Origin of the sequence: Sphingobacterium lactis (genome assembly GCF_051951495.1) — a bacterium.
GTDB lineage: Bacteria > Bacteroidota > Bacteroidia > Sphingobacteriales > Sphingobacteriaceae > Sphingobacterium > Sphingobacterium lactis_A.
In genome coordinates this window covers 807,398-865,068 of the sequence record NZ_JBNHAS010000002.1, presented here as the reverse complement: position 1 = coordinate 865,068, position 57,671 = coordinate 807,398, and the positions used below count along the sequence as shown (strand labels likewise).

General features: G+C 39.6%; 42 protein-coding genes (2 of these 42 running past the window's edge). 16 read left to right on the top strand and 26 right to left on the bottom strand.

All coding sequences use genetic code 11. The features are described 5' to 3' along the window. Positions 1–503, bottom strand: partial view of a serine--tRNA ligase gene (gene serS / locus ACP6L2_RS11400; RefSeq protein ID WP_440509347.1) — the start only. It extends 769 nt beyond the left edge of the window; only the first 503 of its 1,272 coding nucleotides appear in the window; the start codon lies at positions 501–503; the stop codon falls past the left edge of the window. Between the two features lie 118 nt (positions 504–621). On the opposite strand from serS, the gene ACP6L2_RS11395 reads away from it, so the two are divergent. After that, a complete protein-coding gene (locus tag ACP6L2_RS11395; RefSeq protein WP_440509345.1) occupies positions 622–1,164 on the top strand; it encodes a hypothetical protein in 543 nt (180 codons plus the stop codon). Between the two features lie 3 nt (positions 1,165–1,167). Here the strand turns inward: ACP6L2_RS11395 and tamL are convergent, their stop codons facing one another. Then, complete coding sequence (gene tamL, locus ACP6L2_RS11390) at positions 1,168–3,516, bottom strand: translocation and assembly module lipoprotein TamL (protein ID WP_440509343.1); 2,349 nt, start codon at positions 3,514–3,516, stop codon at positions 1,168–1,170. A gap of 7 nt (positions 3,517–3,523) precedes the next feature. Here tamL and ACP6L2_RS11385 point away from each other — a divergent pair, with 7 nt between their 5' ends. The 5 genes from ACP6L2_RS11385 (at position 3,524) to ACP6L2_RS11365 (ending at position 11,037) form a co-directional block, all read left to right on the top strand. After that, a complete protein-coding gene (locus ACP6L2_RS11385; protein ID WP_440509341.1) occupies positions 3,524–4,285 on the top strand; it encodes a TrmH family RNA methyltransferase in 762 nt (253 codons plus the stop codon). Then, complete coding sequence (locus ACP6L2_RS11380) at positions 4,278–5,486, top strand: MFS transporter (RefSeq protein ID WP_440509339.1); 1,209 nt, start codon at positions 4,278–4,280, stop codon at positions 5,484–5,486. Before ACP6L2_RS11385 ends, ACP6L2_RS11380 begins: the two co-directional genes overlap by 8 nt. 6 nt (positions 5,487–5,492) lie before the next feature. Further along, positions 5,493–6,779 carry an AI-2E family transporter gene (locus tag ACP6L2_RS11375; protein ID WP_440509338.1) on the top strand — a complete coding sequence of 429 codons (1,287 nt, stop codon included), beginning with the start codon at positions 5,493–5,495 and terminating at the stop codon, positions 6,777–6,779. Between the two features lie 182 nt (positions 6,780–6,961). Further along, positions 6,962–7,909, top strand: coding sequence for an endonuclease/exonuclease/phosphatase family protein (locus tag ACP6L2_RS11370; RefSeq protein ID WP_440509336.1), 948 nt, complete (start codon positions 6,962–6,964; stop codon positions 7,907–7,909). Positions 7,910–8,112: 203 nt separating this feature from the next. Further along, positions 8,113–11,037, top strand: coding sequence for a DNA polymerase III subunit alpha (locus ACP6L2_RS11365; RefSeq protein ID WP_440509334.1), 2,925 nt, complete (start codon positions 8,113–8,115; stop codon positions 11,035–11,037). A 22-nt stretch (positions 11,038–11,059) separates the two neighbouring features. On the opposite strand, the gene ACP6L2_RS11360 is transcribed toward ACP6L2_RS11365, so the two are convergent. Beyond that, positions 11,060–12,028 (bottom strand): endonuclease/exonuclease/phosphatase family protein, encoded by a 969-nt coding sequence (locus tag ACP6L2_RS11360; protein WP_440509332.1) that lies wholly within the window; start codon positions 12,026–12,028, stop codon positions 11,060–11,062. Between the two features lie 205 nt (positions 12,029–12,233). On the opposite strand from ACP6L2_RS11360, the gene ACP6L2_RS11355 reads away from it, so the two are divergent. The 3 genes from ACP6L2_RS11355 to ACP6L2_RS11345 are packed head-to-tail and all read left to right on the top strand — an operon-like array spanning position 12,234 to position 15,644. After that, on the top strand, positions 12,234–13,409 hold the full coding sequence (locus ACP6L2_RS11355; RefSeq protein WP_440509330.1) for a glycosyltransferase family 4 protein: 1,176 nt from the start codon (positions 12,234–12,236) through the stop codon (positions 13,407–13,409). Then, complete coding sequence (locus tag ACP6L2_RS11350) at positions 13,406–14,431, top strand: lysylphosphatidylglycerol synthase transmembrane domain-containing protein (protein WP_440509329.1); 1,026 nt, start codon at positions 13,406–13,408, stop codon at positions 14,429–14,431. The genes ACP6L2_RS11355 and ACP6L2_RS11350 overlap by 4 nt, the downstream gene beginning before the upstream one ends. Further along, positions 14,388–15,644 (top strand): glycosyltransferase family 4 protein, encoded by a 1,257-nt coding sequence (locus tag ACP6L2_RS11345; RefSeq protein WP_440509327.1) that lies wholly within the window; start codon positions 14,388–14,390, stop codon positions 15,642–15,644. Before ACP6L2_RS11350 ends, ACP6L2_RS11345 begins: the two co-directional genes overlap by 44 nt. Here the strand turns inward: ACP6L2_RS11345 and dinB are convergent. Beyond that, positions 15,616–16,809 (bottom strand): DNA polymerase IV, encoded by a 1,194-nt coding sequence (dinB, locus tag ACP6L2_RS11340; protein ID WP_440509325.1) that lies wholly within the window; start codon positions 16,807–16,809, stop codon positions 15,616–15,618. The two genes, ACP6L2_RS11345 and dinB, sit on opposite strands and share 29 nt — an antisense overlap. A 300-nt stretch (positions 16,810–17,109) precedes the next feature. On the opposite strand from dinB, the gene ACP6L2_RS11335 reads away from it, so the two are divergent. Continuing rightward, entirely contained in the window at positions 17,110–19,857 is a 2,748-nt protein-coding gene (locus tag ACP6L2_RS11335) for a DNA gyrase/topoisomerase IV subunit A (protein WP_440509323.1), read from the top strand. A gap of 73 nt (positions 19,858–19,930) precedes the next feature. Here the strand turns inward: ACP6L2_RS11335 and ACP6L2_RS11330 are convergent, their stop codons facing one another. The 4 genes from ACP6L2_RS11330 to ACP6L2_RS11315 all read right to left on the bottom strand — a co-directional run bounded on the left by ACP6L2_RS11330 (position 19,931) and on the right by ACP6L2_RS11315 (position 27,272). Next, positions 19,931–21,364: a SusD/RagB family nutrient-binding outer membrane lipoprotein gene (locus tag ACP6L2_RS11330; protein ID WP_440509321.1), complete on the bottom strand. Its 1,434-nt coding sequence runs from the start codon at positions 21,362–21,364 to the stop codon at positions 19,931–19,933. Between the two features lie 12 nt (positions 21,365–21,376). Then, entirely contained in the window at positions 21,377–24,598 is a 3,222-nt protein-coding gene (locus ACP6L2_RS11325; RefSeq protein ID WP_440509319.1) for a SusC/RagA family TonB-linked outer membrane protein, read from the bottom strand. Between the two features lie 401 nt (positions 24,599–24,999). After that, positions 25,000–26,052 (bottom strand): dipeptide epimerase, encoded by a 1,053-nt coding sequence (locus ACP6L2_RS11320; RefSeq protein WP_440509317.1) that lies wholly within the window; start codon positions 26,050–26,052, stop codon positions 25,000–25,002. A gap of 5 nt (positions 26,053–26,057) precedes the next feature. Continuing rightward, a complete protein-coding gene (locus ACP6L2_RS11315) occupies positions 26,058–27,272 on the bottom strand; it encodes a C40 family peptidase (RefSeq protein ID WP_440509315.1) in 1,215 nt (404 codons plus the stop codon). Positions 27,273–27,444: 172 nt separating this feature from the next. Between ACP6L2_RS11315 and ACP6L2_RS11310 the strand changes: the two genes are divergently transcribed. Beyond that, the gene (locus ACP6L2_RS11310) at positions 27,445–28,485 is read left to right on the top strand and encodes a N(4)-(beta-N-acetylglucosaminyl)-L-asparaginase (protein WP_440509313.1); all 1,041 of its coding nucleotides are present in this window, start codon (positions 27,445–27,447) and stop codon (positions 28,483–28,485) included. A 45-nt stretch (positions 28,486–28,530) separates the two neighbouring features. Continuing rightward, the gene (gene msrA, locus ACP6L2_RS11305) at positions 28,531–29,046 is read left to right on the top strand and encodes a peptide-methionine (S)-S-oxide reductase MsrA (protein WP_440509311.1); all 516 of its coding nucleotides are present in this window, start codon (positions 28,531–28,533) and stop codon (positions 29,044–29,046) included. A gap of 974 nt (positions 29,047–30,020) precedes the next feature. Here msrA and ACP6L2_RS11300 read toward each other — a convergent pair. The 4 genes from ACP6L2_RS11300 to ACP6L2_RS11285 are packed head-to-tail and all read right to left on the bottom strand — an operon-like array spanning position 30,021 to position 34,686. Further along, the gene (locus tag ACP6L2_RS11300) at positions 30,021–31,526 is read right to left on the bottom strand and encodes a M14 family zinc carboxypeptidase (protein WP_440509309.1); all 1,506 of its coding nucleotides are present in this window, start codon (positions 31,524–31,526) and stop codon (positions 30,021–30,023) included. Between the two features lies 1 nt (position 31,527). Further along, positions 31,528–32,574 (bottom strand): S66 peptidase family protein, encoded by a 1,047-nt coding sequence (locus tag ACP6L2_RS11295; protein WP_440509307.1) that lies wholly within the window; start codon positions 32,572–32,574, stop codon positions 31,528–31,530. Between the two features lie 3 nt (positions 32,575–32,577). Beyond that, positions 32,578–33,912, bottom strand: coding sequence for a dihydroorotase (locus tag ACP6L2_RS11290; protein ID WP_440509305.1), 1,335 nt, complete (start codon positions 33,910–33,912; stop codon positions 32,578–32,580). A 45-nt stretch (positions 33,913–33,957) separates the two neighbouring features. After that, a complete protein-coding gene (locus tag ACP6L2_RS11285) occupies positions 33,958–34,686 on the bottom strand; it encodes an ATP-binding cassette domain-containing protein (protein WP_440509303.1) in 729 nt (242 codons plus the stop codon). Positions 34,687–35,153: 467 nt separating this feature from the next. Between ACP6L2_RS11285 and ACP6L2_RS11280 the strand changes: the two genes are divergently transcribed. The 3 genes from ACP6L2_RS11280 (at position 35,154) to ACP6L2_RS11270 (ending at position 36,833) form a co-directional block, all read left to right on the top strand. After that, positions 35,154–35,771: a Crp/Fnr family transcriptional regulator gene (locus tag ACP6L2_RS11280; RefSeq protein ID WP_440509301.1), complete on the top strand. Its 618-nt coding sequence runs from the start codon at positions 35,154–35,156 to the stop codon at positions 35,769–35,771. 87 nt (positions 35,772–35,858) lie between these two features. Next, positions 35,859–36,086: a YgaP family membrane protein gene (locus ACP6L2_RS11275; RefSeq protein WP_440509299.1), complete on the top strand. Its 228-nt coding sequence runs from the start codon at positions 35,859–35,861 to the stop codon at positions 36,084–36,086. Between the two features lie 297 nt (positions 36,087–36,383). Next, positions 36,384–36,833, top strand: coding sequence for a hypothetical protein (locus ACP6L2_RS11270; protein ID WP_440509297.1), 450 nt, complete (start codon positions 36,384–36,386; stop codon positions 36,831–36,833). Positions 36,834–36,933: 100 nt separating this feature from the next. On the opposite strand, the gene ACP6L2_RS11265 is transcribed toward ACP6L2_RS11270, so the two are convergent. The 13 genes from ACP6L2_RS11265 to ACP6L2_RS11205 form a co-directional block, all read right to left on the bottom strand. Then, positions 36,934–38,109 (bottom strand): AGE family epimerase/isomerase, encoded by a 1,176-nt coding sequence (locus ACP6L2_RS11265; RefSeq protein ID WP_440509295.1) that lies wholly within the window; start codon positions 38,107–38,109, stop codon positions 36,934–36,936. Between the two features lie 9 nt (positions 38,110–38,118). Continuing rightward, entirely contained in the window at positions 38,119–39,054 is a 936-nt protein-coding gene (locus ACP6L2_RS11260; RefSeq protein ID WP_440509294.1) for a DUF4434 domain-containing protein, read from the bottom strand. After that, positions 39,051–39,737, bottom strand: a complete 687-nt coding sequence (locus tag ACP6L2_RS11255) for a GDSL-type esterase/lipase family protein (RefSeq protein WP_440509292.1) — start codon at positions 39,735–39,737, stop codon at positions 39,051–39,053. The genes ACP6L2_RS11260 and ACP6L2_RS11255 overlap by 4 nt, the downstream gene beginning before the upstream one ends. A gap of 3 nt (positions 39,738–39,740) precedes the next feature. Then, positions 39,741–40,418 (bottom strand): GDSL-type esterase/lipase family protein, encoded by a 678-nt coding sequence (locus ACP6L2_RS11250; protein WP_440509290.1) that lies wholly within the window; start codon positions 40,416–40,418, stop codon positions 39,741–39,743. Between the two features lie 34 nt (positions 40,419–40,452). Continuing rightward, positions 40,453–41,865: a DUF5009 domain-containing protein gene (locus ACP6L2_RS11245; RefSeq protein WP_440509288.1), complete on the bottom strand. Its 1,413-nt coding sequence runs from the start codon at positions 41,863–41,865 to the stop codon at positions 40,453–40,455. 85 nt (positions 41,866–41,950) lie between these two features. Next, complete coding sequence (locus ACP6L2_RS11240; protein ID WP_440509286.1) at positions 41,951–43,129, bottom strand: copper amine oxidase; 1,179 nt, start codon at positions 43,127–43,129, stop codon at positions 41,951–41,953. 10 nt (positions 43,130–43,139) lie between these two features. Next, on the bottom strand, positions 43,140–44,453 hold the full coding sequence (locus ACP6L2_RS11235; protein WP_440509284.1) for an alpha amylase family protein: 1,314 nt from the start codon (positions 44,451–44,453) through the stop codon (positions 43,140–43,142). A gap of 7 nt (positions 44,454–44,460) precedes the next feature. After that, positions 44,461–45,855, bottom strand: coding sequence for an alpha amylase family protein (locus tag ACP6L2_RS11230; RefSeq protein ID WP_440509283.1), 1,395 nt, complete (start codon positions 45,853–45,855; stop codon positions 44,461–44,463). Positions 45,856–45,917: 62 nt separating this feature from the next. Beyond that, positions 45,918–47,594, bottom strand: a complete 1,677-nt coding sequence (locus ACP6L2_RS11225) for a DUF5018 domain-containing protein (RefSeq protein WP_440509281.1) — start codon at positions 47,592–47,594, stop codon at positions 45,918–45,920. Positions 47,595–47,612: 18 nt separating this feature from the next. Beyond that, positions 47,613–49,307, bottom strand: coding sequence for a RagB/SusD family nutrient uptake outer membrane protein (locus ACP6L2_RS11220; protein WP_440509279.1), 1,695 nt, complete (start codon positions 49,305–49,307; stop codon positions 47,613–47,615). An 8-nt stretch (positions 49,308–49,315) separates the two neighbouring features. Continuing rightward, entirely contained in the window at positions 49,316–52,525 is a 3,210-nt protein-coding gene (locus ACP6L2_RS11215) for a SusC/RagA family TonB-linked outer membrane protein (RefSeq protein ID WP_440509277.1), read from the bottom strand. 16 nt (positions 52,526–52,541) lie between these two features. After that, positions 52,542–54,407, bottom strand: a complete 1,866-nt coding sequence (locus tag ACP6L2_RS11210; RefSeq protein ID WP_440509275.1) for an FAD-dependent oxidoreductase — start codon at positions 54,405–54,407, stop codon at positions 52,542–52,544. A 185-nt stretch (positions 54,408–54,592) separates the two neighbouring features. Continuing rightward, positions 54,593–55,882 carry an MFS transporter gene (locus ACP6L2_RS11205; RefSeq protein WP_440509273.1) on the bottom strand — a complete coding sequence of 430 codons (1,290 nt, stop codon included), beginning with the start codon at positions 55,880–55,882 and terminating at the stop codon, positions 54,593–54,595. A 253-nt stretch (positions 55,883–56,135) separates the two neighbouring features. On the opposite strand from ACP6L2_RS11205, the gene ACP6L2_RS11200 reads away from it, so the two are divergent. Continuing rightward, on the top strand, positions 56,136–57,389 hold the full coding sequence (locus ACP6L2_RS11200; protein WP_440509271.1) for an ROK family transcriptional regulator: 1,254 nt from the start codon (positions 56,136–56,138) through the stop codon (positions 57,387–57,389). A gap of 101 nt (positions 57,390–57,490) precedes the next feature. Here the strand turns inward: ACP6L2_RS11200 and ACP6L2_RS11195 are convergent, their stop codons facing one another. Beyond that, a protein-coding gene (locus ACP6L2_RS11195; protein ID WP_440509269.1) for a hypothetical protein crosses the window boundary here: on the bottom strand, positions 57,491–57,671 show its end. The gene runs 791 nt beyond the window's last position; the window shows 181 of its 972 coding nt (coding positions 792–972); its start codon lies off the right edge, out of view; the stop codon is at positions 57,491–57,493.

Below are 57,671 nucleotides of genomic sequence, written 5' to 3'. Positions count from 1 at the left end.
ACAGGGAACCCAGCACCAGTAACCTTGGTACCTAGCTCGAAGTCAATAATATCATATTTCGCAGCAAGTTCCCAATGTGGCAGGGCGTCAGCAGCAAGAGAAGGGACTTCTCCGTTTGTTAATACCACTTCATTATCCTCTGGGGTTAGTCCCTTTGGCACCAACTTATAAGGCAAGTTAGGCAGGGATAACAACTTTTGGTTTAAATCCTTTTCTACCTGCTCAAGCGTATCTTGTAATTGTTTGATTTGCTCTTTATATGTTGCGGACTTGGATTTGATGGCTTCGGCTTCTTCTTTTTTACCTTGACGCATCAGGTCTCCAATTTGCTTTGCCGATGAGTTTGCTTCAGCTGCAATGGAGTCGGATTCGTTTTGCACCTTACGACGTTGCTCGTCTAGGGCAATGATCTGATCTACCAATTCTACATCGTTGAAATTCTTTACGGCAAGCCTTTCAACTACTTCATTCCTGTTTTCACGGATGTAATTTAATTGCAACATAAAATTTTGCTTTTAATTTTTTTAATGTGAGCAAAGATAAGAAGACATTGGGAATTAATAAAAAGAGAATTGGCAGAAGAGCATTTTTAGAATCCCATCTATTTTGTATCATTGCAAGATGAAAAACTGCTGGATAATCGGCTTATTACTTGCCTTGATTGGTTTACTTCCCTTAGCATCTACCGCTCAACAGGTGGCGATATCGGATTTTATGGTCAAAGAAAACCTATCCCAGAATGGTAAGCTCGCAATTATTGCAACAGACTCCCTCGAAAAAACAAACAATAACATTCAAGGAAATTACCGTTTCACCATCAATGGTTTTGAACAGGATTTGAAGTTTGCCGATGGTGTAGCTGTTACATCCAACCCTATTGCCTCCTCTACCTTTGTTTATTTTAAACATAAATCGGGACAGAAAGATATTGGAAAATTATTTTTCCTGCGCGTAACGGAAAAAGGTATTACACCTTATAAAATCTCCGGAATGCTTCTCTTAATCATTCCACTTTTGATCTTGTATATAGCCTATAAATTCAAAAGATTCCTGATTACCTTATTGATCTTGGCCATCATTTACTTCTACCTGAACTACAGCAAAGGATTAGACGTTCGGGAATTGATCGAAAGCAGCATCTTAGGGATTAAGAATTTGATTTAAGCATTAGAAAGGCATTCCAACTCCAAAATTGTATTGGATAAAATTGTACCGATCAGGAGAATTGGTCAAGGCATATTGATTTTTAAAGTCCTTGGAGTTGAACAAATGCTGAATCACCCATTGATTGGAACCTCTGAATTGTGGATCTTTCACTTTTAGACCTGCATCTAAGCGAATCGTAAAATAATCCATATCCACACGTAGGCCAAATCCTGTACCGATGGCAATCTGTGATAAGAAACGGTTGCCCACGAATTCCCCATCAATATTGAAGTCATCTTTTCGCAATCGCCAGATGTTTCCAGCATCGACAAAGGTCGCCCCATTCAGTTTGGCACCGAAGAAGTTATTGAGCATACGGAACCTATATTCGGCATTGGTTTCTATCTTCACCTCTCCTAACTGATCTAGGTTACGAAGGTTAAGACGGATATTCTCTGGCTTTGTAGAGCGGTTGTATCCTCCCGGACCTAAAGTTCTTGCCTGCCAAGCACGGATGCCATTCATACCGCCTGAGAAGAAACTCTTCTCGAAGATGATTAAAGTAGAATTATTGCCATAAGGGACAATAACACCCGAGTTAAAGCGGAAGACAAATTGCTTATTGCCTCCTAGATATTTATAAAGTCGATAATCAACTTCGCCCTTTACATATTGCAAATATGGAACCCCAAATAGCATTTTCTCCCCCTTATCATTTACTTTCAGGTTTAAGGCATTTCCAAGTAAACCCAATAGGTTTCCACTGATATCTGCTGCCCCTCGGAAGTAATGAAAGGATTCTTTGCTCGTTAATTTTGGCGCGTTATAGGTAAATGCATATTGAGAACCTAAGCCAAAATAGCGTCGGTTATTGCTTCGTACATATAACTCATAACCTTGATCAATGAGGTTTTGCATGAATTTGTCATTTAATCGACCATCACGGTACTCTATTACTACAGGTGTAAAACTATGCTGCTTATTAGTTGCTTCATACCACAAATAGTTCAGGCTATTGATGAAATAACGATTGGCATAGGTCTGGTCTTGGAAAAAGAGCTGTAAGCTGGATGAGAAGGTCGTTCTAGGTAAGCCAAATCGACCAACACTACGTACCCGAAAAGGTGTCATCAAGCGTGGAAAGGACAAATTAACCCCTATTTGGAAATCATTGTTAAAGATTTTATCCGATAAACTTCCCGGTAACCTGGAATCAAACAAGACCCCATAGCGCATTTTAACCTCAATGGTTTCTGAGCCGCCGAAAACATTACGGTGCGAAAAGGTATTACCCACGTTAAAACCACTCATCCCCGAGCTGAAGGTAAATTCACCTTCCATCTGATTACTCATTGCTGCACGTGGAATCAACACATATTGTACATCCAGTTTGGCCGAGTCTTTCTTGTTATAATTGATTTTTACCGATCGGAAACCATTCATTTCATACAGACGGTCGTAGGAAAGCTCTTCGTTCAAACTGCTATACTTTTGTCCTCTGCGCAAATAGGCATAACGGGATAGAGGTGATAGTTTGAACTTTCCCGTTTCATCGGTGTAAACAATCTGGCGTAGGGTATCAAAGTTCGATATGCTATTCTTTCTTAAGGCATCTTCTGCTGCCTCAATTTTAAAATAGACACTATCGATGGTATAGACTTGATGGTTAGCAGCACTATCTGGATTGGAGACCTGAATACCCAAATTAGTCTGATTATTTAAACCAATGGTATCTACCGCAACACGCATATACTGACGCAGGTAATCGTAATAACCCTGTTCGCGCATGCGGTTGTACAATTGCTCGCGTTCAAAGAAAAGATCAGCAGCATCGTATTGCTTCCCACTTTTCAAGGTGCTATTAGGTATTACATCTTTTTGGTAAATACTATCCACATTGGGATCAGCTACCGTTCTGTTAATCTCATTCACGAGGTAAGGCGCTCCTGGATTTGCCTGAAATGCAACCCTCGCCTTCTTGTTCTTGATTTCAACCTGAGGTTTTACCTGCGCATTAAAATATCCTTTCGTTTGTAAGAAGCGTTGAATTTGATTGGAAGAAAGTTCGACTAATGCAGAGTCTAAAATATGAGGGGCTTCACCTACATTTTTAATCCCATCGGTTTTATATCGGCCATTACGGGTATTAAAGATGTTATAAATACTCAAATAAAGGGGAGAATTTGGGCGAATTTCATTGGCTACATAAGTGCCGGCACTCTCTTTTAATTGTGGACTGAGCCCATTAATATCGATATCGGTTACCAATACCTGATCATCTTCGAGGTATTTTGCAGACCTACATGCTGCAAAAAATAGCAACAAAAACGTTATACTTGCAAAAAATAGTAAACTTCTTTCTTTAGTCATTCGCCCTATGTTGTCAAAAGCACAAATCAGTTTAATTACGTCATTGCAGCATAAAAAATTTCGCTCCCAGCATCAATTATTTGTGGTAGAAGGAATCAAATCTGTTAAAGAATTCATCAACTCCTCTTACAAGATACAAAAGATCTGGGCTACAGCAGATGCCGTTGCAAAAGTGGGGAAAATACCTCAAAATATAAAACTCGAAGAAGTAACAGTTCAAGAATTTGGAAAGATCAGCAGCTTAAAGAACCCTCAGGGGGCATTAGCCTTGGTGGAGCTTCCAAAATCGGATGATTTAAACCTCGCTGACCTACAAAACAAGCATAGCTTAGTGCTAGATGATGTACAGGATCCAGGGAATTTAGGAACCATCATCCGTACAGCGGAATGGTTTGGCATGGAGAATATCATTTGTTCCATAGGTACCGTCGATGCTTATAATCCAAAAGTGGTTCAAGCAACCATGGGTTCCCTATCTCGCATAAAAATCCATTATGTAGATCTCCTTCAATTTTTCAATCAATGTGACCTACCAAGTTTTGGCGCTCTATTGGATGGAGACTCCATTTATGAAACGGATTTTGCTGATGCAGGCTTGATTATCATGGGAAATGAAGGAAATGGAATTTCCGAGGAGATAATTTCAAAAATTCAGAAAAGAGTGACCATTCCCCGGATTGGTCAAGCAGAATCCTTAAATGTAGCAGTGGCGACAACCATCTTTTGTTCGGAAATATGCCGACAAAAATTGACACGTGGAAATGGATAATACGAAACAGGGAAATACCATAGAAGATCAGAGACCGCTATATACCTTACAATTTGGTTTGCTATGCTTGAGTTCATTACTCTTCTCGGCAAGCTTTAACATGATTATCCCAGAATTGCCCAATTACTTGAGTTCTTTGGGTGGTGCTGAACATAAAGGTTTAATCATTGGCTTATTCACACTTACTGCAGGCATTTCTAGACCCTTTAGTGGTCGTCTAACCGATAAATGGGGCCGTGTACCCGTGATGGCCATAGGCTCAACTGTCTGTGTACTCTGTGGATTCCTTTACCCTATCCTGACTACTGTAGCAGGCTTCTTTATGCTCCGACTGGTGCATGGTTTTTCTACAGGATTTAAACCTACTGCCACATCCGCTTATATTGCTGATATTATCCCTTCCAACCGTTGGGGAGAAGCGCTGGGTATGCATGGCTTATGTTTTAGTATTGGTGGTGCACTAGGTCCCGCTGTAGGCAGTTACATCGCCATGCTATTTGGTTTGCAAACGATGTTTTACAGCTCCTCTGCCTTTGCTTTTCTATCCATCATCATCGTGATGAATATGAAAGAAACCCTGGCAAACAAAGAACGTTTTCACTACCGCATGCTTCGTATTTCCCGCAGGGATATCATTGAGGTACGCGTGATTCCTGCAGCTATAGTGACTTTATTTTCCTATACGGCTTATGGCGTGATTTTAACCCTGATTCCGGATTGGAGTGAGCATTTGGGCATACAAAACAAAGGTCTTTTCTTTACGGCCTATACCTTAGCCTCCATTGGCATTAGGATGGTGTCTGGTAAAGTTGCTGACCGCTATGGCCGAATCTCGGTGATGAAGGTTGGCTTATTGGTGGTCACCTTATCTGCCCTTTACATCGGTTATAGCGATAGTATTTTCCACCTTGTCATCGGAGCCTGTATCTATGGGATAGGAACGGGTATTTTCTCTCCTGCGGTGAACGCCTGGACAATCGATCTTTCATTACCACAATACCGTGGAAAGGCGATGGCGACCATGTATATAGCCTTAGAAGCAGGGATAGGCGCTGGCGCAGTATTTGCAGGCTACATCTATCACGATCATATCAGCAGAATACCTGGAATCATGTATGGAAATGCAGTCATCATATTTTTAGCATTTTTATATGTAATTTTCTGGGAGCGGAAAAACAAAAAAATATCAAACACGTTATAAGACCATATGGAAAATAATCAAACCAAAAGACCCTACTCGATGGAGCTAGCGGCAACCCTACTCGCTATGGCACTCATCATCGCATTTATGGTTGTGAGCCAAGGCGTATTGTTACCCCTACTTTTTTCCATCCTGATTTCTATTTCGCTTTTTCCTTTAGCACGATTCTTTGAACGCCTGCATTTAGGAAGGGCATTCTCTTCGATTCTAGCGGTTATTGTGGCAATTGCAGTAATATCAGGGTTAATCTGGTTTATTGTTCATGAGAGTATTATTATCGGTAAAGATGCCACGGCAATTACTGACAAGGTATTATCTGTATTGGAGCGTGGGCAGAAATGGTTGCAAGACCAATTCGGCATTGAGAAAACAGAGGTCATGGACAAGCTAAGGGAGCAAGGAAACAAATCCTTGGAGAATGCAGGAGGTATGTTAGGATCGACCTTTGGGTCAATCGGGAATATGCTTGCCAGCGCAATCCTGGTTCCCTTATTTAGCTTTTTCTTGTTGTATTACCGTGACTTCTTTCGGGAATTCTTCTTTAAGGCTTTTAAATCTTCCGCTCAACATAAGGTTAATGAGGTGTTGAATAAGATTTATGAAGTAGTACAGAGTTATTTGGTTGGTTTAATAACCGTAATGGGTATTGTAGCTGTATTGAATACGGTAGGATTGATGGCGATGGGTATTGATTATGCTTGGTTTTTTGGTTCCTTGGCGTCCTTACTTATGTTATTGCCTTATATCGGTATTGCTATTGGATCTATTCTACCGGCATTATTTGCCTTGGCAACCAAGGATAGTGCTTGGTATGCCTTGGGGGTTGTGGCTTGGTTTCAGGTCGTACAATTCCTCGAAGGAAATATCATTACCCCTAATATCGTGGGAAGTAAAGTGAGCATCAACCCATTGATGGCCATCATCGGTATCTTAATAGGTGGTATGCTCTTTGGATTAGCGGGTTTGATCCTTGCCCTACCAATGATTGCTACCTTGAAAGTGATCTTTGATGCTTCTCCGGGTATGGAAGCATTTGGGTTCTTAATTGGCGAACCTGAAAAAGAACACCTAAAACGTAATGCGACACAGGAACTGCTCATGAAATGGGGAATCGTCCGACTTCCGAAGAATAAAAAGAAGATTGAGATGGATGTGCACGTAACGATGGACAAGCCCTATGAAGAACCCAAAACAGAGGTCACCTATAAAGAAGTCAACGAATCGGAAGAGAATCCCTATGAGAACTTGAAAGATTCGGAAGATGAAAATGGAAAAGACTCCGATAAAAAATAAAATAACAAGACTTAATCTTCGGATTAGGTCTTTTTTTATGGCAAGTCTAAACAGATACTTACCGTTTCGTGTTGTTAATTAAAGATTTTAGAAAATCAGCGGTGGAAATAAGGATAACTTAACATAGAATAAAGATTAAGGTAATCAATACGGTTTATCTTTATTGGCATAATAGTTTATTAATGGTTGTAGTTTATATTCTTGTAGTTGTGATCATAGTGGTCCTATTGATCTTCAAAAAACTGAGACGTAAGTTAATTTTAGTTGAATTATCTCCCAAGGATGTTCCCGAAGAACATGAAAGTCGAGGGTCCTTGAAATTATTAACCTATAACATCGCTGGCCTACCCCAGGGCATATCAGCAGCTAAGCTACCTCGGCGGATAAGCATTGCCGAGATTGGGGAAAAGGTCTTAGGTTATGACATTGTGAATGTCCAAGAGGACTTTAATTACAATACGGCCTTCTATTCATTAAACAAGCATCCCTATCGTACCGATCATAAAGGTAAAATTCCAATTGGAGATGGCTTGAATACCTTATCTAATTATCCTATTGTTTCTTATCGCCGTATCCCTTGGCGTCATTGCAGTGGTCCTGACTGTTGGACGGTAAAAGGATTCACTTATGCACAGATTCAAGTTGATCAACATGTCATCATCGATGTCTATAATGTGCATGCCAATTCCAGTGATGTCGCCCGTGCAGCACGCGCAAGACGGGAAAATCTCCGTCAATTGGCTAATTATATCTTGGAGAATTCTGCAGATCGACCTATTATCGTCATGGGTGACTTCAATGCGCATTATGCTTATAAACGGGATAACCTTCACGAGTTCCTATTGACAACCGGTCTTTCTGATGGATGGGTACAATTCCTGCAAAAGGGCGTATTCCCAGAGATTAAGCCCAAGTTTGTTGCCTTGCACATGCTGAGCCTCACTAATGAAACGGAAAGTTTAGACAAAATCTTTTTCCGTGGGAATAAACAATTGCGCTTCACCCCCTCAGCTTATGAGGTGGAAATAGAACATTTCACGAATACAACAGGACAAGCATTATCCGATCACCTCGCTGTATCCCTGACACTAGATTGGGAATGGACAGGCACTGAGGTTACTTCGGCATAATTTAGCATCGCTGAATAAAATATATTCCTTTTTTGCACCTTTAATCGGGCTGGACTTTAGTTCAGCCCTTCGTCATTAAGACCATTACAAAAAATACATAAGCTATAAATTCTGAATTATTTATTCTGCTAATTAACAGCTACATATATTTTATATTACTAATATTTTTAGTGTTTAAGTATTAGATTTCGTAATCTTGTACGATGTATTTGAATTGTAAAACATGGTTTAGTTTCCATTATGGAACTTTTGCGCCGAAGGATTTGATAGAGCGGGCACAGCGTATGGGTATTACATCCATGGCTTTGACGAATATCAACAGTACGGCCGATTGTTGGGACTTTGTATTGAAGTGTCAGGAGGCGGGAATAAAGCCATTATTAGGAACGGAGGTCCGCAATGAAAATACATTTTGTTATATATTAATTGCCAAGAATAACGACGGTATCTTGGCTATTCATAATTTTTTATCCTTTCATAAGCGCCGTAAGTTAGATTTTCCTGCACGTCCTAACTTCAACATTGAAGATGTATGGGTTATCTACCGTTTTGGGGGGCATCCGCCATTAGAAGAACTTCAACCTCAAGAGGTCGTTGGACTGTCTATGGATGACCTCAGTAAACTGAGTTGGCAAGAGGCCATCGATCGAGATTGTTGGGTGGTCCTGCATCCTGTGACTTATCAGGATAAGACGCACTATCATGTACACCGCATTCTGCGTGCTATTGCTAAAAATACCCTCCTATCAAAACTTAGCCCCGAAGATATTGCAGGCCCAAATGAGATGCTCATCGAGGAGGAGGAATTGGTGGCTGCCTTTGCTCGCTTTCCTACGGTGATCAGCAAGACTATGCAGCTTATCAAGAGCTGTTCAATCAGCATGGAATTTCATGTGGATAAGAATAAAAAGCACTTTACGGCTTCAGAAGAAGGCGATCAGGAACTGCTAAGGAAGTTGGCAATCGAAGGTTGTAAAATACGCTATGGTGCCAACAATAAGGCAGCTTTAGAACGGGTGGAAAAAGAGTTGGCCATTATCTATAAATCAAAGTTCTGTTCCTATTTCCTGATTGTTTGGGATATGCTGCGCTATGCCAATGAGCAGAAGTTCTATCATGTGGGTCGTGGTAGTGGTGCCAATTCGGTGGTTGCTTATTGCCTGCGGATTACGGATGTGGATCCCATTAAATTAGACCTATATTTTGAGCGCTTTTTGAATCCAAATCGTAGCTCTCCACCCGACTTTGATATTGACTTCAGTTGGAAGGATCGAGATGCCATATTTGAGTATTTATTCATGCGCTATGGGCGACAGCATGTTTCCTTACTGGGCATGTACAACACTTTTCAGCGAAGGGCTATTGTAAGGGAACTGGGCAAGGTCTTTGGATTACCAAAAGAGGAGATCGATGAGCTTGCGCATAAACGCGAATGGAGTCCTGAGGATAATATTCAACGTTGGATACAGAAGTATGGAGCCTTGCTGGTCAACTTCCCGACCAACATCAGTGTACATGCTGGAGGGGTGCTGATTAGTGAAAAGCCCCTAGCGCAATATGCCGTATTGGAGATGCCGCCCAAGGGCTTTTTGACCCTGCATATGGACATGTTCGAGGCTGATCGTGTGGGTTTATTTAAGTTTGATATCCTGAGCCAACGCGGATTAGGCCATATTAAGGATGCCTTGGAATTGGTGCAGCAGAACCAAGGCAAGCATATCGATATCCATAATGTCGAGCGTTTCTTTAATGATCCCAACTTGGCAGATATGATACAGAAGGCAGATACAATTGGTTGTTTTTATATAGAAAGTCCGGCCATGCGGCAATTATTGGGCAAGCTAAAGTGCTCGGATTACTTGACCTTAGTTGCTGCAAGTTCGATTATCCGCCCAGGGGTGGCTCAATCGGGAATGATGAAACAGTACATCGAGCGGTATCATGATCCGGATAAAATCGAATACCTGCATCCCAAGATGAAGGAATTACTGGCTGAGACCTACGGTGTGATGGTGTATCAGGAGGATGTTATTAAAGTGGCTCACCATTTTGGCGGAATCTCTTTAGAGGAGGCTGATATTTTACGCCGCGCCATGAGTGGCAAGTATCGTTCGGAGAATAAGTTCGAGTTGATGCGAAAGAAGTTCTTTGCTAATTGTAAGGAATTAGGACATGATGATGCTGTTAGCGCCGAAGTGTGGCGGCAGATGGAAAGCTTCGGTGGCTACTCCTTTGCGAAAGGACACTCGGCTTCTTTTGCTGTGGAAAGTTATCAAAGCTTATTTCTGAAGACCTATTATCCACGGGAGTTTTATGTGGCGGTGATTAATAATTTCGGAGGTTTTTACCGTACCGAATTTTACTTCCATGAGCTACGTCGAAATGGAGGGATTGTCGAACTCCCCTGCCTCAATCACAGCGATTACCTCAGCAATATACAGGGTAAACAGGTCTATGTAGGATTTATCCACTTACAGGGTTTGGAACAGGAATTCGGATTGCAGATTGTGGAAGAGCGCCTGCGGAATGGCCCATACCTCAGTCTTCATGATGTACTACAACGCCTGCAGCCTGCTCCTGAGCAGCTCAATATCCTGATTCGTATTGGGGCTTTACGCTTTACCGGATTGGATAAGAAAACCTTGCTCTGGGAAGCGAACTTCCGCAATAAACGAGTGGAGAAAGCTGTTACGGTCAATCTTTTTGAAACAGAGGAGGTACAATTCAGCTTGCCAGCCTTTGAGCTGGACCGAATGGAAGACCTGAAAGATGAATTGGACCTGCTGGGTTTTGTTGTTGGGGATTTCTTTGAATTACTGGATAACCGACAATTACAAGGCACTATCCGCGCTGATAAACTCCCCGATTACTTGGGGCAACAGGTTAAGATCATCGGTCGCTTGGTGACCATCAAAGAGACCCGAACCATCAAAGGAGATCGTATGTGTTTTGGAACCTTCTTGGATGTGGATGGCAATTGGTTGGATACCGTGCATTTCCCGCCAGTATTACGACAATATCCATTCTTGGGTAGTGGTTTTTATGAGCTACATGGACGGGTAATGGAAGAATTCCAAGTCTATAGTGTAGAGGTCTTAAGCATGCGGAAATTAGGTTATACGCTATAACCTAACAGCCGATCCCAATTTGCTACAGCAGTTCCCAAGCCATTTTCATGGACACCGCACAATGATCAGATAAAGGTGTCCCCTCAGGAGTAGAAAACAGATCGCGTTCAATCTTATACTCACTTGGCTGGAATTGAAGACGACTGCTATTTCGGAAAAAGATTTTATCAATGCTTTCACAATGCTCAGTAACCTCTAAAGCATGCAAGGCTTTAAAATCTTTGATATGCTTTGGCAACAGTCCCTTATTTTGCAATAGCACCCAGCTATCCGATAAGCCCAATTGCTCTTGGAAATCATGAAGCTTATCTTCGGAAAAAGCATAATGTGCATTGAAATCACCCATAATCAAGATTGCCTGCGAGGCAGACTTCTCCTGTATATATTTAGTCAATTGTAAGATATTCTTTCTTCTGGCAGCTACCGCTTCAGGATTGTCCTGTGCCGTGGCATGCACATTATACACATCTATAAATACATCCTTTGCCAGCTGAATACGCTGATAGCTGAAGCCTTTGGGTGTAAAACAATCTGCCCCACTGCAATCTTCCCAAGCAATACGTTCGGTTTTTAAAATAGGAAATTTTGAAAGTGTACTCAAGCCATCCCCAAAAGGAACCCCCCCCATCGTCTCTGTACGGTAGGGATGTACATTATCAGCATACAATTGTCGGTTATAGTTAAAATCCTCTTGTACATTGACTAAATCAAATCGGTTCAACTGCTTGCCAATCTCTCGTATGCTAGAAGCTCGTGGAGTTTCTGCACTGGAAATCAATTGAGGTAAGCCTGCGACATTATAGGTCAAAAGAGAAAGTTCGCCTTTTTGAGCTTCCTCCATAACTGGAGCAAGCAAACTAGACTTCCCATTCGAATCCTCAACCCGACTGAAGCTGAACATAAAACCTAATAAAACAAAAAGGGCTAAAAGACCAACCAAACCGATGTGTTTGGATTTAGGTCTCGATGGATAAGGTAATTGTATTAGCATCCAATGAAATACTGATCTAATACAAAACTAAATAAGCAATGTAACCTCAATTTTTAGAATTCATTAAATGATTGTTTTCTAAGTATTTACTAATCTTTAAGAAGGGCGAAAACAAGGCTAAATCTTCATAATTAATTAACACGTCCTTTTTATTAAGTAAACATATGGTTGATACTTTTATCGATACAGACAATTTTATTTCCCCATGAAGAAAGTTGCATTTTTTTCTGAGATTCTTTTTGAGGATTTCGATGGTGCATCGCGCACGATGTATCAGATAATCAATCGTATAGATCCCAATTCTTTTTCTTATTTATTCATTTACGGGAAAGGACCAAGTCAAATTGCGGGATGCCAATCTTATCAAGTTCCAACGTTTAAGATCCCAATAAATGACGATTACAGTTTTGCGGTTCCTCAATTGGCAAAAGGAAAGCTGGAGGAAATTCTACAGGAATTTCAACCCGATGTGATACATATCGCCACTCCTTCCCTATTGGGATTCTATGCTCTTAAATATGCAAAGCGCAAGGGCATCCCTGTGATTAGCATTTACCACACACACTTCATATCCTATATCGCATACTACTTCCGCAATTTCACTTCTTTAATAAAACCTGCCGAGAATTGGATGCGCAAGGCTATGCTTAAATTCTATAACAATTGCCAAAAGGTCTATGTACCTGCCAATAATATCATCAAGGAACTGGAAGATATCGGAATACAGTCCGAGCGATTAACCCTTTGGCAACGAGGAATTGATGTCAAGTTATTCAACCCTAGAAAACGATGTGAAACTTATATACAAGCTATCAGTGGAAATAAACGCAAAAACATTCTATTCGCGAGTAGGTTGGTTTGGGAGAAAAATATACAGACATTAATTGAGATCTATAAGCAATTGGAAGCTGAAGGGTTGGAATACAATCTCATTGTTGCCGGGGATGGTACGGCTAAAGAAGAAGCGATGCAACTCATGCCAAAAGCTATTTTTCTGGGCAAGCTAGACCATGCAGAGCTATCTCGACTTTATGCCTCTGCGGATGCATTCGTATTCACATCAACCTCAGAAACCTATGGCAATGTAGTTATTGAAGCCATGGCTTCTGGACTTCCTCCTGTCATAGCCAATGGTGGTGGTAGTGCAAGCTTAGTGGAGCATGGACATACCGGATTTAAATGTATGCCTAATAATGCCAAAGAATACGTGTACTTTCTTCATAAGATACTATCTGATGACAAGCTAAACGAGCAGATCCGTGCTGCAGGAATGGATTACATCAAACAACTGGATTGGTCTGCCCTTGCGGATACTTATTTTGAGGATGTTTATGAACTGGCAGAAGAACCTATCTATGATCTCGCTTTGGTAGCACAATGAGAATCCAAAAAAAGCAAATTAAAGCCCTACTATTCCTCAGTATACTGATCTTTATCGGGATATTTCTCTGGAATACGGACTTCCAGGCCGTATGGAAAGAGCTTCATAACATCGGCTATCGCTTTCTTTATTTGATGGGAATAACCTATTTGGCTTATCTCATCGGGACTTGGTCTTGGCATGTTTGCTTAGGTTCTGATCGAGATAAAATCTCGGTATTCCGATTGTTTTCGCTCCGACAAGTCGGAGAAACCGTAGGGCAATACAACCCAACGAGCATTGTTGGTGGCGATATGTTAAAAGTGGAGCTTCTGAAACCCTATGGTATTGGCACAAGCAATGCCGCCAATTCGGTTGCTACATCGCGTATAACGGCTGTATTATCACAAATCCTATTGTTTCTAATTGCTTGTATCTGGTTATTGTCAAGTCCATCAGGGCAATTTATCATCGATAGATTCGGTGCCTTGTTTTATGGACTCGTTGCGGTACTTGCTTTAGCAAAAATTACCTTATTCTTTTGGTTAGGTCGTAAAACAAAACAGGCAAAGCCTGCTAAGCCGACTCAAGGACAATCTTTTTGGAGACGCCTTTCCTTACGAATCCAAGGTTTACTGTGGGATATACGGACCTTTTACCAGAGTCACCCGCGTATGTTTTGGTATTCTTATCTTTTAGCTGCCCTACATTGGGTGGTCGGAAGCTTGGAATTCTATTTGATATTACGCTTCCTAGGCTATGATGTCCGCCCGATGCACGGTTTACTATTGGACATGAGTGTCATTGTATTCAAGAGCTTAGGCGCCTTTATTCCTGGACAATTGGGGGTTGAGGAATTGGGAAACAAGATGATGCTTGCTGCCATTGGAATCTCCACAGCTTCCTTATGGATCACTGTATCCATACTCCGAAGAGCACGTCAGCTCTGTTGGATTGCCATAGGATTTATACTCTATCTATTCATTAAAAAATCTGATTATGTCTCAAGCCACGAAATGGGAAGTATTATTCGTAAGTCATAAGTATCCACCAGCTACTGGTGGAATGGAAAAACAGAGTTATGAATTAATACATGGCGTCAGTCATTTTACCAAGGTTCATAAATTGGTTTACCGCAAAGGATCAGGCTCTATCTTGTCCTTTTTCTTTCACTTAAACCATAGGATTTTAAAGATTTTAAAAGAGAACCCCAATATCAAGTTGATTCATTTCAATGATGGACTAATTGCTTCCTTGGCTTTATTTCATAAAGGCTATTCGAATTATCGTAAGGTAGTAACGCTACATGGCTTGGATGTGGTCTTCCCTTGGGCATACTTTCAAAAGAAAATCTTGCCTCGTTTTAATCAATTTTACGATAAGATTATCACCGTGAGTCATGCTACAGCCAAGGCTGCTATTGATCGCGGGATTTATCCTGATCTAATTCGCGTAATTCAAAACGGTGTAGATTTAGATCTAGCACAGTCTTCTCTTCCTAATCGGGAAGAATTACACAAACGCTATCCGGAAATCTCACCTGATCAGCCTTATATGCTGACTTTAGGTCGCCCTGTAAAGCGCAAAGGCTTTTCTTGGTTACTCCAGGAAGTCGTACCGCTTATGCCCAATGATTTTAAGCTGTATATGATTGGTCCCTTTAATCCTAAAACCAGTTTTGGCGAACGCTGCATGAGCCTATTACCTAAGAAATTTCGGCATCTACTGAATCTTTTTCTTGGTTACCCAAGTGATGAAGCGGCTATTCGGAAATTATTAAAACGCCCAGATATTGCTAATAAAGTACAGCATCTAGGAAAAGTTCCTTTTTCTGATCTTAAGCTACTTTTGGCAAACTCTTCGGCTTTCCTGATGCCCAATATTGAAGTACCTGGAGATATGGAAGGATTTGGTTTGGTTTGTTTAGAAGCTTCCCTTTCAGGAAGTTTAGTATTAGCTTCGGGGATTGAGGGGATAACGGATGCCATCCGCCATCAACAGAATGGCCTCCTATTACCATCTAAAGATGTTTTATTCTGGAAGCAGCAACTTACGGATGTATTGCAGAAAGAATTGCCGTATCAAATCATGGCTAAGAAATTTCAAGAAGCCTCCAAGAAGCTCTACAGTTGGGAAAAGATGTCCACGGCGTATTTTGAGGTATTCCATTCCTTAGTACAGGATGAGGGCCCACACACGGCCTCTTCGGATGCATTATTAGCCGAGCTTACACGCGGTAAGGACTCCGCTTTTTAGGATCAATCACAGGTGCAGATATGGCCCTTTTAATAGCTTCATCGCCAAATCGCGCACGCATAGCGTCCATAGCCTGATAAAGTCGTACGGCCTCTTCGGTATCTTCAAAGAGATTAATCTGCTGTGATCCTTGAACCAGGTGACTAAACCGCACGCCGATCAGGCGTACTAACATCCGTCGGTCATAGAGCTTAGTGAACAATTCCTTGGCCTTCTTCAGCAATACCGCATCAGAAGCCGTATAGGGAATAACCATCTGCTTACTTACCGTATCAAAATTAGCATAGCGTAATTTCACGGTCACACAGCCCGTCAAGCGCTCCTGCTTGCGCAATTGAAAGGTCAAACGCTCCGTCATACGGATCAATTCGCTGTTCAGAAACACCATATCAATCGTGTCCTGCTGAAAAGTCTCTTCCGTACCGATACTCTTCTGCTCTGAATAGGGCACAATAGGCGAAGGGTCAATACCATTGGCTTTCCTGGAAAGATCAATACCATTCTTCCCTAAGAGATTCTGCATCATAGGGACAGGAATCTCGCTTAAAATCTTAATCGTTCGCACACCCATCTGCTGCAAGAGAGTTCCTGTTTTTTGCCCAATACCGGGCATACGCTCAATCTTTAAGGGAGCTAAGTAATCTTTCTCCAAGCCATGCAGAATCTCCTTTTTACCATCGGGTTTCGCATCATCTGTCGCCACCTTACTCACCAGTTTATTGGAAGCCAAAGCATAACTAATGGGGAGACCACTCTCCTTTTTGATCTTTTCCTTTAGTTCGGTCATAAACTGGCTGCAACCAAAGAAACGATCGACACCTGTCAAATCCACATAGAACTCATCCACACTTGCCTTCTCCATCACTGGGACAGTATCGCGCACCACATCGGTCACCACCCGCGAATAATAACTGTAGCTGTCCATATCCCCACGCAGTACGATCGCATGTGGACATAGGCGCAAGGCCAATTTCATCGGCATAGCCGAATGCACCCCAAACTTACGCGTCTCATAACTGCAAGCGGCCACTACCGCCCGATCGCTCAACCCACCTACAATTAAGGGCTTCCCAATAAATTGGCTGTTCTTCAAACGCTCGACACTTACAAAAAAAGTGTCCAAATCCAAATGAGCAACAAAACGCTTATTATCAAACAATTCCATAGAAAAACCGATTATTATTTACTCAAAAATACTAAAAATATTAGTAAATAATACAGGTGTGAATAAATATTATTTGGCTAATGAAAGAACCTAAATTGATTGATAAGAGAAGAAATTCATGCGCTATTTACTGAGAATCAAAACATAAATTCCATGCAATAATTCCTGTAGAATAAAAATATAAGAAGTAAAGTCTCCACATGGCTAGGACAACTCTCCAAGAGTTAAAGGAATTTTGTATTTTTACAAGGTTTGCAGTTTAACAACCTGCCAGGCCAACAAAAATAGATGAAATAGTACATGAGCGACGACATCAACAACATCGACGATAACAACGAACAATTACCATCCCAAGATCAGCAAAGCAATACCATTCCCCTTTCCGGGTTATATGAGAATTGGTTTTTAGATTACGCGTCTTACGTGATCTTGGATCGTGCTGTTCCACATATCAATGATGGCTTCAAGCCCGTACAGCGCCGGATATTGCATTCCTTGAAGGAAATGGATGATGGCCGATTCAATAAAGCAGCCAACGTCATTGGAAACACCATGAAGTATCACCCCCATGGGGATGCTTCCATTGGAGACGCCATGGTACAGTTGGGACAAAAGGACCTCCTGATTGACTGTCAAGGAAACTGGGGAGACCCTATTACGGGAGACTCCGCAGCGGCAGCACGTTATATCGAGGGTAGATTGTCCAAATTTGCCAATGAGGTCGTTTTCAACCCCGATACTACCGAATGGCAATTGAGTTACGATGGCCGTAATAAAGAGCCCATCACCCTTCCAGTAAAATTCCCTTTATTGCTAGCACAGGGTGCCGAAGGTATTGCTGTCGGATTGGCAACCAAGATTATGCCGCATAACTTTATCGAGCTAATCGATGGTTCCATACAAGTCCTTCAAGGCGAACGCCCAAGCATCTACCCTGACTTCCCTACCGGAGGAATGGCCGATGTGTCTGCCTATAACGAAGGAATGCGCGGAGGTAAAATACGCGTTCGTGCTAAAATTGAAGAACGCGACAAGAAGACCCTCGCCATTACCGAAATCCCTTTCGGAACAACTACAGGCAGCTTAATCGACTCTATCGTCACAGCGAACGAAAAGGGAAAGATTAAAATCAAGAAAATTGAAGATAACACGGCAGAATTTGTAGAAATCCTCGTGCACCTAGCTCCAGGAATCTCTCCAGATGTGACCATCGATGCCCTATATGCATTCACCGGATGTGAAACATCCATCTCCCCAAATACCTGTGTGATTAAGAACAACAAACCACTCTTCATGAGTGTCAATGATGTCTTAATCGAAAACACCAAGCAGACCAAAAGCCTTCTTAAACAGGAGTTGGAAATCCGCTTAAATGAGCTTCAAGAGAAAATATTCTTCAGTACCTTATTGAAAATCTTCATCCAAGAAGGGATGTATAAGCATAAGGATTATGAGAATTCCGGTGATTTTGATACGGTTGTTGTGGTATTGGATAGATTATTCGAGCCATTCTTCGATCAATTCTACCGCGCTATCACGCCTGAAGACTACAAGCGACTTATAGATAAACCAATGAGTAGCATCACCCGCTTTGACGTGAAGAAAGCAGATGAACAGATGCGTGCGCTCGAGGAAGAAATTAAGGAAGTCAAGAAAAACCTTCGTAATCTAACGGAATATGCGATCAAATGGTTTGAGCATATCCGATCCAAATACAGCAAAGGTCGCGAGCGTAAAACCGAATTACGCATCTTCGATAAGGTTGAGGCTACCCAAGTAGCATTAGCCAATGCAAAACTCTACGTGAACCGTGAGGAAGGATTTATCGGAACCAACATGAAGAAAGACGAGTTGGTTGGTGACTGTTCCGATATTGACGATATCATTGTTTTCCGTAGCGATGGTAAATACAATGTGGTAAAAATTCAAGACAAGGTATTTGTCGGCAAGGATATTATCCATGTTGCGGTATTCAAAAAAGGCGATGAAAGAACCATCTATAACGCCATCTACAAGGATGGTGCTACCGGCACTTCCTACATCAAGCGTTTTGCTGTAACAGGTGTTACCCGAGATAAAGACTACGATATTGGTAAAGGAAGTAAGGGATCTAAAATCTTATACTTTACAGCTAATTCCAATGGAGAGGCAGAAATTGTCAATGTACAGTTGAAACCCCATACCAAACTGCGTAAGCTTACCTTTGATTTAGACTTTGCAGAGGTTGCCATCAAAGGTCGTGCATCACAGGGTAATATTGTAAGCAAATACCCGGTGAAGAAAATCGCTTTCAAGAGTGCAGGTATTTCCACTTTGGCAGGTCGTAAGATTTGGTATGACGATATCTTAAAACGTCTTAACGCCGATGATCGTGGTAAATTCTTAGGTGAATTTGATGGAGACGATAAGATACTCATGACACTTGCTGATGGATCCTATGAACTATGCAATTTTGATTTAAACAACCACTTTGATGAGAAGATGGTTCGCTTAGAGAAGTTCATTCCAGAGCAAGTCTATACGGCAATCCATCAAGACACCAAGACCGGCACCTACTATGTGAAACGATTCAATTTCGATGACACGCAGGTAGGCAAACGAGGACGCTTTATTGCAGAGGAAAGCAAATTAATCCTCCTGACCAATAACGACGAACCAATCGTTCACTTGGATCTTCTAAAAGGTAAGTCGCAAACTCCAGAAAGCCTGGATCAGCAGCTTACAGAGATTGTGGATGTCAAAGGCATGAAGGCTCAAGGAAACCGATTATCTTTCCACACAGTTAAGAAAATCAAGCTTCTGACCGAAGAGAAAGATCTCTCTCAAATCGTGGAAGAAAGCAAACCAGTTACGGAAGTAGAAAGCCCTGAAACTCCTAAGGAAGAAAAAACAAGTACAGAAAGTACTGCTAAAACTTCTCCGAAGGCGGAAAAACCAACAGCATCTTCAGAAGATATCTCTTTTGAAATCACCAATCCAGATGATATTCAAATGGATGACAATGGTCAATTAGGACTCTTCGGCGGAAATGATCCTGAAGAAAAATAGAAATCCACGATAAACGAAAAAAGCAGCTATCCCGAATACAGGATAGCTGCTTTTTTATATGCTTGTATGGGGATTAAGGTTTATCCCACCATACTCGACTATTCAAGTCATCGGCTCCGCCATATGGAAATCCTGCAACCGCAGCCTCATAATTTGCTTTGTTATTTGCCGCTTCACTAGTTGGATAACCATCACGTCTTGGTAATTTACCACCATTGATATCGGCAGCAACAGTAAGAACCGGATAACCAGTTCTACGCCATTCTGCCCAGCCTTCATATCCGTAAGGGAAAACATGGATATAACGCTGGGTAGCAATCTGCTCAAAACCCTTAACCGGATTGTAAACAACATTGGCCTTTAATAAGTAGGCAGCTGCTGTAGCATCAGATCCTGTCCACTGTTTAATGGATTGCTTAATACCCTCATCATAGAAAGTTTTCGCTTGTGCATCTCCACCTGCTATCCATCCCAATTTAGCAGCTTCTGCTTTTGCAAATAAAAGCTGTGCATAAGTCACTAGAGGTACCGGTGAATCTTGCTTTCTAATATTCGCTCCTAATAAGGAAACTTTAGGTATATCCACATCCGGATTTGGAACTGCCTTACCAAAGGTTAGACCTGCATAGTTACCCGCGGCATTTTTATCCCCATAAATTGCTAAACGCGGATCATCATTTGGCAACATCAAATTCACCAATGCCTCCGATAGGGCATACCATTTACGACCTAATGCCGTGAAGGAATTATACCAGAAGTTTTGATGTGCTGCTTGAGCCAAGTGTGGATAGGCTAAATTATCCGTATTCGCGGTCATTTCACCATTCGCCAGAGCTTTGTTAAACTCGGCCTTACCCAGATTAGCATCTACTTTAGACAAGCGCAATGCCATCAACATGTGGATACTATTTCCTAACTTCTTCCATTTGGCCATATCGCCTTTGAAAACGATATCGTTTTTAATGGTTCCATTGGTCAAGACTATCGCTGCATTTGCTTCATCCAGCAACTGGAATAAAGCTTTATAAATATCCGCTTGCTTATCATATTTTGGATTTGGTAAATCCGTTCCTTTGAAAGCATCTGTATAGGGCACATCTCCCCATCTATCTGTCACATTCCACATAAAGAATGCTTTCAAAATCTTGGCAACCGCCACTTGATTGACGATAGGTCCTTCATTTGCACTTAATCCGTCTTGCTTTGTCAACACTTCTTCCAAGTTCATTAAGGGACCTACATACCAGGTCTCAAAGTCAAAGTTCTGTGTTGTAAAACGCGTATTATCCGTATAGGTTGTTAAACTCAGGTATTGCGGATAATGCACCCCATAAGCACTGGAACTTAAACTCGGCAGAAAGAACTCTGCATTCGCGATTAACTGTGTTCCCGAAGCCTTACTTGGTTTATTTGGATTCTCGTAATAAGAATCATCAAATTTGGTACAAGACACAACCGCTAGGGGTGTTAGGGCTAATAATATATATTTTAAAAACTGCTTTTTCATGATTTCCGAGGCTTAAAATTTAACACTTAAATTAAATCCATACGAACGAACTGTCTGTAGCTCACCCTTCTCAATCCAGCTAATGGACGCACTACCTGCTGACAATTCCGATGGATCCAATCCTTTCGGAGCCTTTTGCCAAATCATCCATGGATTACGTGCAATTAGAGCAACACGAATAGATTTAAATGGCGAAGTACCCAATTGGTTTTGATTAAAGGTATATCCTAAGCTTACCTCACGCAATTTCACATAAGAAGCATCAAATAACCACTCCTCATAAATACGTGTTCCAATGTTATTTCTGAAGTAAGAACGTGCATCTACAAATGCGGTTACCTCTTGACCGGTAGCTTGAGAAATACCATTGATTTCATAACCACCACCATCTGCCAATGGATCACGAACATTTTTACCATTACTATTGATTGCTGCAGTCTCCTCTGCTTGTCCAGATTTTACAGCTAACATTTTAGACCAACTGAAAAACTGACCTCCAGATTGGAAATCAATCATCGCATTAATATCCAAATTCTTGTAGCGGAAGCTATTGATAAATCCACCTGTGAAATCAGGGATTACCGAACCAAAATTCTTGTTCATTTCCTGAATCGGTAAGTTCGAATTATCCAGTAACATTTTACCGGTAGCTTCATCACGCTTATACCCTGGCCCTACCAATGACCCAAAAGCTTGATTTTTATTCGCATACAAATAAACCGTTTGGCTGGAATAGGTGTTGTTATCCAACTCGTAAGAATCAATTCCTTCAATTAGTTTGTGAATCTGACTGTTGTTGCGCGCTCCGTTCAAGGTGGTTGTCCATTCAAAATCCGCAGACTTAACTGGAGTAGCGGTTAAGGAAAGCTCAATACCGTTATTCTCAATGTCCCCAGCATTTACTGTAGCTTTTGAGAAACCAGTTCCTGATGAAGTAGATAAACTGATTACCTGATCCTTATTGCGTTGGTTGTAGTAAGTAAAATCAATTCCTAAACGATTATTAAAGAATTTCAAATCCGTACCGATCTCATACGAGTGCGCAAATGATGGTCTTAAATAGGGGTTATTCAAGATATCAGGAATCGATAAGGTATTTACCGTTAAATTATCCGTTGCATATACGCTTCCAACATTATAATTCATTAAGATGTCAAATGGATCAACATCAGCTCCAGCCACCGCATAAGATGCTCTCAATTTACCAAAGCTTAGTGCAGATGGACCTAACAGATTACTGAACACAAATGATCCAGAAATCGATGGGTACCAATACGCATTATTATTCTTTGGTAAGGTCGATGAAATATCCTGACGGATGGATGCATCCAAGAAATACGTGTCTTTATAGCCTAAGGAAGCCATCGCATAAACGGAACGAATCTGCTTTTTCAACTGATAAGAAGAGTTGACAGGTCTATCAATAGATGCCTCAATATTATAGAATGCCGGCGAACTTAATCCACCTTGCGTTCTTTGAGAAAGGTAATCGTATTTACGGTTGTAAATATTTCCACCCAAGTTGGCATTTAAGGAAATATCATCCCATACCTTATCGTAGGTAGCTAAGAATTCATAGTTGGTCTCGTCATTTTGGTATTTACCGACAGAATATCCCGAGTTACCCATGAAAGTTCCAGCTCCAGACTCATTACGTCCACCAACAGCCAATCGACGATTGGTATTTTGAGTGAACATATCCTTGCGGATAAAGCCCGATAGTTTTAAGGCAGGAAGAACTTTATAAGTCAATCCAACGTCTCCAAAAACACGATCACGATTGTCCTTATTGACATTTTCAAATGCGTCAAAGAATGGGTTATTCCAATCTGAAGGAGTGTTATTCAACATCAACTCTTGCGTGGTATGGGGATTCACATTCCAATTCAAAATAGTACCATCTGCATATTGGTAGTTTCTTAGACGGTTGATATCAATATTCCGTTGAAACCATTGTGTTGCACCAGTAAAAGAACCTTGGTAACCCATCACCGGACGTTGACCATTGTTATTGGCGTAATTGATATTTGCCGATGCGGTTAAATTTTCCAGGATATCCAATGAACCATTAAGCGCAAAGTTATTTCGCTTCAAAAAGGTATTTGGGTAAGTACCTTTGATGTAGGTGTTGTTGTAAGAGAAACGAACAGCAGAATTCTCTGAACCTCCAGAAATGGTTACACCATTATTCGTATTCATTCCTGTTTGGAAGAAATCCTTTATGTTATTCGGTTGTGGGGAGAAAGGAGTAGCTTTTCCATAATCTGCATCCTGCTTATAGAAACTATAATACATGCGGACAGGTGTGCCATCCATTTTTGGACCCCAAGACTCATCATTACCATTGACATAAAATTCGCCAGAAGCTAATTTCAAGAATGTCTGGTTATTACCAACACCATAGGTGTTTTGTAAAGGCATGAAGTTTCCTACCTGCTCAAAAGAGGTGGCTGAATTGACTTCAACATTCACTGTTTTAGGTCCTCTTTTCCCCTTTTTAGTGGTGATCATAATTACCCCATATTGTCCACGAAGACCATATAAGGCAGAAGCTGTAGGACCTTTCAATACGTTAATGGATTCAATATCCTCCGGATTGATATCCTGTCCCACGTTTCCTAAATCCACTCCGTTTCCGCTAGAGGAACTGAAGTTAGCATTAGAGATTGGTGTTCCATCGATAACCATGAGTGGTTGACCACCGCCTGTTACCGAGTTAATCCCTCTGATCTTGATCTTCTGGGTACCACCCAAACTCGCCCCTGAGGAGCCTGTCACTTGGGCACCAGCAACCTTACCTGCTAAAGCACCAAGAACATTGGTCTCTTTGGTAAAGGTCAAGTCATCACCCTGGATCTTTTGCGTAGAATAACCCAAGGATTTTTCACTTCGCTGAATACCTAAGGCTGTCACCACAACCTCATCAATATCAGTTCCCGCTGCATCTTCTAGGGTAATCTGTAAATTCGTTCGACCACTTATGGATACTTCTTTTGTAGCATATCCCAAAGCTTTTATACTTAATATACTATTCGTGGAAGCATTGATCGTAAATAGTCCGTTTTCATTGCTGGAGGTACCTTGTTGAGTTCCTTTCACAAATACCGAAGCACCAACTATGGGCTGCCCCTTGGCATTTGTAATCTTTCCAGCTATCGATTGTTGTTGTGCGGCCAACATTTGCATCGAGCAAACGGATGCTACCGCAATGGAAATAATGGTAGGTAGTTTCATCTTTAGCTTGATTGGTTATTTATTTAAACGAATATAACGGAATCATGAGAAACTCCGTAAGAAATTTGCAAAAAAATGCACTTTATAAAGAAAATATACCAAAGGTTTAACCTTCTTGCTTAAAGATTAGCAAATAAAATAAAATTTAGAATAAAATATTCTGAATAATAATTAATCTAAACAACAATACATTCCTAGTCTTTTTGAAAAAACACGGCTATCGAGACCATTTAGAAGCATTCTAAAGAAACAAGCATAAATCCGCATAATAATATAGGTGTATTTTCCGTCTTTGCTTCAGTTTCAATGCAGCAAAATCTACAACTGAATTTTAACACAAAAAAGCCTGTTCATCTCTTGACAAACAGGCTTTTCCACGATAAATTATTCCCTTAAAAAAATTATCTTTTGATCACGCCAATTCCTGGTCTGTCAGGAAGAAAACATTTTCCATTTTCTACATACATACCGTCATAAAGGTCATTCCCGATTAATAGCGCACCATCCAAATCTGCCCAATCCACCAATGGTGCTAATTGAGCTGCTGCGGATATCGCACAAGATGTTTCCGTCATACAACCCAACATCACTTTCATATCCAATGCACGAGCCAATTCAGCCATTTGCTTCGCTTCACGCATTCCTGTACATTTCATCAATTTGATGTTAATCCCAGTATACACACCTTTTAAAGCAGGTACATCTGCCAATCGTTGACATCCTTCATCGGCAATGGTCGGGATTGGTGAACGCTCAGTCAACCAGGCATTTTCATCCAGCATCTCCTTAGGCATAGGCTGCTCCAGAAAAACAACATTTCGCTCTTTTAGCCAATGTGCCATCTCCAAAGCTTCTTCCTTATTTTTCCAACCCTGATTTACATCTGCACACAAAGGAACATCCGTTACAGAACGAATCGTATCAATAATCATCTTATCGGTATCCAATCCTAATTTTACCTTTAGAATTTGGAATTGGCCAGCTTCCTCAACCTTCTTGCGAATCATATCTTCCGTATCAATCCCTATTGTATAGGATGTCGGTGGAATCAAATCCGGATTTAAGCCCCAGATTTTGTAAAATGGCTGCCCCATCAACTTGCCAAGCAAATCATGCAAAGCAATATCTAAAGCTGCCTTTGCAGCTGTATTCTTCTGATCCACCGAATCAACATAGCTCAGAATCTCCTGCGTTTGAAAAGGCGATTGAAAATTAGATAAATCCAATTTGGCTAAGAAGCCCATCACACTCTCCTGCGATTCACCCAAGTAAGGGGGCATACTCGCTTCACCATAGCCAACTACACCTTCGTATTCAAGCTCGGTCAATAATACAGGTGTTGTCGACCGACTGAATGAAGCAACGGTAAACACATGGCGTAATTCTAAAGTATAAGGTCTAAAGCGTAAGGTGAATTTCCCCATTTGCTTTGTTTGCCATTCCACGTTATTCATAGGTATTACTTTTTATAGTAGGCGTTATCTTTTACGGCTTGTATCTGTGTATCCTTAGCTCCAATGTAGCGACGTGCAGCAACAACGGTTCTCGTTTGGAAATCATCGTAATTCTGCGCGTTTTTCAACATTGAATTAATACGAACGGTACCTGCTGCATGTATAAATTCTCCATTGCCAATGTATAATGCTACGTGCGTAACACGCGCATTCGGATTGCTGTTTTTACCTGATGCAAAAAACAACAAATCTGCAGGTTTCAAATTCTTTAATGCTTTCTCCGAATCAAAATGACCATCCTTATCCAGGATATCAATCTTATCTCCTGCCAATACTTGTTGGGAAGCGTCTCGCGGTATAACCACCCCATTCATGTAATAGGCGGTCTTGGTAAAACCAGAACAATCTACTCCTTTTACTGATGTTCCTCCCCATAAATAAGGTAATCCCATCATGGTTTTCGCACTTGCCAACACATTTTCCGATGTCAGATCACGCGAAGACAACCATTGTTCAAAGGTCAAGGCTTCCTCTTTTGGAATAAATGCCTGACGTTTATCAGGATATTCTACCTGATAAAAAGCAGCTGATTCTCCTTTTAATGCAAGGATATCGCCATACACCAAATCAGATACACGCATGCTTTTCTGATCAGCCTGCGAATATGACTTTCCAAATTCTTGGGTATAAATCAATTTCTTATTGGCTTTCCAATCGGCAATTTCTTGCTTATTCATGGCAACAACCGAAGATGCAGGAACATAAGAAATATAGCCTTCTGGTGTTCTTACGCGGTATTCTCCACGATCTTTCTGCAATATATCCACCTGAGTTCCCAATAAGGATTGGGTAGCCATTTCAGAGGCATTACCCGGCTGCGTACGCATATTGGCAACAGACATGTTAATGACACCATAAATCTTATCTGATACCGATGTGTCAGGAAGATTTTTGATGTTGACCTTGGCTTTCAACCCTTTCAATTGTTTGTTCAAGAATTGACTTGCCTCAGCCTCGGTAGATTCAATGACATACTGATTGTTCTTTGCGTCTGCCTGAACCAATGCAACAATCTTAGTACGTTTATCAGGCGCATATTTTTGCTTAGCTTCCGAAACGATTTTTTCCACTTTTTTATACAGTGTGGAGTCCGTTTGCGCCTGACTAACTTGTTGTATGCCTAGCATGAAACAAAATAATGCGGTAATTTTTAAGTTCATTTTTACTGTTTTGAATGTCCTAAATTAGGTAAAGATGCATAAAGATGCTGGCTATTCCACGCAAGTAAGCATTTTTTTACCGTTTTTCAAATTAGATTACGCAAAATCATGCACACAAGCTATTCTTAGGCTTTTTGAAAAAGCGTTATCTATTACTAATATTGCAAATACTATGCATTCAAGACGAAAATTTATCAAACAAAGTATTGTAGGTGCGGCAAGCATCTCGGCACTTAGCACGGCTATTTCTTGTGACAACAAGAATACAAGCAACGGTCCTATCCGCAAACCGATTGTCATTTCTACTTGGGATTTTGGTGTTGCGGCGAATAGAGCGGCGTGGGAAATTTTAGGTAAAAACGGTCGATCTTTGGATGCTGTCGAGAAGGGTGTGAAAGTCGCCGAAGCAGACCTGAGCAATCCTACGGTGGGTAAAGGTGGTTATCCCGATCGAGATGGTCATGTGACTTTAGATGCCTGCATCATGGATGAATTAGGAAATTGTGGTTCTGTGGCTGCCATGGAAGATATTGCCCACCCCATCTCCGTAGCACGTATGGTCATGGAACGTACGCCTCATGTGATGCTAGTCGGTGAAGGTGCAAAACAATTTGCCTTGGAAAATGGCTTTAAAGCTGAAAACTTGCTTATTGAATCGTCTGAAAAAGCATGGAAAGAATGGCTGAAAGAAAAGAATTATAAGCCAGTAATGAATATTGAAAACAAATCTTTTGCTACGGAAAAACTTCCCGGCAACCAATATAACCACGATACCATCGGTATGCTTGCCTTGGATGCCAATGGCAACCTTTCAGGTGCTTGTACCACCAGTGGAATGGCTTTTAAAATGCATGGTCGTGTTGGTGACAGCCCGATTATCGGTGCTGGACTTTATGTAGACAATGAGGTAGGCGGAGCAACCTCTACCGGAGTTGGTGAAGAAGTGATTCGTACGGTAGGTAGTTTTCTGGTAGTAGAGCTTATGCGTCAGGGTTATAGCCCGGAGGATGCTTGTAAAGAGGCGGTTTTGCGTATCGTGAAAAAGAAACCTGATATCGCAAAGGATATACAGGTGGGTTTCTTAGCCTTGAACAAGGATGGACAATATGGTTCTTATGCACTTCAAGATGGATTTACCTTTGCTGTATGCCATACCGATAAACAGGATCTTATCGAAAAAGGGAAATTCCATTACCCAGTGAAGAAAGGCTAAAATTTTTTCTTCGTAAATTTGCAATAAACAAGAACAGTAAAATAGATGAAAGCAACATTCGGTGGAGGTTGCTTCTGGTGTACAGAAGTAATCTTTCAACATACTAAAGGCGTAGAGAAGGTGATTCCTGGTTATATGGGCGGACAACGTGAAAACCCAACCTATGAGCAAGTCTGCTCCGGTGCTACTGGACACGTGGAAGTGATCGATATTTATTACGATGAAACACAAGTAACTTTCCAAGACTTATTGGAAGTGTTTTTCAAGACACATGACCCAACCACACTAAACCGTCAGGGAGCCGATGTAGGGACGCAATACCGCTCCGTGGTATTCTACCATAGCGAAGAACAAAAACAGGAAACAGAGGCCTTTATTCAGGCCTTAGAAGAAGCAAAAGTATATGACAGCCCTATAGTAACTGCAATAGAACCTGCTGTGACTTTCTGGGAAGCCGAAGGATACCATCATGACTATTTCAATCTAAATCCACAAAATCAATTCTGTCAAGTGGTCATCGCCCCTAAACTGCAGAAATTCTTGAAAATGTACCAAAAATAGGATACCTCCTATTTGAAGATATAGTTATTTAAAAGCCTAGTTTCTATCGTTCAAAATAGAAACTAGGCTTTTTACTTTTTAAAAGACCCCTTACCTAGCTAAACAATTAAATGGGATCTTATTCTGTCCATATTTCCTTCGTATCAACTACCTATCAAGCTCCATATTGCTTCGAGACTCTAATGGAATTTCTTAGGATTTCATAAGGATCTTGTTCGGATCTCGTTCGGTCAGAACCGAACGAGATCCGAAGGAGATCCGAACAAGTTCCGAAGGAGATCCGAAGGGTTCTCGAATCCACCCCCTAGCAAACCCCTAGCAAATCCCTAGCAAACCCCTGTTTGATAGTAATTTGTATGGAGTAGTTAGTAGTTAGACCTATGGTGGGTTAAGTCTTTAAGTGTTAAGGTTCTGAATGTATATTCGATGTGAATTTAGACCTAATAGCGAGATATTAAATTCGGCACTTCCAACTCTGAGCAACACGAAGAGTCTATGTTTCCTCTCTCTCAAGTCCACGTCATTCTTTATCGAAGATAAAGAAACTCAAAACTGTCTAGGTAATACCACCCGTTTTAAGGTAAAGGTGGAAGGTGGAAAGACATAAAGTTAGGTATTGAACGGGCGATGCATGCATCGCCCCTACAAACATTCGTGATTTTATTGTTTCTAGACAAAATAACTGTAGGGTCGAAGCATGCTTCGACCGCTTATATTAAACCAAATATATTGACCATTTCTGATTTGCATAGTATGAAGTTCTTTCGGCAAGCCTCAAGATGACACGGTTTTTGGAGGGGAGAGATGAGACTCTTCGCTTCGCTCTGAGTTGTAAGTGCTGTAATTTTTTAGTGCGATCGATGAATGCATCGACCGCTAAAAAAAAGGACTATGCAGTTAATACTGATAGTCCTAAATTTCTTATCCTTTAGACAAAATACAACAGTCTAAAGACGATATGACATCAAACTTCCTTACTGAACCCTATTTTTTAATTCTGGGATTTCGGAAAGCGGTTTAGAAAGATCGATCAAATAACCATTTAAAATGGCATATTTCAGATTTCCTGCTTTATCGCCAATGTAAAAGTTTGCTGTTCCTCCCAGGTCAATGACTGGTGTTGTAGCGAAGCTATTTCCAGCAAAAACATGGATCGGTAAATTATGCAAACTATTAGCTTGCCCTGCTGCCAAGCCTTTCACTTGTACGCCCATATATCCTTTCTTCAATAGGTCATAAGCCATTTCTTTGGTTATGTTCTTAAGAGAATCAACAGGTTGAGGTGCTATTTTCCCAATAATAAACTTCATTCCATCAGCTTGTACCTCATCATATCCGTAAGATTCTTGCAAGTCTCCGATATCTTCTACTCGACCGCGAATAAAATAATCGCGATCGACCGTAGTCTCGCCCCTACGGATAGCAATATCACTTTTTAAGGAGATCGAATCAGATCCAAACTCAAGACCACGTATCATGACATCATGAAGCTGACTGGCATTAAATGGAATCTCCTCATATCCCTTCGCATCATACTGTTCATAACTGCCTTCAGCAATTTGAATTAAGGCATTGAGGATGATAATAAAATTAAGTTTACGGATTTTCTGCTTCTCCGGATCGCCTTTTAGGCCTCCGGACTCAATGAGCACTGTACTGGCATCCCAAGACTGGAAATTATCTCCAAAGCCTCTCGGCGTGTATGTATCATCGTATTTAGCAACCGCATCAGGTATGTACTTTTGTAGGATACCATTCATTCCAACAATAATTTGCATAGCACCTTCACGGATATCGTTGATATCCCTTTCGGTATTGAATGCCGGTGCCAATAAGGAAATACTCACTGGGTTCTTAGTCCCGGGAACATTGTAGTAGATATTCTGATCGTGTAAATTAAATCCATAGCGCGGATTTACGGCTTTAGCTCTGGAACGAAGTAATGCCCCCTCAACCGTCTGTCCAGCACGAGCATCCCGATTTAAATCAATACTCTGTGCATTGCGTCGCATATAACGTTCTGCACCATCTGGATTTAACATCGGAATAAAATGAAGATTCAATTTATCATGCAACAGATTTCGGATACTATCATAGCCATCACCCTTTCCTTCCAAGAAGTTGAAAATGTCAAATAAAGCCATCGTTGCAGTCGGTTCATCCCCGTGCATCTGCGACCATAGCATTACTTTTTTATCCCCTTTCCCATATTCCAATTCATAGATGGCTCTGCCTTCTACCGACTTACCGATCTGGCTAACTTGAAACAGTTTATTTCCTTGGTGCACTTGAATCAAGGAATCCACATCTTTGTGCTTAAAGCGGCGATGGAAAAGCGCTTGCTCTTTGTATTGCTCATGCATGGCATTCCATTTGGCAGTATCCAATTGCATGCCTGTGATGGCTTTAGAACCCGAATTAAAAGGATTGCTACATGTAGTCGCGGCAAGTAAACCGAGGGAAAGAAGGGCTATTTTCATATTATACTAACGCTTTTTCTAAGAATTCTATTGTGCCTTTATTGGCATCCATCCGTACCTTCACCCCCACCGGCAATAAGAATTGATCGGCAATATGTCCAATTACTGCTCCTGAATATGCAGGGATGCCTAATGGTTTAATATAATCGCGTAATATTTGATCGAGGTTAAGTGATCCAAATCCTGCAGATGGGTTACAGTCGGTACATTTTCCGAATACAAATCCCTTGATTTGTTTCAAGATACCTGCATTCATCAATTGGCAGAACATTCGATCTACTTTTTCAGGCGATTCACTAACTTCTTCCAAGAACAAGATGCTGTCCTTAAAGTCTGGAAGATAAGGTGAACCACAAAGGCCTGAAATCAAAGTTAAGTTACCACCTAACAATTTCCCTTCCACAACACCAGGATGAAGCGTTGTAATGCGGTCCTTATAAGTGACTACATTATCTCCTTTTTTATCCGGATTTTGGAAAGTAACCAACTTGTTCTCCATCAATTGTTCCTTAAAACCATTGGCTACATAATTGCTCCAAGTACTTGTACCCACAGGACCATGGAAAGTTACCAGTCCTATTTTAGCTTGAAACGCCATAATCAAGGCGGTTATATCACTATATCCCAATAACACTTTCGGGTTTTTAGCTACCATATTGTAATCGATCCGGTGTAATAAACGAGAAGCCCCAGCACCACCACGGATACACAGGATACCAGCTACGCCTTTGTCAGCAAACATGGCATGAAGGTCTTCCAGGCGCTGATCATCCGTACCAGCTAAATTACCATAGCGTTCGCGGATGTATTTCCCCTCCTTGACCTGAAAGCCAAAATAAGTCAATACCTCCTTGCAAATAGTAATAGACTCTTCATCGGGTAAAGCGGAAGCAGGTGTGATAATACCGATAGTATCACCAGCTTTTAATACCTTGCCTTTCAATAAAGATGTTACTTGACCGGACATTGCCAGCGCTTCCCCCTGACCAAAAACTGGAATACTCGCCAGTCCCAATCCTAAGGATTTTATAAAAGAACGTTTATTCATAATTTATCGGTTAAAAAGTAAACGATGACCTGAACCTACTTCTAGGATTTTCCCATTCGAGTAAGCCAGATTACCAGATACAAATGTATGTTCAATGGTAGATGAAAAAGTATGGTTTTCAAAAGGAGACCAACAACATTTAGATAGAATATTATCCTTAGTAACGGTATAAGGTTTATTTAGATCGACCAAAACTAAATCAGCCCAATAACCTTCGCGAATAAATCCACGTTGTTCAATTTGAAATAATCGTGCTGTGTTATGTGCAGACTTTTGCACCAATTGTTCCAAGGTCATTTTACCTTCTTTCACCATGTCCAACAATGCCTGTAGTGCATGCTGCACCAAAGGTCCTCCTGATGGAGCTTGAAGATAGGGTTGTGACTTCTCCTCGAAAGTATGGGGAGCATGATCTGTTGCTATAACATCGATATGGCCATCTAAAACTGCTTTTAAGATTGCATCACGGTCATTGGCAGTTTTCACGGCAGGGTTCCACTTAATGAAGTTCCCCTTTGTTTTATAGTCAGCATCTGAGAACCAAAGGTGGTGTATACACGCTTCGGCGGTGATGCGTTTTTCCTCTAACGGAATATCATTACGGAATAAAGCAATCTCCTTAGCTGTGGAAATATGCAATATGTGCAAACGAGTATTATTCTTTTTAGCCAGTTCTACCGCTTTGGAAGACGATAGATAACAAGCTTCTTCGGAACGGATCAAGGGGTGCATTTCAATAGTAACCTCATCACCATATTTAGCTTTGTAAGCTGCTAAATTAGCCTGTATAGTTGCTTCATCCTCACAATGGGTAGCAATCAGTGTAGGCGCTTGACTAAAAATTGCCTCTAAAGCTTTTTCATTGTCTACCAACATATTTCCGGTAGATGAGCCCATAAATACTTTTATCCCACAGACATCTCGAGGATTGGTTTTCAATACCTCTTCCAGGTTATCGTTTGCTGCTCCCATAAAGAAGGAATAGTTTGCCAAGGAAGTATCTTGAGCGATATCGTATTTATCTTGAAGGAGCTTTTGTGTTAGGGTGTTTGGTACCGTGTTGGGCATTTCCATAAAGGAAGTAGTACCCCCTGCAACTGCAGCTCGGCTTTCTGTAAAAATATCAGCTTTATAGGTTAATCCAGGCTCACGAAAGTGTACTTGATCATCAATAAGACCCGGAAAAAGGTGCAAGCCTTCGGCATTGATTTCCTGATCTGCTTTTTGGTCTATAGTACCGGCAATTTTTTCGATACGACCATCTTTAATCAGAATATCCAAGGCACGCTGCTCGCCCTCATTTACGACTTGAGCATGTTTAATTAATATAGTAGACATGTATAGAGTTTTTTTAATGCTTAACAAATATAGGAATTATGCGATTTAAGCGGGCGATTTATCCGATGGCTTATCAAATGTTCCTTCAGGGAGATAAAACAGCTCCAAATCTTCCTTTTTCTCAATCTTTCTGCAGCCGCCATTCTCCAATAATAACAACTGATTGCTCACCTCTAGAACATTCATATAATCGTGGTCAGAAACCATTATTCCTTTACGATCCTTTAATTTGCGGATTTGTTCTTGGATTTTCTCTTTAAGGACGGGCGATAATCCGGTAAAGGGTTCATCCAAAAGTATGAAAGTAGCCTTTTGATTTAATAATAAAAGGATTTCCAAATAGCGTAATTCACCTCCAGATAGATCAGCAATTTTATTATTCAGGATAGGTTTGATGATTTCATCCGTATATATTTCTTCACGAATTGCCTGATCATTCAACATAAAGTTAATCATGGTCTTCACTTTCTTCGCGGTTGGTAGAAAACTGTCTTGCGGCAATAAGCAGACTTCTTTGGTAGCATAAGCACATTTTACCTTGACACCATTGACCCGGATATAAGCAAATTGTGCCCTTAAAGATCCGAATACAATTTTCATGAAGGTGGATTTTCCAGTTCCGTTTCGACCTAAAAAACCTAGAACCTGCCCTACTTTTAAAACCAAATATCCACCAGTCAGCAAGGACCTTTGCCCTGAATAACAGAACTCCACAGAATCGACAAACAATTCCTTTTCTGCTAAAGTATCCTTATGTGCTTCGTGTAAACCCATAATAAACGAATAAGTATAAAAGCACAGCGATCAGGAAATTTATTAACAAAGAGGATAGAATTAGTCGTCGTCTGGATAGTCCTAGGTTATAGTACATATAGATACTATTTTTCTCAAAGAGAAGAACTAATCCCAGAGCACCAAAAAATCCCACAGTAGCAAAAAGAAAGGGGGTAAATGCCAAATAGCCAAATTCTCCCATTAGGCCGAACAATAAAGTAAGGACAATATTGATATAGAGAATGGGCAAATAATACCGCCAGATATGCTTGTTTATTAAGGGCATGCACTAAAGCTACTAAGAAATTAAGATAATGGCAAGAGGGATTTTGTGACAAATAAGCGAACCTAAATAGCTGTTGGATTGTATAAAAGAGGAGGATAAGCATAAAAGGTCTGATTTTATGGGTAAAGAAAAATCTATAAGTTAAATTAGGCTAAGATTACATTAACTAATTTATACACAGATGATTTCGGAGAAATTTGATTTCCTGTTGGAAGCAGGACTTCGGGAGGAGTTTGAACAAGCTGGGCAATTGATGCAGATTCCAGCTGGGCAACTTGTCGTAGAACCTCAAAAATACATCAAAGTAATTCCTTTCTTACTCAAAGGGAGCATGAAGGTCATTCGACAGGATGAAGATGGCCATGAATTGTTTATTTATTATATCCGTTCTGGTGAAACTTGTGCCGTTTCTTTGTCGACTTTATTAATGGATAAACTAGCCAGCATAAAAGCCATTACGGAGGATGATGTCGAGCTGATAGCGATCCCCTCGTCCTTAGCTAGGCGTTGGTATGACATGTATCCCAGCTGGCGAATGTTTGTCTTAAGAACCATGGATCAACGATTTGAAGAAGTCATTAACACCTTAGATAAGGTAGCCTTTAAAAAAATAGACGAACGATTATTGGATTACCTGACAGAAAAAACAAAAATAACGGGTTCCAAAAGCTTAAATATGACACATCAGGAAATAGCAAACGAGCTTTCCACTTCCAGAGAGGTAATCTCTCGATTACTCAAACTATTTGAACAGCGTGGAATACTGAAACTATTCAGAAATAAAATAGAGATTAATTAGAAATTATTTCCTTATGTGACAAAAGTCACCAACTATTTCTTTTTAATAGTAGACATTTGTATCCGTAATCACCTAATAAATCGAGCTATGAAAAAGAACATGGGAACAGTTGATAGGACAATACGCGTCATTTTAGCTTTGGCTATTGCGGTATTGTATTTTATGAATGTCATCTCAGGTACACTTGCTATTGTGCTATTGGTTATAGCGGTAGTTTTTGTATTAACGAGTGTAATAGGTTACTGTCCGCTATACAGTCTTTTGGGTATTAGCAGCAGGAAAAGAACGGACACGGAAGAATTCACTGAATTTTAAAACGTGTTGACCCTCATCTACCACTGAGGAACCGTATTTGGTAATTAGTATGGCGTATAAATCGTCCAAGGGATTTATATTAAATACTAATTACTGGGTACAGCAAATATTATCCAAAATACCTCCAAACGCTCTTACTGGTTAACACTGCTCCAATTTGAATTTCTATATACAATAAATACTAATCACAGGTTAATGAAATATTATTAGCAAATTAACTTTCTTTTAACAGTCTATTATTTATTTTCGCAAAACAATAGAAAATAATTAAAATAATATATCATTAAAGAAACCAACATGAAATTCAAAAACACTAACCAACCATTTCTATTAATTATTTTAATGGTAACATGTTTTACCTTACTTTCCCTTAAAGGCCATCCACAGGCCGCAGATTCCACGCTTTACAAGCAGTATATGGAAAAAGCTTCTTATTCTAAAAAGAAGGGAAATAAGCTCTTGATTATTGGTGGGTCTTGTATTTTCGTTGGGGTATCCGCGATTGCGCTCGATAGTGCTATTCCATCTCCTAATAATGTTCAAAGTGATGTAATTCGCTTAACTAGTACCATGGCAGTAGCAATTTTGGGAATAACTGGAGGTTCCGTGGTCTCCTTAGTAAGTGTTCCATTTTATGTTACAGCAGGTAAAAATCGTCGGAAAGCATTGAAAGTCCAACCAATATCGCAGCAAGTAATTCTACCTCAAGGAACGGGTGTTACCTTGGGATTGAAAATGCAGTTTTAGAAGGGGATTATCAGTAAGACACCAATAAAATATAAAAAGCAAATCTCCTTGAGATAATACTCAAGGAGATTTGCTTTTTATAAACTCTCGTATTGTTTAATTATTTAATTGTGCTCAGGTTCTCAATTTGTTCCAGCGCATTATAAACCTTGTACAAAGCTCGAGGCACATGGAAACAACCTTTCCACTTTCCTCCTTTTAAAGTGTTTAATGGTGTTCCTTGTCTTGTTAAATAACCGTACCATTCACCATATTGAGGATCGCTGAATCGAAGGAAAGTATAAGCATCTAACTTTTCAAACCAGTCTTTACATTCCTGTCTACCTGTATAGGCATAACCTTTTGCCATACACACCAGTGCTTCTAAATGTACCCACCAAAGCTTCTGATCCCATTCCAATTGAAGTAAAGGCTTATCTAGTATATCCTTGAAATATAGAATTCCACCATATTGTTCATCCCATCCATAGTTTAGCGCACGGAGTGCAATATCCACACATTGATCCATTAACTTCATATCATGACGTCGTGCAGCGAGATCCATCATAAACCACATGGCTTCAATAATGTGCCCAGGGTTAACTAACCGACCTTCAAATGTATCCGAGAAACTACCATCCAAATTGACACTCTCCATGATTAAGCCAGTATCTTCTTGGAAAAAGACATCCATCACCTCATGGATAACCTCATCGATTAGGGTGTCTACTGTTTTCTTATCAATGATGTGTTCTAATTCTAAAGCTAGATTACTTAATATCATTGGAAGGGAAAAGCCTTTTAAATTCCGAGTATTTGGGAACTGCTTATTGTATTTTCCTTTTGGGTTTTCCCGACGATCTAAAATCCTATTAAAGGTTTGATGCGCAATTTCTGCATATTGATCATTTTTCTCGATTTTATACAATGCCCCTAAGCCCATACTGGCAAAGCAATCGGAAAAAATATTATAAGCTTGAACAAGCGGTTTCCCAGAGCGGTCTAAAGAGAAATACCAATCGCCTTGAGGGTCTTGTCCATGTTTCAAAATAAAGTCAGCACCCTGAATGGCCATTTCCTTCCAGGTATCATTGTTCTCTACGGCATGGTACATGGAAGACATGGTCCAGATTTGACGACCCTGTAACCACATAAATTTATCTGTATCGAATACTTGGCCTTCACGATCTAAACAGGTAAAATATCCTCCAAATTCCTTATCGTTAGAATTTTTTGTCCAAAAAGGAAGGACATTCTGCAGCAATTCCTGTTTATATTTATTCACAACATCCATCATATCTTTTGCTTATTTCAAATTGTCTATATATTCTTTGTATCGGTTAAATAAATGTCCAGCCTGTAAATACGCAGACTGTGGGCTCATAAAATGAGAGAATTCGAAGGTAATAGCCTTATCATATCCTGCCTTACGCGCAGCTTCTAATTTCAGTCGTAATTTTTCAAATTTGATTGGCAAGAATTTAATAGGCATATCGCGATCAAAGGATTCAGCATTTGTCCAACAGGACATACCATATCGATCGGCTAATGTCTTATTGACAGCGAAGAAGTCTTCCAATTCATGGTAATCGATATGACCATCTTGGAAAGCAACGGCATCTACAGCATGATGGATTTCCTGAAATATTTCATCCCATTCCCGCTCATGTTCCTGAAGTGAAACCACATCTGCCTTTGACAAATTAGAAGAAGAAGCCATCACGGCTTTCTTTCCATCTATCCAAGGAGAAATAAGCGTAGGGAGGTTATTACTTACGCCTTTACATTGCTCGCCAAGAACTCGGAAAGCTGTTGCTGCACCTTTGGTTTTACGGCTAATCTCCATGCTTAAATACCATCCTGCGAAACTTGAATAATGACCATATTTGGACCACACTTCATCAATCACATAGCGATTAGCATCTATCTCATGCTGCATAATCCCTGTATCCCAATACTTGCCACTATCGTATAATCCGAAATAGAATTTCAAGCCATGCTTCTCCGCCAATTGAAGAAACATCGCTACCAGGTCAACTGGTGGTTCATAACAACCATATTGAGATTGCAAAAATGTTGATGGATAAGTGATAAAGTTCCTATAACCACTACGAATCATAATGACAGTATCAATGCCTACAGATTTCATGTGTTGAAAGTCTCTATCCCACTCCTCTCTTCCCCAATTCTGATGAGGTATATCGTGACTTATTTCGTCAATAAATGTCCCTGTAATTTTCATTTTAAATAGTTATTAGCTTTTAAATAAGACACCCAACGAATATATCCTTCTGTATTCAGGTGTATGCCATCTCCAGTATATTCTTCTATAAGAGTATTTCCATTACCTAGTACCTGAGTTAGGTCAATATAGGTTAAGCTATAGGCTTTTGCTAAATTCTGTAATCCCGTATTTAAGGCATTAATTTTATCTGCCTTGCCCATCAAATAATCATATTTCAACACCTTTTCATTTAATGGCAAGGAACTTTGAATGTAGATTTTAGTTTTAGGGCTGATTTGCTTAACAAGCTGAATCATCTCCTCATAATTTTTCAGGGTCCATTCGGTGGGCAAACCTCTTCCGATATCATTTATTCCCATCATTAGGAAAAGCTTTTTAGGTTTAGTTTTAACAACATCGCTAATACGGGCTTTCATTCCAAAGGTATTATCACCACCAATTCCTCTATTCGCAATTTTATTTTTACCAGTTATTAATTCGTGCCAAGGTCCTCGCTCAGTAATGCTATTTCCAAAGAATACAAAATCCACTTTTGTATCTTTTAAGCCTTGATACAATTTTTCACGAGAAGCATAATACCAGTTATTGTACGAACTATCTCTGGACAAATCTTTATTTTCTTGAGCTAAAACTGGCAAGGATAGCAGCATAGCAATTAAAACGGTTAAACTTGATTTCATAGCTTATAGGTATTTTTTACTTCTCAAATATTGTATATAAGGAACATAAGCAGCAACTTCCAAGTGTATACCATCAGGGGTTAAGTCTGCTTTTAATTGCCCATTATCATCAGCTAAAACCGGATGTAAGTCAACAAATGTCACTTGTTTATAGGATTGACTTAACTTTCTTAGTTCTGAATTGATATGTTGAAGGTCAGCGTTCTTTAATTGTTTAAAAGCCTCAATCAATTTACTTTCATTAATGGGTAATAGACTGCTGAGGTATATCTTAGTTTTTGGAGAATCTTTCTGAATCTTAGTGATTATACGTTTGTAATTTTCCAGGATGAATGATGCAGGCACATTTCTTTTTAAGTCATTGACTCCAATCATTAGGAATATTTTCTTTGGCTGATGTCTAAGGACTTCGTCTAATCTAGCAATTACGCCAAATGAAATATCACCACTAATACCGCGGTTAAGAATGGTAAGATCCGGAGCAATATCCTCCCATCGACCAGCTTCTGTTAAGCTATCTCCCAGAAAAATAGTAGCCCCTTTTTTAACAGGCATTTTCTGGAAAAAATTAAGTCTATCGGTATAACCTGAAAACACATAATTGCTATCTACTGCAACCTGAGCTTTAAGCTCTTGCATACAGAAGCCCATCATGAGTAATCCAAACAGTTTAAGTTTCATATTATTTTGTTTTAAATAGTAAATTTTATTTTCCTTAAGATCTCCAAAACCACTGTCTCTTACTACAGTAGTTTGTAATTACAATCATTAAGGTAATAAACACAAGTGTCCTGATTAAACCTAAGTAAGGGCTAATATTAGCCAATTGATCTAACCAAGGAAGTATATAGCTCAATCCCAAAACTGGGGTAATAAAGAATGCTGAAACACAATATGCAATCATTGGATTTTGGCCACAGCGTATAAATGCTCTAATCAGAAAATTATCTTTCCAAAAGGTGCTCACATAATCACAAGTCAAATAAAATATAAAAGCCAAACCACTGGTAATAAACCAATAACTAAAGGAAGATGGGTCTTTCTTAATTCCACCATCTAGGGGCTCAAAAAACAAACCTACGGTGGTAAATAACATCCCAGCAAATACCAATTGTTTATAGAATGCTAATTTTCCTTCCTTTTCATTTCTTAATAACCAATAGAACAAGATTATAAATAAAACATGTGCAATTAAATCTGCACCAAACCATCGCGCATATAAACAAATAACATGGACTGCTACAAATGCCAGTGAGAGAATAGCTAAAAGTGCACTTTGTTTCTTTTCATAATTGGAGAATGGTGATTGAAAAAGATGCTTGTGTTTCCATATAAAATCACCTAAAATAGACCCTGGCAAAACAATACATAAGTATTTTAAGTAAGCAAAATTATAGAACCAGTGAAGTTTCGGATGGAAATTCCAAATATTGGCAGTCCAGCTACCTGGAATATCCTTAGTAAACCATATCCCCATAAAAGCCAACATCAGCGCAATCCTTAAATAAAGATTATTGGCTGACAATAGCCATCCAATAGTTCCAAATACGGCCATATTAGCTAGCACCAAGATGATGATATTACTTTTCGCTTTATTAAAAGTATTTCCAATAATTTCGCTGTGGTAATATGTCAGAATAATCAATAAGATTAATCCTGAACCTTGTAATGCATACTTCTTTAATTGACTACCTTCAAAACGCATAAACAACAAAAAGAAAGCAGCAAAGGCAGTTAATGAAGTCAAATAATTAATTGGCTTTGAAGCTGTCAAATTTTCTGGCGTTAGGTAAGCTAATGCAATTGCAAAAACGACTAAAAGAAAGCCTCTCCGGATAATAATCTGACCTATTTGTTTGAATTGTTTATTGTCCAGCAACTTTTTCAAGGCAAATGGGAATGCTGCTCCCATAGAAAACAAGAAAAAAGGAAACACTAAATCTACCCAAGTAATACCTGGCTTATCAGGATTAAACTTAAAGTCAGGAGGTGCAATTTGGGCATGGTACATCCATCCGGGAAACACATGAGACCATGGAATAACAGCTGCCAAGACCATTCCTACGATAGCTAAGCCACGTAAAAAGTCAATACTAAGGTTACGGTATTTCAAGGTCTTTTCGTTCACTGTTGTTAGGTCTATGCGATTTATTGGCTATCTGTACTACCTCTTGCTTCGAGTTTTACACAGATAGCCATTTGAATTCTTTAAATTATTTTAAATCAATAGGTACCAAGATCAATGGAGTTGGTAAACACGATGCTCCTGGAGGAGAATAGGTGAAATCAATCTCTTGAACTTCTTTTTTGGGATCTGGCTTATAGATCTTAATCAAAATTGCTTCAGGAGCAGCTTTAGTGACCAATTGATTGGAAGGATATTGATTTACGGACTTTTTACCCTGCGCATCAAACAATTCCATTGTCAAGCCCATTCCGCCACACCATTGATTGTCAGCTGATCGGCTATTCCATGTAATCAAAGCTAATCCTTTACCATCGGTACTTTTCCATTTCAATTTTGTGTTGTATAACACACCATAATTCCCAGCATTCTTAGCATCTTGCTTATCCGCGCCAATAGTACCTGTAATCCAAGGATCATCTTGTCCATCAGCAACAATTAATTGTTGAACTCCAGATTTCGTATCCAAGGTGTCTTTACTAACGATAGTATAGTTCGATACAGGGAAGATTCCACGACCTGCATTCACATGACTAAATGGAATAATAGTATCAATTTTATTAAAGGCTTCAGCTGTATTGTTTTCAGGAGCTGTTTGTACCACTGAAATTAACGCTGGTTGATCAACTACAAATTCATAAAAACCATGCACCAATTCATCATACTTCGCAATTTGTTGTTCCATTTTATCATCAATTGGAACTACCTCTCCAGGTTTGATTACTTTGACATGATTGCTCTCTTCGGATTTAAAGAAATCCTCCAAACCTTGTTTACCTACTTTGAAGTAATTTGTACTTGGTGCTTGTGAAGAGTACTTCAACATCCTTAAATGCAAGTTCTCTTTACCCAAGTTTTTAATTACCGCATTGATTTTTCTAGGGATCTGATTGGGTTCTTTCACGCCATTCACATTGTAAACATATAAGCGGACAGCTCCTGGAGCTACTTGCTCCTGCATAGCGATAGCCTCGGGGATACGGATATACTCTGGGTCATCCGAAATTAAGAACTGAGGACCGGGACTAATACTTTGTTTATAAGCGATCTTTTTAAAATCAGGCTTTAAGAAGTCTTTTAATATAACAACTTCACCTTCTTTTGCATTCTTAAGAATTTTGGAAACCGCAGACATATTGTTCTGTGCAATCGCAACTTGATGACACAAAAAAGGAATAGCAACTAATGCAATAAATCTCTTAAACATATTTTTTTTATTATTTCTTTAAACCTTCTTTTACTTGATCCCACCAGCCATAATTAATGATATGGACAATATCAAAAATCATGGAACCTTCAGACTTTTCCCGACACATTTGTAGGGCCTTTATAAATTGCTCGGGATGTCCTTTATATTGCTCTACATATAATCCGGCATATACTGGAGTCTTTCCCATAGTTACCCGATTCACCAATTTAGCTGAACCTTCTACGGTGTACCATTCTTCTTGAGCTACCTTAAGACCTGATTCCAATGCCTTCTCTTCCGACTTCTTTAGGATTTCAGACTTCTCTACTTCGAGATAATAATTACCCGTAGTAAATAGGTCTAATGCTTCTGCATATCCATAGTTTTTATAGTCAGCTGAAGCCCAATCAAACTCTTTGGAAGGGTCATAATCCTTACTTGCAAAGTTCACTCCTACATCATAGTATAATGGGTACCAAGAACCGGTATAATCGCCAAACACCAACTTCGGATTAATCCCTTTTAACGCTGCTCTAGCTTCATAAATAAAGTCGTGAATAATTTTAGCTCTCCAAGTCAACCATTCTTTAAATAGGGGACCATCTTTTCTAACTTTCCCTTCGAAAGAATAAATATCTGCAGGGAAATTAGTAATCGATTTTCCTAGGTAAGCTTCAAACTGTTTTTTACTGTGTTCTGAAAAATCAGCATTTAAATTATCAAAACGCACGCGATCCAGGATCACCCCATCCAATTTCGGATACATACTCACCAATTCCTTTAGAATAGAAAGTTCGTATTCACGTACTTCTTTCAGAACAGGATTTATCATGGCGGAGTACTTATTCTTTTGTTCCGTAATGGATTTCATTCCTTCTGGCAAATAAGAGGTTGTTCTCCAGTGGAATTTACTAGGATCATCATAGACTACGCCTCTATCAAAGAAGTTGTGGCCAGCGACAAATACATTTGTGGAGGCATGAATCTTTAATCCTAATTTATGGCCTTGCTCAATGAAATAAGAAAGCATATCCCATGAAAGATCTTTTTTAGTTTTCGATTCTCCCCATGAGGTCATTACAGGTGCAATTTTACTTGGGTATAGCACCTCACCAGTAATTGGTTTGACATCCACAACAACATCGGTAATTCCAACCTCTTTGGATTTACGAAGGTAATAGTCAATGGAATCCTTATGACAGAAGCGATCAAAGTTAGCTGTCGCATCAAACCAAAGAATATTTCTATCCACAAATGGTTTCTCCTCCTTAACTTGCTGTTTTTTAACAGCGCAGGAAGTAAATAAAAGACTAAATAGTATGAAAGCAGTTAAAAATCTCATTTAAATATTAATTTTTTACACCGTCTTTTACGGCATCAAATAATTCTTGTTTCAGCATGTTATATTGTGGGGCATACATATGAACGACGTCAAATAGCATGACTCCACCAGAGGTTCTAGAAAGGATGTATTTAATTGCCTTACTGATTTCTGCTTTGTTGGCATAATTAACATTCCCAACGTCGATACTTCCATAGATAGGACGTTTTCCTTTCGTGATGTAATCAATACCATTTAGAGATCCTTCAATGCTCCACCAATGGTATTTTAAATTTGCCGTAGCCGGATTATCTGCCAAGCGAATCTGTGTGAAATAATTACCTGTCATCAGCAAGTCTAGCTCTTCGAAATAGCCAGTAGCACCGTATCCTGGGAATCCCCAATCAAATCGTAATTCAAAGTCTTGGAAGGGATCATAATCTTTACTAGCCCAGTTAACTCCGACTTGGTAATATGTAGTGTACCAAGCACCTACATAGGCACCAAATTTGGCATCAGGTTTTACGTATTTTACTGCAAGACGAGCCTTCTTTACAAAGTCCTGAATTACCGTAGTTCTGTAAACCAACCAATGCTTATAGTATTTCCCAACTACATTTGGTAATAGTTGACCAGATTGTTCTTTCCAAGAAGTTACGATATCCGTTGGGAAATTGATTTTATCCGCTTGAGCATCCTGATATTTCTCTTTTAGGAAAGTAATAAACTGTTGTTTACTGAACTCGGAGAAGTCAGCATTTATATCCGTATAACGAGCATAATCCAACATTAATCCATCCAAGTCAAACTTTCCGGCAATCTCTTTAATCATGTTGAGTACACGCTCCTGTACAACGGGTTGGGCAGGGTTTACAAAGATGTTTTTTCCTGTTTCAGATATCCTACCGATTTGTCCTTGGGTGTTTTTCACCACAATAGACTCGTATTTTTCTTTAAAATCAGCATTATCAAAACTATGTCCAATCTTACGCGAACCATCTCCTTCAACAAAAGTCACGATGGATAAGTAGGCTTTCATTTGACGTTTCTTCGCCTCTGCGATTAGGAATTCTACATAATCTTCAGGCTTGGCCTTCCCGTCCAAAGAGGTAAATTCTTTGGCGTAGTTACTTTTATACATGGTATATCCTGAACTAGGCTTGACATCGATCACTAAACCAGTCACACCACAGTCTTTCAGTATATCTAAAATCTTGACAATCTCATCCTTACTACTAAATTTTCCATAAGTACCAAAGACGTTTGAACGCGCATCTACCCATACCAATACTTGTTTTCCCGGCTGATTTACAGGTGGCTGTTCTGGATCGGGTTTTTCAGGACCAGGGGTACCTGTCCCATCTTTTTTACAGGCGGCAAAAGCCAAAATTGCCATGGCTGCTATAAGGGATCTCCATTTCATAAGTTCATTCTTTATCGGGCAGCACTAAGAGTGCCACCCGCTTATTAATAGTTTAGTATTACCTACAAATCCACACAATCATACTGTACACCAACCACATAACCATTGGTAAACATAAAGTACAGGTATAGATAAAAACCGTTATCTGATACGGCCATTACGACATCACCAGTTCCATTGGCGTTAGATGGTTGCATAGTACCAGCACGTCCATATATTCCTTTTGGTGCTGACCATATTAAGCCTGGTGTAGTATTTAGAGAAGGATTTCCAGAGAAACCACCTTCTGTATCGATTAAGAAAACTTGATCCGCAGATCCCCAATCAAAACTGTTAATGTGATTATAGGCTACGTATTTTCCATTATTGAATTCTGCATAATCCACCGCATTAGCGATAAAGTTTGCATCAAGTTTCTCTAAATTAGCAGCAACAGAGTTCGTAGTACCATTCACACGTACTAAGCGGTTATCCGAATAACCGATCGCATAATATTCACTGGAAGTAGATGTAGGGTTGGTATAAATTAAGTCAATGTTGTTATTCGACCAGGAATAATCAGTAATAGTTACCACCGTAGGTGTACTGGATACTAACGCTCCATTGATAACCTGCCAACGTGCAAATGTTTTGTCACCGGCAGCATGGAATGGTGCGGTAATGATGGCGTTTTTATTTACATCACCAATAATGGAAACCTTACGCCCAATTGCTTTGCCAGCTGTATTCCATTCAATAAAAGGAACCAAAGCAGCTGTTGCAGAATTTGCTTTCCATATTTTGAACACAGCACCGTCATTAGGTGCCAAATTATTGATAAAGATATTTCCAGCATCATCAGATGTACTATAGAAATTACGTAGGCTTCCTTTAATAGCTCCTAATTCAATAGTACCTTCTTTAGCTCCTGTAAATGCATTGATATAAACACTATTTGCTGCACGCGTATTCAATACCAAATGTTTGCCTGATACCGCAATACTGCTAGTCATATTATCAACGTCAATACCCAAATCTGCCTTTAATTTCTTAGCGAACATAATTTTCGCAGAATTTGCCCGAATACCTTTCGGCAATTTAATTGCCTCAACAGTTTTTAGTGTATACTGCTCTTTAGCATCGCCAGCAGATGTAACTGTAAATGGAATCGGTTGATTCAAGTTTACTGCTGTACCATTTGGAATAGATCCTGCAGCGTGTTTATTTAAGGTATAACTTAATTTAGGATTGATTACTTGAGTTCCTGGTACAATGGAAAAGTTCACCACATTACCTACCACAATAGCATCTACCTCTTGAGGAACTCCCTCTTGATCTTGGAAATTCAATCGTGCACCAAAAATATCAGTGTTACCTTTTTTATTCGCAACAATCACATATTTCTTAGAGGATCCATCACCTGCAACAACTTCCACATTGATGGGTTTACTTAGATCGCTGATACCATCTAATGAAGGTACAATCTTTGAATCCACCGGTATAGAAGCCTTTAAAAGCACTTTGGAAAGATCAACTTCATTATCCGAATCAATAGGATAATAATAATCGATATTTACAAAGACCGTATCGTTACTGATGTGGCTATTGAATAATCTGGAACGACCAGAACCATCCAAAGTTGCATAGAAATCGGTAATATCGGATTTATCGTTTGGCTCTACATAATCAGGCTTTTGACAAGAACCAACTATCAGGGCTAAGAACATGCCTGCCCATGTATATTTTTTAAATTTTTTCATAATTTCCATGGTTAAGAATTACCAACCTTGAATTTGTGTTAAACCTAAATTGATTTGTACTTCTCCTTCAGGAATAGGCAGGTAGTACAACTTGCCGGTGAAGCTACGATCTGATGCATCAGCTGGTACAACTTCATAGGTAAAATTGGCACCATTAGGTGTAATTTTATGTCCGGTCATTTTGGTTGCATTCAGTACAGTATGCGCTTTTCTCCAGCGTCTTAAATCCCAAAAGCGATGTCCTTCAAAAGCTAATTCTACATTACGCTCATGCTCTATAATTTCCATTGCTCTTGTTAAATTAGGTAAGGATACAGCAGGTAATGTACGTTTTGCTCTTAAGGTACTCAGAGCAGTACTTGCTCCTGCAAAATCACCTAACTGTGCTTTAGCCTCTGCCAAGTTTAAATAGACCTCGGCAAACCTAAGTTCAATCCAACTCTGGGTACTTTTATTAACCACAAAATTGGTGTTCTTTGGATCTAAGAACTTCTTGGTGTAATAACCGGTTACTGTACGTTTCGGATCACCTTGCGCTCCGAACTGTACAAAACCCTCTGCTGCATCTGCAGTACTGGTGTTAATCGTTCTTCCCTTCCATGCAGACCCATTATAAAGGATACTAGCATAAAATCTAGGCTCACGATTAGCATATGGATTTGCCGCATGAGCTGGATTGTCCCAAGAGAATTTACTTCCGTCTTTCATCTCAAACTCATCAACCAATTCTGCAGTAGGAACACCATAAACCAAGGTATTTCCTAAAGCATCTTTTGGCGGTGCATAACCTAAATCATATTGATGTGTCATCGTAGGAGCAACAAAGTCCACACGTAAAATAGCTTCTTTCGTATTTTTATTTGTGAAGATGGATTCAAAATTAGCATCCAATTCATACTGTCCCAGATCAATAGTTGCCTGTGCAGCGGCAGCAGCCTTGGTAAAGTAATCATTTGCTCTTGCAGCTTTGATTCCTGTCAATGGATCTGTATTAAATTGCTTTTGATCATACTTGGCAATTGACCCAGCAAACAAAGCGATTCTTGATTGTAGTGCATATGCAGCACCTTTAGCGGCACGACCGCTCTTATTCGTAACTGGTAAGTTTGACGCAGCAAAATCCAAGTCTTCTAACATGAAATCATAGACCTCTTCCTCACTAGATCTTGGGTTATCTTTTGTTGCATAAGCTTCAATATCTCGGAAAATAATTACCGAACCATGCAACTTCGCTAACCAGAAGTAAGCATAGGCACGGATAAATCTTGCCTCTGCTTCATACTTGACTTTATCTTCATCATTTAATTGTGATTTGGTTTTAAGACCACCGATAAACTCATTGACACGACGAATACGATCGTATCCTGATCCCCAATAGTTCAAACCTACACTAGCTGGCGAGAATTGATTGGCATTGGAAATTAAGATATTTACCGTTCCATTCCCTGGAGTATTTGAGGTAAACTTCATACCATCTGCTAAGGCATCCATGGCATTATCATAACCTAAGTTTGGAAATAAGCCAAATTGAAATTTCTTCAATTCTGCATACATACCATTCACATATAATTCAACCGTTGAAGGGTCTGCCCAAATGCTTTCTTCAACATATCTATCTTGAGGGACGACATCGATACTACAACTGCTCATACTGAACAAAGCTGAAGAGAACAAAGCCACCGCACCATATTTAAATACTTTTAAACTTCTCATAATCCTAATTAAAAAGTAACGTTAAGACCAAATGAATAAATCTTCTGTTGTGGATAGAATCCATTGTTCACATTTGGCATTTCAGGATCCATGTATTTCAAATGATCCCAAGTGAATAAATTTGAACCAGTCACAAATAAGCGAACGTTTTCAATCTTCGCCTTTTCTGTCAAAGTTCTTGGAAGGGTATAACCTAATTGAACAGATTTTAAGCGCAAGTAATCACCCTTACGAATCCATGCAGAGTTTTTGTTTGCATTATGTGCCGACATACCCGTTCCTTTGTATGAGCTCAATCGTGGAAACTCAGCATTCGGATTATCAGGAGTCCAAGAGTTTTCAACTAAGAAGTATGGCGAGTTACCAAAACCGTAAAACGTACGGGTAAAAGGCGTATTATCATCAACGCCGGTAGTACCTGAAGACCCCTCGTAAGTACCCGCTAGCGTCACATCAGCCAAAGCAGCACCTTGGAATAAAGCAGAGAAATCAAACCCTTTATACGCCAAGTCAATATTTAATCCGAATGTCAATTCTGGAACATTCGAACGACCAATAAAGGTCATATCCTCAGCGCGAGTTAAACGACCATCTCCATTTAGATCACGGAACTTGAAGAATCCAGGTGCGATAGTACCAGAACTTGGTGATTGCGCATTATTCGCTTCTTCCCAAGTTTGGATCATTCCATCGACGATAAATCCTGTTTTCTCTCCAACTGAACGACCAATAACACTCAAATAAGAAGGCGTTCCATCTGCCTCTTGGTATTTTAAATAACGGTTTTTCGACCAGTTGATATTACCGGTTAAACCCAATTTGAAATCACCAAATAGATCGTTGTATTTGATTTGTGCATCAAAACCGCGGTTATCCATCTCACCAATGTTGGCCAAACTTGGATAATACCCGCCAATGGATGCAGGATATAACCCACCAACACTACCTAAAATACCTGTTGTATAACGATAGAACCACTCAAAGTCAAATCCTAATTTGTTGTTTAAGAATGAAGATTCAAATCCTACGTTTAACATAGTTGATTCTTCCCATTTCAATCCAGGGTTCGGGATATTCGATGTGTAAATTGCCGGTACAGGCTTGCCATCAATAACAACTACAGGTCCTGTATTTTGAACAAAGGTTGCTAAGTATGGGAAAGACCCAACTTGCGCACGGTCGTTTCCAGATTTACCATAAGAGGTTTTTAATTTCAAATAGTTAATGGTTGGTACAGATTCAAAGAAATCCTCACTAGACACAACCCATCCTAAACCGACACCAGGGAAAGATTTCCAACGGTTCTCCGGAGCAAAGTTTGCCGAAGCATCCCAACGTGCAGCTGCTTCTAATAAGTATTTCTCTTTGTAGCTGTAATTTACACGTGCAACAACACCTGCACGCGCTTGTTCAGCATTAGAAGATCCTGTAGGAGAAATAAAATCAATAGGATCCTTTGAGCCATAATCAATTTCTTGAATGATATCAATTGGGAAATTCGATGCACCAGCAGAGAATAAATTCCCTTTAACTCCTGAGAATTCATATAAAGTCAATACCGCTAAATTATGATCAGTTGCAATAACCTTATTATAATTTAAACTTGCTTGTAAAGTCTTTCTATAACTCGCCGAATAAGATTGGCGAAGGGTGCTTTTGGTAATCCCAGGCAATGTAGTCAAGTGAACATAATCACCAGTTACTTGATCACGACCTCTACCCATCGTTTCATAAGGGGTTAACCAGGATTTACTTTCTTGGTTATTATAATCGTATGCTGCCTGTACTTTTGCCTGCAAACCTTCTACACCTGGAACTTTTAAGGTGATGTTTGCTTGACCTTGGAATACATTGGAATTATACTTTTGGTAACCAGAATTTTCTACTGCAGCTACTGGGTTAACAAAACCGGCATTTGAATTATAAGAAGTTGGAAGACCATTTGGAGCAAACATTGGCATGTTTGGCAAAGTACGTACTGCTTGATAGAATGGATTCATATAAGCGGTATTGTCAGGAGAAATACCAGGCGTATTAGTCAACATATTTCGTAATCCAACGTTCACTCCGACAGATAGATAATCAGTCAGGTTACTATTCAAATTCGTACGAACATTATAGCGTTTGAAGTTGGTATTTGCTACAACCCCATCTTGGTCCATATGGTTCACCGCTGCAAAATACTGGGTATTGGAATTACCTCCAGAAATCGTAGCAGAGTGATGCTGCGATTGGCTGTTGTTTCCTACAAGCATTCCAATCCAATCTGTATTTCCAAATAATGGATTTGTATTGGTGCCATTACGTACGGCGTCAATTAATTCTTGTGAATAAATAGGCGCAACTGGACTTTGACCTGTATTAATTAAGAAATCATTATCTACTTCAACCCCTTTATTGTACCAAGTCATATAATCTGGACCATCCAAGAATTTTGGGAAGCGAGTATTTTGACCAATACTATAAGAGAAGTCATAAGAAACTTTCGCTTTAGATTCTTTACCACCTCTGGTTTTCACGATAATAATACCATTGGCAGCTTGAACACCATAGGCAGCAGTTGCTACCGCATCCTTTAACACGGAAATAGACTCAATTTCGTTTGGATCTAAGTAGGCTAAGGTAGAAGAAGGTCTTTCCACATCATCAATAATAACCAAGGGACTTCTGTTTGAACCATAAGTACCTATACCGCGAACATATAATGAAGAATTATCTGCTCCTGGACGACCAGATTGCTGTACAGCTGTAAGGCCTGGCAAACGACCTGCTAAGGTATTGGTGATGTTTTGAGCTGGTGTTTTCTTGATTTCATCGCCTTTAATCTGAGAAACAGATCCCACCATAGTACTTTTCTTTTGCGTACCATAAGCGACAACCATAACTTCCTCAATCGCATTTTCTGAGGCAATTAGAGTAATCGTATTCGCATTTGCACCATTAACTTGAACCTCCTTTGTTTGGAAGCCAATAAATTGAACTTGAAGTGTCGCAGGCAAAGCATCAACCTGGATTTCAAAAGCTCCCCGTTCATCAGACATCGTAGTCTGACTCTTTCCTTTTACTTTAACTGTAGCTCCCACAACAGGACTATTCTGCTCATCCTTGATCATTCCTCGCACGATCGACTGCGCATAACTTGCCGCCGATTGCACTAATAAGAACAACAAACAGAACATCTTAAAGATTAAGGTTTTACTCTTTTTCAGATGACTCATAATTTATTTGACTAGTTTATTTAAATTGTTTGTTTTCGATTTTCCCTGTATAGTCGATCTCTTGATCGAATGGCTTTAACACCTTGTCCAGTATGACGGAGACCATCCGCCTATTCAATTTCTCTTTATTATTTTCTAACTGAATATTTTCGGATTTCAATAGCTCTTGCATTTCTGCTTCTGACTTGTTGATTTTGATGTAGGCCAATAAATCTTTCATACCTGTAAGTGTAATTGCAGCTCCAGAAGCATCCCAATTTGTATTCAACTCCGGATAGTACTCCCGTAAGCCTTGCATCAATTCATATTCACTCACTTCACGCTCCGGGTAGAACCAAGTTTGGTTAGCCCATTTATAAGGAACTCCCGAACCTTTCAACAAGCCTGTGGCACCTATTTTTTGCATCACTTGAAACTGAGGATCAGAGACCGGCACATCGATATAAGGCATGATATAAGCTTGATGGTCCAGCAAGGCAGCTTGCACAGCACGAATGGACACTTGAGCTGGCTGCTTACCTTGCTTTACAGCTACAGCTGCCAATGCACCTGAAGCCTGACCAATGCCTAATACCACAGGTTGTAAGCGTGTCGCTCCATTCACAATATTGCTCACACCAATACTCTTCTCCGACACGATTAATCCATCAAAATTCTTTGGAATTAAGGAACCCATTGGCACATTGTAAGAAGGGACACGGATCTTTACAAAATCAATTTCCGGTGCATTTCCATATTTATAATGATGATGGTCAATGGTATAATCACCCACAGCGATTCCTGTTTTATAGTAGGCTTCCTCAGTATCAAAAGGGTTCATAATATGCTGTAAGGCAAATAAGGATTTCGCTTGTAATCTTCTAGACTCACGATGGTAGGGAATCATCGGAAATCCATCCTTAGTTGGATACTCATCGTAAGCAATACCTAAGTGTTTATAGCCAAGCTCATCTTGGATGTAGTACACAAAGCGTAAAGTCATTTGTTTGGCATCTTCTAGCATCACTTTCCGCTCCTCTGGACTTTTCTCCACAATGTTTAAGTAAATATCATTGCCTTTTTTCGGCCAATTGATCATAAACTTTTTGTTTGGAAGAGCCCCATAAGTCAACATTTTATAACAATCATTATTATTGCTGTTAAATGTTGCCGGATCCGAAACATCACAACTCCCAGCAAATTCCGAAGGGTCGTAATTTTTTGGTTTTTTAATGGTTTTATCTGCTCCTTTACCAAAATCTTTCAATGTAACCACATAGGTCATATCTTGAATGATATCATTGGCCTGAGGCAAAGCAAATGTTTCTTTGGTCAGGGATTGGCTGTCCATACCTAAATAATAAGGAACTTGTAAGGATGCCATCACATCACCTAATTCTGTTGCGTCGATTAGGATTTTTGCCTCAATAGTATTTTTCTTTTGTTTTTTATCGCGTACTTCCATGCGCCAACCAGACTCGGTTTTAACTGGCTTTGTCCAGCTCGTTTCAAAAAGAACCTGAATATTGGATTCTTTCTTAACCATCTCTTGCAAAATCTTATTTCCAACAGAAGGTTCAAACAGCGTATTACTAACCCATCCTGTTTCTACAGCCTTAGGTCCACCATAGTAGGCATAAAGCTTTTCGCGAAATTCTCCCCATAAACCTGATGGTAATTTATGGTTACCATCAATGGCAGAAACGCCAGCAGATGTTAACATACCTCCTAACCAGACTGTCTCCTCTATAACAATAGATTTAACGCCCATCCGGGAAGCTTGAATAGCAGCCATCGTACCGCTAGCCCCTCCCCCAATAATCAATACATCTGTTTTAAGCTGACTATAAGCTTGTGAAATGAATAAAATGAAAAGTAAACTAAGACCGTAAATCTTTTTCATAGGTGTTTAGCTATAATTATGTTAAATCAGTTAGTACGTGATTTATCATAATTAGGTGATTCTATAGTAGGTTTTTATTATGGAACTAAATTATAAATAAAAATAATAATGACCAACATATTTTTAAATTATTTTAATTATACGTTGGTCATTATGATATTTTTTAATTTAAATAGGCTAAATCACTAGGTAGCCGGCTCTTCTTGTTCCTCAGGCTTACGTAATGGCACTAACCAAGTAACCACAAAGGCTGGAATAGTAGCAATCAATACCCAAATAAAGAACTCTTTATAACCTAGGTGATCACTCAAATAACCACTTATCATCGAAGGGATCATGAAGCCAAGATTCATAAGACCACTACCGAATGCATAGTGCGCCATCTTATATTTACCAGGAGCGATATTCTGCATCATAAATAGAATCAAGCCTACAAAGCCAAATCCATAACCGAAATATTCTATAATGACCGCAGAGGCAATGAGATACAGGTCAGTCGGCATGGCGATAGCCAAATAAGCATATGCAGCAAATGGAATATTAAAAAAGGCACATAGCACCAATAAAGTTTTTCTATTCAATCCTTGCTTCGCCACATAATTTCCAGCTAAAATAGATCCTAAGACGAAGGCAATAGCACCAAACACACCATACAATAATCCAATCTCTGAAGTGCTTAACCCCATTCCACCTTCCTCTCTTGAAGCTTTGAAAAACAAAGGTATAATCTTAATAGCCTGACCTTCAGCAAACCTATAAAACACGATAAATGCTAAACTAAACCAGATATGTTTCTTTTGGAAGAAAGAAATAATGACATCCTTCAATGTAACGAAGCCTTCTTTCAAAGAGCTCGTTTGAGCAGCTGGCTGACCGGATGGAATTGCCCGCATATTATATACACCAAGCAATATCATAATCACCGCATAGCTGAACATTACTATCATCCAAGCGTTTACCACCCCCATATTCTTTTCCAATTCACCGGCCAAATAAACCAAGGCACCTCCTGAAAAGACCTTTGCTATATTATAAAAAGCACCTTGCCAGCCCACATACTTTGCCTGCAGTTTAGCACTTAACTCATTCAGATACACCCCATCGGCTGCTGTGTCATGGGTAGCACCTGAAACCGCGATAATTGCAAGAATCGCAATGGAAATACTGAAAAAATGATCTAGCTGCAAGGAAATTCCTACCAATCCAAATAATAGTCCCGTCAAGATCTGTGTTACAAAGACGAAGAATTTCTTTGTTTTATAGAGCTCTAAAAAAGGCCCCCACAACGGCTTTAAGGTCCATGGCATCATAATCAGCGATGTCCAAAAAGCAATTTCACCATCGGATATCCCCAGGTTCTTATACATTAAAGATGCAGCGGTAGATAGAGCGACAAAGGGTAAGCCCATAGCAAACCAGGTGGAAGGGATCCATTTCAACGGGTGTACTTTCTTGTCTGTAGCAGGTTGTTTCACAGTATATTAATTAAGGTTGTATATTTTTAGGTATATTATTTATGCATTTCACTTTTCGCAAGGATTTTACCGTACATTAGCGAAGAAGTTTTATCTGGTAGACTTGTTTACCATTGAAACAATGGAAAACGATCAATTATAATAAATAAATAGCAAAACATAAAACTAGTTTTTAAAATAATTTAATAATATCAATATTTTTACTAATATCGCATAGTAATTAAAGTATGATATAAAAACAGTGGTAAGTAGCATGACCTTAAATTTTTTAAACGAGATTCAGCACGGGACAAACTCGGGCGTTGCCTATAAGAACATCCGCCTTAAAAAGCATATTTTATCTTATTTTGCCCAGAATGAAACGGCTACCATTGCCGAATTAAGTAAGGAATTCAATGTAAGTGTTCCTAAAATCAATGAGTGCATTTCTGAGCTTATTCAAGATCGTCTTGTAAAAGACTATGGCAAAACAACGGCTACTGTTGGTAGAAAACCTAATTCTTATGGTCTTGCTGCCAGTGCTGCTTATTTTATTGGCGTGCAAGTAGGCACAGACAGCCTTAGCATTGCCATGATCAATCTGAAAAAAGATATCGTTGCACAGAAGGATGATATCCCCTATCACTTGGAAAACAACGAAGAGTCCTTAAAACTGATTTGTGATAACATCATGGAGTTCATCTCCAAACAATCTATTAATAAAGAGTATATACTTGGTATAGGTATAAATTTATCTGGAAGGATCAACTACCGAACAGGGTATTCATACAGTTATTTCAATTTCTATGAAGATCCATTATCAACTTATTTTGAGAATGCGATTGGCATACCTACCTATTTGGAGAATGACACCAAGGCATTATCCTATGCAGAATTCTCAAGCGGCGTATTGACCAATGAAAAGGACGCATTGTATGTCAACATCGATAATGGTATCGGTTTAGGTATCTTAATAAATGGTCAATTATATTATGGTAAATCTGGATTCTCAGGTGAATTTGGTCACATCCCTATTTTCGATAATGAGATCATCTGTAAATGTGGTAAAAAGGGCTGCTTAGAAACCGAAGCTTCCGGACGTGCGCTTCGAGCAAAAATAATTGAGGAAATAAATGCGGGTGCAAGCAGTATATTGACCAAGAAATTCAGCAATATCGAAGATATTCGTCTTAACGACATTATCCTTGCCGCTAAAAAAGACGATAACTTATCCATTGAAGCTATCAATTATATTGGGGATAAATTAGGACGCGGAATTGCTTCTCTAATCAACATCTTTAATCCAGAACTTATCATCATTGGTGGGACACTAGCAAAATCAGGTGAATACCTGAGCCTACCATTAAAAAATGCCATTAATAAATACTCTTTATCCATCGTCAATAGAGATACGAAGATTACATTGTCTTCTAATGGTGAAAAACTGGCAGCCTATGGCGCATGTTTATTGTTAAGAGATAGACTATTAGAAATTACAGAATTACATCTTAGCAAAGAGGCGATTTAAATCTGCAACATAAAAAAGCATCCCTACACACCTGTGAATCTTCACAAATACGTAGGGATGCTTTCTTTATTTACAATTCTTTCGAAAAAGCGCTGCAGCTATTATTTCAGCGGTTCATTTGTTTGAGCTAATCGTTGTGAGCCTGTGTTAGCGGGACAAGCAACATCATCCGTAGCATCATAGATTAACTTCTTCGAGCCTAACTTGGCGATCAAAGCCTCCGGTACATAGATCTGTGTTTTTGTTTGTGAATATCCACTAGGGTAATAACGCACATAATAT

What these genes read in the sequence shown, in the direction of transcription:
- ACP6L2_RS11395 (WP_440509345.1), top strand. Translation starts at nt 622, where the DNA reads ATGAAAAACTGCTGGATAATCGGCTTATTACTTGCCTTGATTGGTTTA.
- tamL (WP_440509343.1), bottom strand. Translation starts at nt 3,516, where the DNA reads ATGACTAAAGAAAGAAGTTTACTATTTTTTGCAAGTATAACGTTTTTG.
- ACP6L2_RS11385 (WP_440509341.1), top strand. Translation starts at nt 3,524, where the DNA reads ATGTTGTCAAAAGCACAAATCAGTTTAATTACGTCATTGCAGCATAAA.
- ACP6L2_RS11380 (WP_440509339.1), top strand. Translation starts at nt 4,278, where the DNA reads ATGGATAATACGAAACAGGGAAATACCATAGAAGATCAGAGACCGCTA.
- ACP6L2_RS11375 (WP_440509338.1), top strand. Translation starts at nt 5,493, where the DNA reads ATGGAAAATAATCAAACCAAAAGACCCTACTCGATGGAGCTAGCGGCA.
- ACP6L2_RS11370 (WP_440509336.1), top strand. Translation starts at nt 6,962, where the DNA reads ATGGTTGTAGTTTATATTCTTGTAGTTGTGATCATAGTGGTCCTATTG.
- ACP6L2_RS11365 (WP_440509334.1), top strand. Translation starts at nt 8,113, where the DNA reads ATGTATTTGAATTGTAAAACATGGTTTAGTTTCCATTATGGAACTTTT.
- ACP6L2_RS11360 (WP_440509332.1), bottom strand. Translation starts at nt 12,028, where the DNA reads ATGCTAATACAATTACCTTATCCATCGAGACCTAAATCCAAACACATC.
- ACP6L2_RS11355 (WP_440509330.1), top strand. Translation starts at nt 12,234, where the DNA reads ATGAAGAAAGTTGCATTTTTTTCTGAGATTCTTTTTGAGGATTTCGAT.
- ACP6L2_RS11350 (WP_440509329.1), top strand. Translation starts at nt 13,406, where the DNA reads ATGAGAATCCAAAAAAAGCAAATTAAAGCCCTACTATTCCTCAGTATA.
- ACP6L2_RS11345 (WP_440509327.1), top strand. Translation starts at nt 14,388, where the DNA reads ATGTCTCAAGCCACGAAATGGGAAGTATTATTCGTAAGTCATAAGTAT.
- dinB (WP_440509325.1), bottom strand. Translation starts at nt 16,809, where the DNA reads ATGGAATTGTTTGATAATAAGCGTTTTGTTGCTCATTTGGATTTGGAC.
- ACP6L2_RS11335 (WP_440509323.1), top strand. Translation starts at nt 17,110, where the DNA reads ATGAGCGACGACATCAACAACATCGACGATAACAACGAACAATTACCA.
- ACP6L2_RS11330 (WP_440509321.1), bottom strand. Translation starts at nt 21,364, where the DNA reads ATGAAAAAGCAGTTTTTAAAATATATATTATTAGCCCTAACACCCCTA.
- ACP6L2_RS11325 (WP_440509319.1), bottom strand. Translation starts at nt 24,598, where the DNA reads ATGAAACTACCTACCATTATTTCCATTGCGGTAGCATCCGTTTGCTCG.
- ACP6L2_RS11320 (WP_440509317.1), bottom strand. Translation starts at nt 26,052, where the DNA reads ATGAATAACGTGGAATGGCAAACAAAGCAAATGGGGAAATTCACCTTA.
- ACP6L2_RS11315 (WP_440509315.1), bottom strand. Translation starts at nt 27,272, where the DNA reads ATGAACTTAAAAATTACCGCATTATTTTGTTTCATGCTAGGCATACAA.
- ACP6L2_RS11310 (WP_440509313.1), top strand. Translation starts at nt 27,445, where the DNA reads ATGCATTCAAGACGAAAATTTATCAAACAAAGTATTGTAGGTGCGGCA.
- msrA (WP_440509311.1), top strand. Translation starts at nt 28,531, where the DNA reads ATGAAAGCAACATTCGGTGGAGGTTGCTTCTGGTGTACAGAAGTAATC.
- ACP6L2_RS11300 (WP_440509309.1), bottom strand. Translation starts at nt 31,526, where the DNA reads ATGAAAATAGCCCTTCTTTCCCTCGGTTTACTTGCCGCGACTACATGT.
- ACP6L2_RS11295 (WP_440509307.1), bottom strand. Translation starts at nt 32,574, where the DNA reads ATGAATAAACGTTCTTTTATAAAATCCTTAGGATTGGGACTGGCGAGT.
- ACP6L2_RS11290 (WP_440509305.1), bottom strand. Translation starts at nt 33,912, where the DNA reads ATGTCTACTATATTAATTAAACATGCTCAAGTCGTAAATGAGGGCGAG.
- ACP6L2_RS11285 (WP_440509303.1), bottom strand. Translation starts at nt 34,686, where the DNA reads ATGGGTTTACACGAAGCACATAAGGATACTTTAGCAGAAAAGGAATTG.
- ACP6L2_RS11280 (WP_440509301.1), top strand. Translation starts at nt 35,154, where the DNA reads ATGATTTCGGAGAAATTTGATTTCCTGTTGGAAGCAGGACTTCGGGAG.
- ACP6L2_RS11275 (WP_440509299.1), top strand. Translation starts at nt 35,859, where the DNA reads ATGAAAAAGAACATGGGAACAGTTGATAGGACAATACGCGTCATTTTA.
- ACP6L2_RS11270 (WP_440509297.1), top strand. Translation starts at nt 36,384, where the DNA reads ATGAAATTCAAAAACACTAACCAACCATTTCTATTAATTATTTTAATG.
- ACP6L2_RS11265 (WP_440509295.1), bottom strand. Translation starts at nt 38,109, where the DNA reads ATGATGGATGTTGTGAATAAATATAAACAGGAATTGCTGCAGAATGTC.
- ACP6L2_RS11260 (WP_440509294.1), bottom strand. Translation starts at nt 39,054, where the DNA reads ATGAAAATTACAGGGACATTTATTGACGAAATAAGTCACGATATACCT.
- ACP6L2_RS11255 (WP_440509292.1), bottom strand. Translation starts at nt 39,737, where the DNA reads ATGAAATCAAGTTTAACCGTTTTAATTGCTATGCTGCTATCCTTGCCA.
- ACP6L2_RS11250 (WP_440509290.1), bottom strand. Translation starts at nt 40,418, where the DNA reads ATGAAACTTAAACTGTTTGGATTACTCATGATGGGCTTCTGTATGCAA.
- ACP6L2_RS11240 (WP_440509286.1), bottom strand. Translation starts at nt 43,129, where the DNA reads ATGTTTAAGAGATTTATTGCATTAGTTGCTATTCCTTTTTTGTGTCAT.
- ACP6L2_RS11235 (WP_440509284.1), bottom strand. Translation starts at nt 44,453, where the DNA reads ATGAGATTTTTAACTGCTTTCATACTATTTAGTCTTTTATTTACTTCC.
- ACP6L2_RS11230 (WP_440509283.1), bottom strand. Translation starts at nt 45,855, where the DNA reads ATGAAATGGAGATCCCTTATAGCAGCCATGGCAATTTTGGCTTTTGCC.
- ACP6L2_RS11225 (WP_440509281.1), bottom strand. Translation starts at nt 47,594, where the DNA reads ATGAAAAAATTTAAAAAATATACATGGGCAGGCATGTTCTTAGCCCTG.
- ACP6L2_RS11220 (WP_440509279.1), bottom strand. Translation starts at nt 49,307, where the DNA reads ATGAGAAGTTTAAAAGTATTTAAATATGGTGCGGTGGCTTTGTTCTCT.
- ACP6L2_RS11215 (WP_440509277.1), bottom strand. Translation starts at nt 52,525, where the DNA reads ATGAGTCATCTGAAAAAGAGTAAAACCTTAATCTTTAAGATGTTCTGT.
- ACP6L2_RS11210 (WP_440509275.1), bottom strand. Translation starts at nt 54,407, where the DNA reads ATGAAAAAGATTTACGGTCTTAGTTTACTTTTCATTTTATTCATTTCA.
- ACP6L2_RS11200 (WP_440509271.1), top strand. Translation starts at nt 56,136, where the DNA reads ATGACCTTAAATTTTTTAAACGAGATTCAGCACGGGACAAACTCGGGC.